Source organism: Pseudarthrobacter sp. PvP090, assembly GCF_040547365.1.
In the GTDB taxonomy this organism is placed as follows: domain Bacteria; phylum Actinomycetota; class Actinomycetes; order Actinomycetales; family Micrococcaceae; genus Arthrobacter.
Map to the genome: position 1 here is coordinate 228,059 of NZ_JBEPPO010000006.1, position 57,057 is coordinate 285,115.

Here is a 57,057-nt window from a genome sequence, read left to right on the forward strand (position 1 = left end):
AGGCGCAGTTCCATGTTGCCGGTGCCCTTGAACTCTTCGAAGATGACCTCGTCCATCTTGGAGCCGGTCTCGACGAGCGCGGTGGCCAGGATGGTGAGTGAGCCACCGTTTTCGATGTTGCGGGCAGCACCGAAGAAACGCTTCGGCGGGTACAGCGCTGCGGAGTCGACGCCACCGGAGAGGATACGGCCTGAAGCCGGCGCCGCCAGGTTGTAGGCACGGCCCAGGCGGGTCATCGAGTCGAGGAGAACCACAACGTCCATGCCCATTTCCACGAGGCGCTTGGCACGCTCGATGGACAGCTCGGCCACGGTGGTGTGGTCGTCCGCGGGACGGTCGAAGGTGGAGGCAATGACCTCGCCCTTGACGGTGCGCTGCATGTCCGTGACTTCTTCGGGGCGTTCGTCAACGAGCACCATCATGAGGTGGACCTCAGGATTGTTGGTGGTGATGGCGTTGGCGATGGACTGCAGGATGAGCGTCTTGCCGGCCTTCGGCGGCGAAACGATCAGGCCGCGCTGGCCCTTGCCGATCGGGGCCACCAGGTCGATGACGCGGGGGCCGATCTTCTTCGGGTCCGTCTCGAGGCGCAGGCGCTCGGAGGGGTACAGCGGGACGAGCTTCGCGAACTCGACGCGGTCCTTGAGTTCCTCGGGGGTCTTGCCGTTGACCGAGGTGACGCGGACCAGGGCGTTGAATTTCTGGCGCGCGGTCTGCTGCTGGCCGCCCTGCTGGGACTCACCTTCACGAGGTGCGCGGATGGCACCGACGACGGCGTCGCCCTTGCGCAGGTTGTACTTCTTAACCTGGGCGAGGGACACGTAGACGTCGTTCGGGCCCGGCAGGTAGCCGGAGGTGCGGATGAACGCGTAGTTCTCCAGCACGTCCAGGATGCCGGCGACGGGCAGCAGGACGTCGTCCTCGGTGACCTCGACGTCGTCGACGTCCGGTCCCTGGACGCGTCCACGACGGCGGTCGTTGCGGTCGCGGAAGCGGTCGTTGCGTGAGCTGTTGTCGCGGCTGTCCTGCCCGCCGGAGCGCTCGGGACGGTCGTTGCGGTCACGCCGGTTCCGGCGGTTCCGGCGGCTGCCGCCGTCGCTGTCGTCATTGTCGCGGTTATCGCGGGTGTCGCGGTTGCCGGCAGCCTCGTCGCGGCCGCCGCGGGTGCGGGTGCCTTCACGGCGCTGGCCGTCTTCGCTGCCCTGCTCTGCCTGGCGCTGGTCGGTGCGCTGTTCCGAACGCTGTTCGGTGCGCTGTTCAGCTTGGCGCTGCTCGGCCGGTGCCTCGACGGCGGTTGCGGCCGGGGCTGCGCCCTGGGCAGTGCCCTGACCTCCGGACGGCTCGGCGGCTTCGCCGCGGCGGCGGTTGCGGGTGCGCGGCTGGCGGGTGCGGTCGCCGCCTTCGGTCGAGGAAGCGGCGGGGCCGCCCTCGGCGGAGCCTGCCTCGGCGGAAGCCGCGGGGGCCTCCGCTGCCGGAGCGGCTGCGGGCGCCTCGGCGGCGGGAGTCGTGATGACGCCGTCGCTGCCGGCGCGGCGGCTGCGGCCACGTCCACGGGCACGCGGGTTCTCCTGGGCCGGGGCCTCGGAGTCGGCGGCAGGCGCGGCGGCCGGAGCCGCGGCCTGGGCGACGGTACCGTTGTCGGTTGCCTTTTCAGCGGCGCGGGCCGGAGCCTTGCTCACCGGAGTGCCGGCGCGGTGGGCGGAGATGGCCGACACGAGGTCGCCCTTCCGCATCCGGGAACCGCCGGAAATCCCCAGCTGGCTGGCAAGAGCCTGGAGCTGGGCGAGCTTGAGGCCGGCGAGGCCGCTGCTCTTGGCGGGTGCTGCCGTAGACGATCCGGCAGCAGAAGATGATGTTTCCACAGCTGAAGACAGCTCAGTGGTTTCGGTCACGAAGGATCCTTCCCCCTCGACGGCGTCCAGGCTAGGAGCTGGACGCGATGATTTGATCTGGGCTGCAGTTCAGATCTGCAGCCGGGATTTCGGCCTTGCCGGATGGATATTGGCCAGCACGGCCGGATATAGCTCCACCTGGCGCGTTCCGGAAGATAAGGAACGGCGGGCTGACGTTTAAGGGGTGCAGGGATGTTTTCTGCGGATTCCTGCGTCAGACCAAAAGCAGGTGGCACCGGAAAATATTGCGCAGTGAAAGATGAGAGAGGCAACGAGGCCAACATCGCGGTCTTTTGAACAGTAACTGAATTACTGCCTGCGTGATTACCGCCGGTGCACTTCCACTTTAGCACCTTCAACGTCCACAGCGAGCTTCATCACGCGCCAGCCCACGTCCGGCGTGTTGCCGGCCGTGAAGTCGCCGATGAACCCGACGGCGGCATCGGCCTGGGCCTCCCCGTTCGCAAGGACCAGCACGGTGGGTCCCGCACCGGAGACGACGGCGGCAAAGCCTGCCCGCCGCAGGGCTGCGATCAGGTCGGCGCTGGGCCGCATGGCCTCGGCGCGGTAGCTCTGGTGCAGGTAGTCCTCGGTGCCGGCCAGCAGGAGTTCCGGCTTCTGCGTCAGGGCATGGATCAGCAGGGCCGCACGTCCGGAGTTCATGGCGGCGGCGTGGTGGCCCACCGAGGCGGGCAGCAGCGCCCGTGCGGCTTCGGTGGAAAGTTCGAAGTCCGGCACGGCGACGACCGGGATGACCGCGGAGGCGACCGCCGCGCAGGTGCTGCTGTACTGGTCACTGTCCTGCCACGACAGCGCCAGTCCGCCGAAAATCGCGGGTGCGACGTTGTCCGGGTGCCCTTCCATCTCACTTGTGAGCTGCAGGACCCAGTCCTTGCCGCGGCGCGACGCCTCCGGGACCAGGGCATTGGCGGCGGTCACGGCGGCGACGACGGCACTGGCCGAGGAGCCCAGGCCGCGGCCGTGCGGACTGATGTTGTCGGCCGTGATCCGCAGGCCGTCGTGCCGGAAGCCCAGGCGGTGCAGGGCCTCCGTGATGGCCTTGACCACCAGGTGGCTGGCGTCGCGGGGCAGGGATTCCGCCCCTTCACCGCTGAGGTCGAATTCCAGCTCGCCGCTGTCCAGGGTTTCCACCGTCAGCGTGTCGAACAGCGTCAGCGCCAGGCCGAGGCTGTCATACCCGGGGCCGAGGTTCGCGCTCGTGGCCGGCACGCGGACCGTCACGAGCTGCCCGGCCGGAACCGCCGGCGTGTCGGCGGCGGACTCGGCCGGGATGGTGAGGGTGGTTTCCACGGTTACTTTTCTTCCAGTCCCAGGGCGGTGGCCACGGTGACCACGTCGTTCGAGACCTTAACGGGCTGCACTTCGCTGCCGTCCTCGGTGCGGAGCGCCCACTGCGGGTCCTTGAGGCCGTGTCCGGTGACCGTGATGACAATCGTCTTGCCGGCCGGCACTTCGCCGGCGGCATGCTTTTTGATCAGGCCCGCGACGCCGGCAGCGGAGCCCGGCTCGACGAAGACGCCTTCACGGGCGGACAGCCAGCGGTGGGCGGACAGGATTTCCTCATCCGTCACGGCTTCGATCACGCCGCCGGACTCGTCGCGTGCGGCGATGGCGGAGTCCCAGGACGCGGGGTTGCCGATCCGGATGGCGGTCGCGATCGTGTCGGGTTCCGTGATCGGGTGGCCGGCGACGAACGGTGCTGCGCCGGCGGCCTGGAAGCCCCACATGACCGGGGTCCTGGTGGAGACTGCGGGCAGCGTTCCGGCGGTGGCGGACTCGAACGGCGCGCAGTACTCCTTGTACCCCTTCCAGTACGCGGTGATGTTGCCGGCGTTGCCCACCGGGAGCACGTGGAAGTCCGGGGCGTCACCGAGCCAGTCGACCACCTCGAAGGCGCCGGTCTTCTGGCCCTCGATCCGGGCCGGGTTGACCGAGTTGACCAGGAACACCGGGTAGGACTCCCCCAGCTTGCGGGCAATGTCCAGGCAGTCGTCGAAGTTGCCGTCGACCTGCAGCAGGGTTGCGCCGTGCGCGATCGCCTGGCTCAGCTTGCCCATCGAGATCTTGCCCTCGGGCACCAGCACGACGCATTTGAGCCCGGCCGCGGTGGCATACGCGGCGGCGGAAGCGGAGGTGTTGCCGGTGGAAGCGCACACCACGGCCTTGGCCCCGGCGGCGACCGCCGCGGTCATGGCCATGGTCATGCCGCGGTCCTTGAAGGAGCCGGTCGGGTTCATCCCCTCGACCTTGAGGTAGACCTCGCTGCCGGTGAGCGCGGAAAGCTGCTGCGCGTGAACCAGCGGCGTGCCACCCTCCCCTAGGGTGATGACCTTGGTCGCCTCGGTGACCGGCAGTCGTTCGGCGTATTCGCGGATGACGCCGCGCCATTGGTGAGCCACTTAGACTCCTTCTACCCGCAGTACGGATGTAACTGAATTGATGACGTCCAGGCCCTTGACGGCCTCGACGGTGGCTGCCAGTGCAGCCTCGCTTGCGCGGTGGGTCACGATCCGGAGTTCCGCCGATTCGATGTTCGAATCAGCATCGCGGTGGATGGTCTGCCGCATGATTTCAATAGAGACGCCGTGATCGGCGAAGAGCCGGGCGATCTTGGCCAGCACACCGGGCTGGTCGGCGACGTCGAGCCCGATGTAGTAGCTGGTGACCGCGGCGGCGATGGGAAGCGCGGACACCTGGCCGGTGGTGGTCTCGGCACGGCCGGGCCCGCCCAGAACGATGCTGCGGGCAGCGGAGATGAGGTCGCCCATCACGGCAGACGCGGTCGGTTTGCCGCCGGCGCCCTGGCCGTAGAACATCAGCTCGCCCGCGTTTTCAGCCTCGATAAAGACGGCGTTGAACGCGCCGCGCACTGCTGCCAGCGGGTGTTCGCGCGGCAGCAGGGTCGGGTGCACGCGGACGGACACGCCGATGTTCCCGTCGGCGCCTGTTTCCGTGCCTGTTTTTGTGCCTTCGGCCGTCAGCTTCTCGGCGATCGCCAGCAGCTTGATGACAAAACCGGCGTCCTTTGCCGCGGCGATGTCGGCGGCGGTGACGGAGCTGATGCCCTCGCAGTAGACGTCGTCCAGGGAGAAACGGGTGTGGAAGGACAGCGAGGCAAGGATCGCGGCCTTGGAGGCGGCGTCGTAGCCCTCGACGTCGGCGGTGGGGTCAGCTTCCGCGTAGCCCAGGCGCTGGGCCTCGGCCAGGGCGTCGGCGAACTGGGCCCCGGTCGAATCCATCTGGTCCAGGATGAAGTTGGTGGTGCCGTTGACGATGCCAAGCACCCGGGTGATCCGGTCGCCGGAGAGGCTGTCCCGGATGGGCCGCAGGATGGGGATCGCGCCGGCAACGGCAGCCTCGTAGGACAGCTGGACACCGGCCTTGTCCGCTTCCTCGTGGAGGGTGGGACCGTCCTTGGCTACGAGCGCCTTGTTGCCCGTGACCACGCAGGCGCCGTTCCGCATGGCGGTCAGGATCAGGGTGCGGGCGGGTTCGATCCCGCCCATCAGCTCGATCACCAGATCGGCATCCTTGACCAGGGTCTCGGCGTCGGTGGTGAACAGCCCGCGGGGCAGCTCGACCTCGCGGGGGGCGTCGAGGTTGCGGACGGCGATGCCGGCCAGCTCCAGGCGGGCGCCGGCGCGCGAGGCCAGCATGTCGGCGTCGTCGAGGAGAATCCGCGCAACCTGGGCCCCGACGTTGCCACAGCCCAGCAGGGCTACTTTCAGGGTTCGCAATTCGGTCATTCAGACTCCCATGTCGCGGTTGAGCAGATCTTCTTCGGTTTCCCCGCGGACAATGAGCCGGGCAGATCCGTCGCGCACAGCGACAACGCCCGGCCGGGCCAGATAGTTGTAGTTGCTTGACAGGGCCCAGCAGTAGGCGCCGGTACCCGGTACAGCGAGCAGATCACCGGCTGCCACGTCCTCGGGCAGATATACATCTCTAACAACTATGTCGCCGCTCTCGCAATGTTTGCCCACCACTCGGGACAGCTGCGGGGCCGCGTCCGACGTCCGGGAGGCAAGAATTGCCGAGTAATCCGCGTCGTACAGCACCGGACGCGGGTTATCGCTCATGCCGCCGTCCACCGACACATACCGGCGCGGGTACGTAACGTTTTCGCCGGGTTCTCCGGGTTTGCCGCGGCCCGCCGCCGGGGCATCGACCCGCACGGTCTTCAGCGTGCCCACTTCATAGAGCGTGAAGGTGGTGCTGCCGACGATCGCCCGGCCCGGTTCGATTGAAATCCGCGGGGCGGTAATGCCCAGCTCGGCGCATTTGGAGCGGACGACGGCGGCCATCGCCTGGGCGATTTCGGCGGCGGGGCGCGGGGTGTCCACGGGCGTGTAGGCGATGCCGTAGCCGCCGCCGAGGTCCAGTTCGGGGAGCACGATCGAGTACTTCGCCTGCATCGCGGCGAGGAAGTCCAGCAGCTTCTCGGCCGCGAGGGCGAAGCCGTCCGGCTCGAAGATCTGCGAACCGATGTGGCAGTGCAGGCCCAGCAGTTCGATGCTGGCGTAGCCCGACGCCGCGGCCACGGCTTCCTCGGCTGCGGACAGCCCGGCCTGCTCGGTGGAGTCCCCGGCCATGGAGAGACCGAACTTCTGGTCCTCGTGGGCAGTGGCAATGAATTCGTGGGTGTGCGCGTGCACGCCCGGCGTCAGCCGCAGCATGACCTTGGCGGTTTCACCGCGGGCGTCGGCGATCTTGGCGACGCGCTCGAGTTCTGCGAGGCTGTCCACCACGATCCGGCCCAGCTGCATGTCCAGCGCGCGGTGAATCTCGCCGTCGGACTTGTTGTTGCCGTGGAGCGCGACGTCGGCACCGGGGATCCCGGCGCGGGCAGCGACGGCGAGTTCCCCGCCGGAGGCCGTATCCAGCCGCAGCCCCTCTTCCTCCACCCAGCGGACCACCGCCGTGCACAGGAAGGACTTCCCGGCGTAGTAGACGTCCACTCCCCCGCAAATGTCCGCGAAGGCGTCGTTGAAGGCGTCGCTGAAGGCCCGGGCCCGGGCCCGGAAGTCGTTCTCGCTCATCACAAACAGGGGTGTGCCGAACTGCCGCTGGAGCTCGCTGACGGGGATGCCGTCAATGGCGAGTTCGCCGGCCTCGTTCCGGGCAACCCCGCCGGCCCACAGCGGCTCGTGCAGGGCATTGGCGTCGGCGGGGACCTGCAGCCATTCCGGCGCGAGCGGGGAGGCCGCGCCGGCGGGAGTGGACGGGTTCGTGGTCATGGCAGTTACATCCGTTCCGGCGCCGAGACGCCCAGCAGTTCCAGTCCGTTGGCCAGCACCTGGCTCGTGGCATCGTTGAGCCACAGCCGCGTGCGGTTGAGATCGGTGATCGGCTCGTCACCCAGCGGCGCCACCCGGCAGGCGTCGTACCAGCGGTGGTAGGCGCCGGCGATGACCTCGAGGTGGCGGGCCACGCGGTGCGGCTCGCGCAGTTCGGCGGCCTTGGCCACAACCGAGGGGTAGCTGCCGAGGTAGGAGAGCAGCTCGTTCTCGGTCGCGTGCTCGAGGAGGGACGCCTCGAAGCGGTCCTTGCCGTTCACACGGCGCTGCACCCCCGCGGCGACGGCATTGCGCGCCGTACCGCGGGACCGGGCGTGCGCGTACTGGACGTAGAACACGGGGTTCTCGTTGCTGTGCTTCTTCAGCAGCTCCGGGTCCAGGGTCAGCGGCGAATCGGCCGGGAACCTTGCCAGCGAGTAGCGGACCGCGTCCTTGCCCAGCCAGGAGATGAGGTCCTTAAGTTCGATGATGTTGCCGGCACGCTTGGAAAGCTTGGCGCCGTTGACGGAGACCAGCTGGCCGATCAGGACCTCGATGTTGACTTCGGGGTCGTCCCCTGCGGCGGCCGCAATGGCCTTGAGCCGGTTGATGTAGCCGTGGTGGTCCGCGCCGAGCAGGTAGATTTTCTCGGTGTAGCCGCGGTCCTTCTTGGACAGGTAATAGGCGGCGTCGGCGGCGAAGTACGTCGGCTCGCCGTTCGCCCGGATCATCACCCGGTCCTTGTCATCGCCGAAATCCGTGGTGCGCAGCCAGACCGCGCCGCCGTCATCGTAGACGTGGCCCTGTTCGCGGAGCCGCGCGACGGCGTCCTCGATCGCCCCGGCGTCGTGGAGTTCCTGCTCGGAGAAGTAGACATCGAAAGCGACGCCGAACTCGGCCAGGGTCCGCTTGATGTCGTGCAGTTGCGCCTTGTAGGCCGCGCCGCGGATCACCGGCAGCGCGGCGACGTCGGTCAGTTCGCGGATGTCCGGGTGCTGGGTCAGCACCTCGTGGCCAAGATCGGCGATGTACTCGCCGGGGTAGCCGCCCTCCGGCACCCCGCGGCCGTGCAGCCGGGACAGTACCGAGTGGGCGAAGACGTTCATCTGCGACCCGGCGTCGTTGACGTAGTACTCGGCCGTGACGTCGGCGCCGGAGGCCCGGAGCACGCGGGCAATCGCGTCGCCCAGGGCCGCCCAGCGGGTGTGGCCGATGTGCAGCGGGCCGGTGGGGTTCGCGGAGACGAATTCCATGTTGACCGTGTGGCCTGCGAGCGCGGTGTTGGTGCCGTAGTCCGGACCGGCCTCGACGATGGCCTTGGCCAGGGCACCGGCGGCGGCAGCGTCGACGGTGATGTTCAGGAACCCCGGACCGGCGATGTCCACGGCGGAGACCCCGTCGATGGACTTCAGCCGGGCACTCAGGACGGAGGCGAACTCCCGCGGGTTGGTGCCCGCTTTTTTGGCCAGCTGGAGGGCGATGTTGGTGGCCCAGTCGCCGTGGTCCCTGTTCTTCGGACGCTCAACGCGCACCTCATCCGGGACATCGGATGCGGAGAGGGCGAATTCACCGGCGGCGACGGCGTCCTTCAGGCAGGCGGATATGGCGAGGGAGAGTTCTTCTGGGGTCACGGTTCCAGCCTACCGGTGGCCTGCAGTGTGGCGGAATTGAGGCCGGTTCACAGGGTGAACCACTACGCTGATTTATACGTTGTCATGGGAGTATCCGTTCGCGGGCCGCCGCTTGAAGGTCACTGCGTTCCGTCATTCCGCCGTCCGATCGCCGCCAGAGAAATGAGCCACCGTATGAACACCTCTTTCCGTAAAAGCGTCTTCGTCGGTATCGCCGGGCTGTCCCTGGCCGGCTCCGCGGCCGGCTGCGCGCCGGGGCAGGCCACCGGCGCCCAGGGAACCAGCGCCGCGCCGACAAGCGCAGCCGGCAGCGCCAGCTACAAGGACGGCACGTACAGCGCGGACGGCAACTACGTCTCTCCAAACGGCACCGAAACGGTGGGCGTGACCGTGACCCTGGCCGGCGGCGCCGTGTCCGACGTCCAGATCACCCAGCATCCGTCCAACCCCAACACCAGGAAGTTCCAGGGCGAATTCGCCGGCGGCATCCAGTCCCAGATCGTCGGCAAAAACCTCGACGAGATCAAGGTCTCCAAAGTGGCCGGTTCATCGCTGACCAGCGGCGGCTTCAACCAGGCCGTGGAAAAGATCAAGTCCGAGGCACGGGCATAACAGCACGTCATAACAGCACGTCATAACCAGCCAGCAGGAGGAAACGTGCCGCACCCGGGCTGGACGGATTTCAGTTTCGATGGGATCGGTACCCGCTGGGACATCTCAACACCGTCCCCGCTCTCCGGCGCGCTCCGCCGCCGGCTGCTGGATGCCGTGGCGGACTACGACGCCGTGTGGTCCCGTTTCCGGCCGGACTCCGTGATAGCGGCCGCCGCGCGGCAGCCCGGGCGCTACACGTTACCGCCCGGAGCCTCCGACCTGGGGCAGCTCTACGCAACCCTCTACCGGCTCAGCGGCGGGGCGATGACCCCGCTGATCGGCGGCAGCCTCGAACAGCTCGGCTATGACGCCAGCTACTCCCTCCGCCCGGGCGGCCGTCCGCTGCCCGCCCCGCCCTGGGACGGCGTACTGGACTGGCAGGGCACGGTCCTGACCACCCATGCCCCGGTGGTGATCGACGTCGGGGCGGCCGGAAAAGGCCAGTTGGCGGACCTGCTGTCCGCCGAGCTGCGCGACGGCGGCGTCAGCGAGCACTTCATCGACGCCAGCGGTGACCTGGTCAACGCAGGATCCATGCCGGTGCAGGTGGGCCTGGAGCATCCCTACGATCCGGCCCGGGCGATCGGCATCGTCAGCCTCGGGGCCGGGGCCCTCTGCGCGTCCGCGGCCAACCGGCGTGCCTGGGGCGACGGGCTGCACCATGTGCTGGACGGCACCACCGGGGCGCCGGTGCGCACCGTCGTCGCCAGCTGGGCGATGGCGGCGAGCGCAATGGTGGCCGATGCGCTGGCAACCGCCCTGTTCTTCGTCGACGGGCCCCGCCTGCGGGAGGAGTTCGACTGTTCCTGGCTGGCCGTCCACTCGGACGGCCATGCGGAGTACTCGGCCGATTTTGAAGGGGTGTTGTTTTCATGACCGCCACCATCTCCACGCCCATCGGTCCGCGGCTGGACACTGCCCTGGGCCGTTTCACGATGTACCGGTTGGTCCTCTGGGTCCTCGCCGTGCTGGCCGGCTACAGCCTGCTGCTCAATGTGCTCGGCTGGCTGACGTTCGGGCTCCCGGAGATGATCGCGCACCTGGCGCTCTGCCTCGGCCTGACGCACGCCTCCAACCGTGCCATTGCCGCGCTTTTCCATGTGCGCCCGCACTCTGAATCGTCGCTCATTACGGGGCTGCTGCTCTATTTTCTCTTCTGGCCGACGCAGTTCTCGGCAGGGCTGCAGTACCTGGACCTCGCCGGCGTTGCCCTGGCCTGCGTGCTGGCGTCGGCGTCCAAGTACGCCCTGGCCTGGCGCGGCCGCCATATTTTCAATCCGGCGGCGGCCGGCGCGTTCATCACCGGGCTGACCGGCCTCAATATCGCCACCTGGTGGGCCGCCACCCCGGCGATGCTCTGGCTGGTGCTGCCGGGGGTCCTGCTGGTGCTCTACCGGGTCCGGAAAGTGCTGATGGCCTCCGTGTTCACCGTGCTGGCGGTGTCGATCGTGTCCCTGGAGCTGGTGCGCGCCGGCATGGGGGCGGGCGAAGCGCTGTGGCAGTCCATCGCCCAGCGCCCGGTCCTGTTCTTCGTCGGCTTTATGCTGACCGAGCCGCTCACCCTGCCGCCGCGCCGCTGGCAGCAGCTGGCGCTGGCCGCCGTCGTCGGCCTCCTGTTCGCCATCCCCTACAACCTGGGCTTCGTGGCCAATTCCCCCGAGCTGGCGCTGCTCGTGGGGAACGCGCTCGCCTTCACCGCCGGCCAGCGCGGCCGCATCCTGCTCCGCTTCCGGGGCTCCCGACCGCTGACCCCGACGACGACGGAGTTCAGCTTCCGGCCCGAGCGGCCGCTCCGTTTCACCCCGGGACAGTACATCGAGCTGAACCTGCCGCACGGGAAGGCCGACCACAAGGGCCGGCGGCGGGTGTTCAGCCTGACCAGTCCCCCGGATTCCCCGGAGCTGACCATCGGCGTGGGAACGGCAGAACCGCGGTCAACGGCGAAACGGTCGCTCCTTGCCCTGGAACCCGGCGACGAGCTCACGGCCACCACCGTGGGCGGCGATTTTGTCCTGCCGCAGAGTCCGGCGGCGCCGGTGCTGCTGATCGCGGCCGGCATCGGCATCACCCCGTACCTGGCCCAGCTGTCCGGGGACTCCGCCGGGAACCGGGATGTGGTCCTGCTGTATCTGGCCAGGACTGCCGCCGAGCTCGCCTACGCCGGGGAACTTGAACGCACCGGGGCCCGGGTCATCGCCAGGCTTGCCGACGGCTCCGCGCCGCCGGCGTTCATGCAGGATGCGGGCGCCGTGCGGATCGACGGCGCCACGCTGAAGGCACTGGTGCCCGACGTCGCGGGGCGGGTTGTCTATGTCTCTGGCTCGCCGGCGAGTGTCCGCTCCCTGCGCGCCGCCGCCCGCCGGGCCGGGGCGCGGCGGATCCATGTGGACTCCTTTTCGGGCTACTGAGCGCCGATTTTCCCTTCGAGCCCACCTTCCTGCTAAGCTCTAGGACGTCCCGCCGGTAACGGCAGGAACCCTGACTGCCCTCGTAGCTCAGGGGATAGAGCGTCTGCCTCCGGAGCAGAAGGTCGTTGGTTCGATTCCAATCGAGGGCACACACAGAACCCCGCCGTTTCAGTGAAACGGCGGGGTTTTTCCCTGTGCCGCGCAAACCCGGCCAGGGGGGTCAGGAAAAAGACCCTTCCCCCGGGCGTGTCGCATATGCCATGGTTTTGCTATGTGGATCGTCGTGCTGCTCGCCATCGGAGTGGTGGTCGCTCTTTGGCAAGTCATCTTGGCCGGGCTCGTCGTTTGGGTGCTTGTGGCCTGCATCCGGTGGTGGATCGCAGCCGTTGCCCCGGTGAGGCCGAAGCCGACCCGCTCCCGGAAGCCCGTCCCGAACCGGCCTGAGCCCAGGCCCAAACCCAGGCCCGTCCAGAGCCGGCCTGAACCCAGGTCCAAGAGGCTCGAGCCCAAGCCCGTCCGCGGGCTGCCCGCGCCCGACTACCTGCCCAGGTGGACTGCCAGCCGCCGGCTGGACACCGACCGCGAGCATGCCCAGTGGCAGGCAGCATTCGACCGCCAGGTCGTATGACCCTTTTGGACATACAGCTATTGTCAACGGATGGACTTCGGCGCAACGCTGCTCTTTCCGTTCCAGTGGCTGGTGTCGGCCATCATGGTGGGACTCCATGACGGCCTGAGCGCCCTCGGCATGTCCGCTGCCAGCGGCTGGACGTGGACGCTGTCCATCATCGGGCTGGTGCTGGTGATCCGGGCCGCCCTGCTTCCGGTAGCGCTGCAGCAGGTCAAGGCCCGGCGCCGCATGCGGCTGCTGCAGCCGGAGCTGAGGAAACTGCAGGACAAGTACAAGGGCAGGACGGACCCGCTCTCCCGCCAGGCCATGGTGCAGGAGCAGATGGCCCTCTACAAGCAGCACGGCACCAACCCGCAATCGGCGTGCCTTCCGCTGCTGGTCCAGGTGCCGTTCTTCTTTGCCCTCTTCACCGTGTTGTCCGGTATTACGACCGCGGCCATCAGCGGTAAGGGCATCGGCGCCATGAGCCACGAGCAAGTGGTGCAGTTCGACGAGTCGAGTATTTTCGGTGCCCCGCTGTCCGCCTCCGTGCTTCACGGCACGCCCGGGGGCGGCAACGTGGTCGCGGTGTGGATCCTCTCGATCGTGATGATACTGGCCATGACGGCGGCGCAGTTCATCACGCAGAAGCACATCATGGCCAGGACGGTGCCCGCCGAGTCCACGGCGGACCCCTTCATGCGGCAGCAGAAGGCCGTGCTCTACGCCCTGCCGATCGTCTTCGGCCTTGGTGGCATCGTCTTCCCCATCGGTGTACTGATCTACTGGACCACCACGAATTTGTGGACCATGATCCAGCAGTTCGTCTTTGACCCGCGCTCCACCTGAGAAACCAGGCGGGAGATTCCTTCCGGCTCAGCGCCGGGCCTCCACGATGTCCTTGAGTTTCTCCAGCGCCAGCGGCCAGGCCTCGTCGAACATGGCGACGAACTCGTCCTCGCTGTCGAGCTCCACGTCCACTGTCGTCACCCCGCCGGCGGCACTGAAGGCGTACTTCTCATGGGCGCCCATAAACGCCTTCGCGGCCTCGCTGGTGGTGTCATCCTCGCCATTGACGATCTGCCCGATATAGCGCAGGGAAATGAGCTCGTTCGGCCTGTTTTCCTCGACCGTGGCGATCATTCCCGCCAGCGAGCCGTCGCCGTCGGGCCCGAGGAAACGGATTTCGCTGCCCTGGCTCCACTCCCCCTCGAAGTAGGAATCACTGTTGAACACACTGGTCCACTCCCGGTACGTGGCATCGTTCAGCATCGTGGTCCAGACGTCCTGAACGGGGGCGTTGATCGTCACCGAATACCTTAACTTTTCCATGCGTGATTTTACGTCCGGGTGCGAACTGCGGAACAGGCCGGGTGCAGAACAGCGAACCAGGCGCGCCACCCTGCCAATTGTCGGTGCCCGCTCGTAGGCTGTCTGCATCGGCAGCGGGGTTCCGGCGGCCGGGTGGCTGGACGGGGTGCCGGCTGCCGCACCACCACGGGATCCCGCCGAAGCACTAAGGGGTCTCACATGCACTGTTCCATCATTCCTCCGTACATGCTCCGCCGCCTGGCGGCCCAGCGCGAACCAGAACTCTCCGCCGCCGCCCGCGCGGCAAAGGAAGCCCTGCACCACGTCCCGAGCTTCCAGGCGTCCCGCGCCGTGCCCGGGCCCGGCAGCCATCCGGGACTGCGGGAGCCCCGGCCGGCCCCGCCGGAACGGACGGTCTACGACGCCAAGTTCGCCGAGCAGCTCCCCGGCAGCGTGGTCCGCAAAGAAGGGGAACCGCCCACCGGCGATCCCGCCGCCGACGAGGCCTATGACGGGCTGGGGCACACCCACCGCCTCTACGCCGAGGCCTTCGGCCGGAACTCGATCGACGGCAACGGCCTCCACCTTGAGGCCACGGTGCACTACGGGCGCCTGTACGACAACGCATTCTGGGACGGCCGGCAAATGGTCTTCGGCGACGGCGACGGCCAGGTGTTCCAGCGCTTCACGAAATCCTTGAGCGTGATCGGCCACGAACTCGCCCACGGCGTCACCCAGTACTCCGCGGGGCTGGTCTACCGCAACCAGGCCGGCGCGCTGAACGAATCGATGTCCGATGTCTTCGGGGCGCTCGTCGAGCAGCACGTCCGGCAGCAGTCGACGGCGGAGGCCAGCTGGCTGATCGGCGAGGGCCTCTTCACGGACAAGGTCCAGGGGACCGCGTTGCGTTCCATGAAGGCCCCGGGCACCGCGTACGACGACGACGTGCTCGGCAAGGATCCGCAGCCGGACTCGATGGACAGCTACGTGCACACGAGCGCTGACAACGGCGGCGTTCACATCAATTCCGGGATTCCCAACCGGGCGTTTTGCCTGGTTGCCACGGCGCTGGGCGGCAAAGCGTGGGATGCGCCGGGCCGGATCTGGTATGAGACACTGACCGGTGGCTCGCTGTCCCCGAACGCGACGTTCGGGGCGTTCGCCAAGGCCACGGCGTCCTCCGCCAAGGAGCTTTTCGGAGCGGATTCTCCAGAGCATGACGCCGTGCGCTCCGCGTGGGAAACTGTGAAGGTAAAGTTCCCTGGAGCCAGACGGTAACTACGCCCATGGCGGTCCGAGATCCATGACCGTTACCGTCTCCTGACAAAACGAGACCGATGAAAATCACCGTCCAGCGCAGCGGCGGCATGGCCGGCATGAAGCGGACGTGGACCGTGCAGCCCACGCCGCCGGAGGATACGGACCTCTGGCAGCCCCTCATTGAGGCCTGCCCGTGGGACGCCGTCCCCACGTCGGGCCGGAGTGCCGCCGCCGGCCAGCCGGACCGGTTCCTGTACAACATCCGGGCCGGACAGCACCGCGCCACCCTGCCCGAACAGGCCGTCACCGGGCCTTGGCGGGACCTCGTCGAGACGGCCAAAGCGGCGGCCGAGCCCCCGCCGTCGTCGGACGGGCCACAGGGACCCCGGCGCTGACGCCCCCGGACCGGCCGCGCCGGTATCCGGCCGAGCCTGATGGGAGTATCTAGACCGCCGCGGCCAAGTGTCCGCGGAACGTCCGACGGTAGGACTGCGGGCTGGTGTCCAGCACCTTGGCGAAGTGGTGCCGCAACAGCACCGAGTGGCCGAAGCCGGATTCGCGGGCGATTTCGTCGATGTTGAGGTCCGTGGTCTCCAGCAGTTCCTGGGCCCGCAGCACGCGCTGTGAGTTGAGCCAGGCCGCCGGAGTCGCTCCCGTCTCGGAACGGAAGCGCCGGGCGAACGTCCGCGGCGACATATGGACCCGCGCGGCGAGCTCGTTGACCGAATGGTCCTCCCCCAGGTGCCGCACCATCCACTGCAGGAGTTCCTCCATGGGCTCGGAGCCGCAGCGCGGGATGGGCCGGTCGATGAACTGCGCCTGGCCGCCGTCGCGGTGCGGCGGAACCACCATGTCACGGGCAATGCTGGCTGCCACATTTGCACCGAATTCCACGCGCACCAGATGCAGGCAGGCGTCGATGCCGGCGGCCGTGCCGGCGCTCGTGATGATCCTGCTGTCCTCGACGTACAGGACGTTCTCGTCGACCAGCGCAGCGGGGTACCGGCTGGCGAGCTCCCGGGAGTAGTGCCAGTGCGTGGTGCAGCGGCGGCCGTCCAGCAGGCCTGCCCGGGCCAGCGCAAAGGCCCCGGTGCAGATGGACATGACCCAGGCCCCGCGGGCGTGGGCGTCCCGCAGGGCGTCCACGACAGATTCGGGTACCTCCTCGTCGTTGCCGAAGGGCGTCATGATGACGAGGTCGGCGTCGCCTGCAGCATCCAGCCCGAGACCCACGTGCATGGACAGCCCGGACTTCATCGGGACGTCGCCCGGCACTGGGGTGCAGACCCGGAAATCAAACGCCGGAACGCCGTTATCGCGCGCCGAGCGGTCTATACCGAACACTTCGAAGGCGGTCGCGAACTCGAAGATCGAGAAGTTGGGGACCACGATCATCGCCACTGATTTGATCATGAATCCATTCTGGCAGAACAGTGGCAGAAATTATAGCTTTTTGGGCATTTCTGCCACTTCTTTTGCCTCCCCCACCGGAGCACCATGGAGGTATGGAACTCATCGGAATCGCCTTCATCGTCCTCATCGTCATCGGCCTCGCGGCCACCGTCGCAGCACTCCGCAAGGACGGGCTGGGCCACAACCCTCCGGTCCGCTCGGAAGACTACTGGTCCGCCCTGGACCTGCCCAGCACCAACTACACCTTCCGGATCTTCTGAGTCCCGGCCCGATCACCGCATCCTGTCCGCCCACCACCCCTTCCACCACCCGCCGCCCGGCCCCGACAGGGACCGGGCACTTATCTGCTCCGAACTTGTCCCGGAATCTGTCCCGGAGTTTGTCGCGGAACCGCCGCGCGGACAGTTCCCAGTAGACTGTGTGCAGCCATGACACTGCATATCTCCTACCCCGCCGAGCTGCCGGTCTCCGAGCGCCGCGAGGACCTAATGGCCGCCATCGCGGCCAACCAGGTGACCATCATCGCCGGCGAGACCGGTTCCGGTAAGACGACCCAGATTCCGAAGATGTGCCTGGAGCTTGGCCTCGGCGAGAACGGGCTGATCGGCCACACGCAGCCGCGCCGGCTGGCCGCCCGCACGGTCGCGGAGCGCATCGCGGAGGAACTCGGCGTCGACATCGGCCAGGAAGTCGGCTTCCAGGTCCGCTTCACCGGGGAGGTCGGCCGCAACACCAAGGTCAAGCTCATGACCGACGGCATCCTGCTGGCCGAGATCCGGCGCGACAAACTGCTGCGCCGGTACAACGCCATCATCATCGACGAGGCGCACGAGCGCAGCCTCAACATCGACTTCATCCTTGGATACCTCAAGCGGATCCTGCCGCAGCGGCCGGATCTGAAGATCATCATCACCTCGGCCACCATCGATCCGCAGCGCTTCGCCAGGCACTTCGGCAGCGAGGACGAGCCGTCGCCGATCATCGAGGTCTCCGGGCGCACCTATCCGGTGGAGATCCGCTACCGTCCGCTGTCCCAGCCGGCCGGCGGGGCCGCCGGCGACGACGGAGAAGGCACTGCCTCCGACGACGAGCTGGAAGAGGACCGCGATCCGCTCGACGCCGTCTGCGATGCCGTCGACGAACTCGCGCAGGAGGCGCCCGGCGACATCCTGATCTTTTTCTCCGGCGAACGCGAAATCCGTGACGCCGCCGAGGCGCTCCACGGCAGGATCCAGTCCAACCGGAAGCTCGCCGGCACCGAGGTGCTCCCGCTCTTCGCCCGGCTGAGCCTGCAGGAACAGCACAAGGTCTTCCACCCCGGCAGCAAGCGCAGGATCGTGCTTGCCACCAACGTCGCCGAGACCTCCCTGACGGTTCCCGGCATCAAGTACGTCATCGACACCGGCACCGCCCGCATCTCGCGGTACTCGCACCGCACCAAGGTCCAGCGCTTGCCGATCGAGCGGGTCTCGCAGGCGTCCGCAAACCAGCGCTCCGGCCGCTGCGGCCGCGTCTCCGACGGCATCGCCATCCGGCTGTACTCGGAGGAGGACTTCGAGTCCCGGCCGCCGTTCACGGATCCCGAAATCCTGCGCACCAACCTCGCCGCCGTCATCCTCCAGATGACCGCGATGGGCGTCGCCCGCGGGCCCAAGGATGTCGAGAACTTCCCGTTCGTGGAGCCGCCGGATTCCCGGGCCATCAACGACGGCGTCACTCTTCTGCGCGAGCTGGGCGCCTTGAGCGCCGCGCGCCCGCAGGAGGAGACGGGCGACGGCGACGGCGACGGCCGCCCCGGCCGCCGGCCGGCGGCCGGAAGAAACGGCGGCGGGCTGACCGCCGTCGGGCAGCAGCTTGCCCAGCTTCCCGTGGACCCGAGGCTTGGCCGGATGATCGTCGAGTCCGGCAAGCGCGGCTGCGTCCGCGAGGTCATGATCCTCGCCGCGGCGCTGACCATCCAGGACCCGCGCGAGCGCCCGACCGACAAGCAGCAGCTCGCCGCGGAGAAGCACGCGCGCTTCCGGGACGAGAACTCGGACTTCACCGGCTTCCTGAACCTCTGGAACTACATTCAGGAGAAGCAGCAGGAGCTCTCCTCCACGGCCTTCCGCCGGCTCTGCCGTGCCGAGTTCATCAACTACCTGCGCGTCCGCGAGTGGCAGGACCTGTTTGCGCAGCTGCGCCAGCTGGCCCGGCCGCTGGGCATCAGCCTGGACAACAAGCGCCTGGCCGATCCGGTGGGCCACCATGAGGGCATCCACATCAGCCTGCTCTCGGGCCTGCTGAGCCACGTGGGTATCCTCGATGAGCGCAAGCGCGAGTACGCCGGCGCCCGCGGCAGCCGCTTCGCGATCTTCCCCGGCTCGGCCCTGTTCAAGAAGTCCCCCACGTTCGTGATGGCCGCGGAACTCGTGGAGACGAGCCGGCTGTGGGCCCGGGTGGCCGCGAAATTCGATCCGCTCTGGGTTGAGCAGGTGGCGCCGGACCTGGTCAAGCGCAGCTACAGCGAACCGCACTGGTCCAAGAAGATGGGCTCGGTGATGGCCCATGAGAAGGTCACGCTGTACGGCGTGCCCATCATCCCGAGCCGCCGGATCAACTACGGCAAGGTGGATCCGGAGCTCTGCCGGGAGCTGTTCATCCGGCATGCCCTGGTCGAGGGCGACTGGCAGACCCACCACAAGTTCTTCCACCGCAACCGCGCGCTCCTCCTCGAGGTCGAGGAACTCGAGGCCCGGATGCGGCGCCGGGACATCCTGGTGGACGACGAGACACTCTTCGAGTTCTACGACGCCCGGATCGGCAAGGAAGTTGTGTCCGAGCGGCACTTCGACAAGTGGTGGAAGGACGCGCGGCAGCAGGACCCCGCGCTGCTCGACTTCGACCAGGCGCTGCTGATCAGCGAGGATGCCGATGCCCTGTACGACTCGGCCTACCCGAAGACGCTGCTGCACAAGGGCTTTGAGCTGCCGCTGAGCTACGAGTTCCACCCCGTGGCCCCCGGCTCGCCGCCCAACCCGTCCGACGGCGTCACCGCCGAGGTGCCCGTGCTGTTCCTGAACCAGCTCGACGACGCCGCGTTCCGCTGGCTGATTCCCGGCCAGCGGGTGGAGCTGGTCACGGCCCTGATCAAATCGCTTCCCAAGCAGGTACGCAAGAACTTCGTGCCGGCCCCGGACGTCGCCCGGCAGGCCGTCGCCGCCCTCGAAGCGGACTTCGATCCGGCCGCCGACGAACTCGAGGCCTCCCTGGAGCTCGTCCTGCGCCGGCTCCGCGGCCAGGTCATCCCGCCGAATTCCTGGAACTGGGACGCCGTACCACCGCACCTGCGGGTGAGTTTCCGCGTCGTGGATTCGCAGGGGAAGGTCCTGGACGAGGGCAAGGACCTCGGAGTGCTGCAGGAACGGCTGGCGCCGGCCACCCGCCGGGCGATCGCCGAGTCGCTGGGCGCCACGCCCGCGACGACGGCCCCCGCCTCGAACGGCAGGTCCAACGGGAAGGCCGGCGGCAAGACGTCCGTCACGACGGCAGCCCAGGCCGCCGGTGCTGTGCCGGGGACCGCGGATTCCGCTGTGTCGGCGGCCGCGACCGGTTTTTCCGAGCAGGCGGGGCTGACGTCCTGGTCCTTCGGCACACTGCAGCGCCAGGTCCAGGGCGCGGTGAAGGGGCATACCGTCACCGGCTACCCGGCGCTCGTGGATGAAGGCAAGTCCGTGGCGCTGCGGCTCTTCCAGTCGGGCTCCGAACAGGAACAGGCCATGCGCGGCGGCGTCATCCGCCTGCTCGCCCTGAAGGTGCCGCCGCCGGACCGCTACGTCCTGGAACACCTGAACAACACCGAGAAACTCACGTTCAGCCAGAACCCGCACGGTTCCGTCACCGCACTGATTGCCGACTGCGCCCTCGCCGCCATCGACAAGCTCACCCCGGCCGAACTGCCGTGGGACGAGGCGTCCTTCAACGCACTGTACGAGAAGGTCCGCGCCGAACTGATTGACACGGTCTTCACGGTCACCGCCGTCGTGGAACGCATCCTGGCCAGCACCCGGCGGATCGAGAAGGCGCTCAAGGGCACCACGAGCCTGGCCCTGATCAGCGCCCTCAACGACGTCAAGAGCCAGCTGGAGCAACTCGTGTTCCCCGGTTTTGTGGCACGCACGGGCTACGGCCAGCTCAGCCAGCTGCCGCGCTACCTGGCCGCGATCGAGAAGCGGCTTGAGAAGCTCCCCGGCAACGTCCAGCGGGACGCCCAGAACATGGCCGCGGTCCAGGCCCTGGAGGACGACTACGACGACGCCGTGTCGGCGCTGCTCCCCGGCCGGCGGGCCGGCGCGGAGTTAACACAGGTCCGCTGGATGATCGAGGAGCTCAGGGTGAGCCTCTTCGCGGTCGAACTCGGGACCGCCTACTCGGTCTCCGAGAAGCGGATCCGTGCGGTGCTTAATAAGGCGCTGGCGCCGGCCTGACACCCCCAGGGGTGCAAGCCGGCGCCAGCGGCGGCGCAGAGTCGGCCGGAGCCGCGCAGCCTCAGGCCTGCGGGACGTGGGCCGCGTGTCCGGCTTGCCGGAGGCCTTCGCGGAGCTTCTCGGCGTTGGCGTCCAACCGTGCGGGATCGGGGTTCTGGTCCACGGAGCCGAAGTCAAAGTCCGCCATCGTGTTGGAGGGCCATACGTGGACGTGCAGATGATTAATTTCGTACCCGGCCACGATGAGTCCGGCGCGTGCCGCGTCGAATACCTCAACCTGCACGGCGCCGATCTTCTGGGCCACCTGCATCACCCGCGCCAGCACCTCGGGGGACGCATCCGTCCAGCGGTCGACTTCCTCGGTAGGCACCACGAGGGTGTGGCCGTCGGCGAGCGGACCCACCGTCAGGAACGCCACGACGTCGTCCTCGCGCCAGACGAAGCGGCCGGGGATCTCGCCGTTGATGATCCTGGTGAAGAGAGTGCTCATGCGTCTGCCCTTTCCGAGGGTGTTCCGAGGGTACTGGTGTCCAGGACAAAACGGTACTTCACATCGCCGGCCACCATGCGGTCGTAGGCGTCATTGAGCTGATCGGCACGGACCACCTCGACGTCCGAGGCGACGCCGTGTTCGGCGCAGAAATCCAGCATCTCCTGGGTCTCGGCGATGCCGCCGATCAGCGATCCGGCGTACGCGATCCGGCGCCGGATCAGTGCCCCGGGGTTCACCGGGGGCATGTCCTCGGACGGGAGCCCGAGCTGGAAGAGGGCCCCGCCAACGCGCAGGGTGCGGAAATACGGGTTGAGGTCGTGGGGCGCTGCGACGGTGTCGATGATGACGTCGATGCTCCGGTTCGCGGCATCCATCGCGGCCGCGTCGCGGGACAGGATGACCGCGTCCGCGCCGAGCTCCCGGGCGGCGGCGATTTTGGACTCCGACGTCGTGAAGACCTTCACTTCGGCGCCCATGGCCTTGGCCAGCTTCACGGCCATGTGGCCCAGTCCGCCCAGGCCAATGACGCCGACGACGTCCCCCTCCTCGACGTCGAAGTGGCGCAGCGGCGAGTAGGTGGTGACGCCGGCGCACAGCAGCGGCGCCGCGGCGGCGGGGTCGAGGCTTTCCGGGACGTGCAGCACGTACCGGCGGTCAACGACGACGGAGGTGGCGTAGCCGCCCTGGGTGATGGCGTCCCCGTTGCGGCGGTCTTTCGAGCCGTAGGTCCCCGTCATGCCGTTCTCGCAGTACTGCTCCAGGCCGTCGAGGCAGCTGTCGCATTCACGGCAGGAATCGACCAGGCAGCCGACGCCGACCAGCTCGCCGATGGTGAAGTCGTCGACGGCGGACCCGACGCGGCTGACCCGGCCCACGATTTCGTGGCCGGGGACCAGCGGGTAGTTCTGGTGTCCCCATTCGCCCCGGGTGGCGTGGACGTCCGAGTGGCAAAGCCCGCAGAATTCGATGGCGATCTCGACGTCGTCTTCCTTCGCCGCGCGGCGGGCCACCGTCAGGGGCACCAGGCCGCTGTCGCTGGCTGTCGCTCCGTAGGCGGCGGCGAGGTGCGGGCCGTCAGTGGCTTCGGACGGCGCGCCAAGATCGGGCAGCGGTTTGGCGAGGGGCGGCGGTACGGGGCGTCCAGGAGTCATGCCTCGACGCTACCCCCGGGTGACGGGACTTATCCAATCAGGACAGGGATCAGCCTGGCCATCCAAGGAACGATGGGCAACGCGGGGTCAGGCGCGGCCCATCCGGCGGCGGTTTATGGGCGCTGTCTGACCCCGCGTAGCTGTTGTGGGAAGCCGGGCAGTACTTTTCCCCGCGTCCCTGAGGTGCGTGTTGGGCGGCTTGGCGGTGGCAGTCGGACAGGCGATTCGTGACGATGCGTGCGGCGGGATAAATCGGGGTATTAATGTCGCAGGTGCCCGATAGCGTGGTTCCATGGACGGCGAGCAGGGGCCCGAAGTGGTTCAGCCAGAAGAAGTGGCTCAGCCAGAACAGGTGACGGTCATGGATGTGGCCCGGTCGCTGGCCGCTGGCCGGCCGTCCGGGGACGTGCCTGAGCTGGACGGTGCGCTTTTGATTGCTGAAATCCGGTCCCTGGAAGACCGAAAGTCTGCTCTGTCCGCCCGCCAGGCCCGTCTGTCCGTCGCCTTCGACCTGCTCCAGCGCCGTGAACAGGCCGACGCCGGGATGCCCGCGGCGGAGCTGGGATCCGGGGTCGGCGCGCAGATCGCCCTGGCCCGGCGGGAATCCCCGGCCAAGGGCGGCCGGCTCCTGGGCCTGGCCAAAGCCCTCGTCACCGAAATGCCCCACACCCTCGCCGCCCTGGAGACCGGGCAGCTCAACGAATGGCGGGCGACCCTTTTGGTGAAGGAAACGGCGTGCCTGTCCGCGGCGGACCGGGCCGCCGTCGACGAAGAGCTCGCCCCCGATGCCGGGACGTTCGACGGCGCCGGGGACCGGAAGATCATTGCCGCGGCCAGGGCCGCCGCCTACCGCCGGGATCCGCGTTCGGTCACCCAGCGGGCCAGCCACGCCGCCACCGAACGGCACGTCAGCCTCCGCCCGGCCCCGGACACCATGTGCTACCTCACCGCACTGCTCCCCGTCGCCCAGGGTGTCGCCGTGTACGCCGGCCTCACCCGGCACGCCGACACCCTCCGCGGGTCCGGGGACCCCCGCACCCGCGGGCAGCTCATGGCCGACGCCCTGGTCGAACGCACCACGGGAAAGGCGGGCGGGATCAGCGGGATCGAGATCCAGCTCGTCATGACCGACCGCACCCTCTTCCAGGGCGACACCGAACCCGCCCGCCTCCCCGGCTACGGCATCGTCACCGCCGGCTGGGCCCGCGACATGCTCACCAACCCCGGAAAAGACCCGGCGGGATCTGGCGCAACACGACTGGACGCGGTACCAGGTGCGGCGGGACAGCACGCCGCCGGAACCGGGACCCGGTCCCGGGACGGCACCGGGGAAGCCACCGTGGACAGCCGCGGGGACAGCAGCGGGGACAAGCCCATGAATATCTGGCTGCGCCGGCTCTACACCGCCCCCGGCACCGGCGACCTCACCGCCATGGACTCCCGCGCCCGGCTCTTCCCGCCAGGGCTCCGCCGCTTCCTCACCGCCCGCGACGACACCTGCCGCACCCCCTACTGCGACGCCCCCATCCGCCACTTCGACCACATCATCCCCTGGCACCACAACGGCACCACCACCCGGAACAACGGCGCCGGACTCTGCGAAGCCTGCAACCACACCAAAGAACTTCCCGGCTGGAGTTCCCGGCCACGCCCCGGCCCACGGCACACCCTCGACGTCACCACCCCCACCGGCCACACCTACCACTCCACCGCACCGCCACCGCCGGGAACCCCTGTCCGCCAACAGGAACTGGACCAAGCCGTGATCAGAAGCCGCAACCATCGCCCCGAACGCCGCCAGGCCGCAATCCGGCTGCGCGCCCGGGCGAAAAACCGGCTCGCCGCCTGAACTAGCGCCCGTCACGGGCGCTCCGCGGCCGCGCCGCCGCCGTCGTGCCCGGACGGCGGCCGCGACGAACGTTCCCAGAACAACGCCGCCCGCCGATCCGCAGATCGACGGGCGGTGCGTGTGGGCTGCCCGTTCCTTTAGTCCGCGGCGGTGCCCTCCGCATATGGCGCGTCCCCGGTTACAACCGGGTTTGCGGCATTGTTGGACCATTCCGAGAATGACCCGGGATACAGCGCCGCAGGGAATCCGGCGATTTCGAGGGCCGCAATTTCGTGGGCCGCCGTGACGCCGGAACCGCAGTAGACAGCGGTGGGGACATCGGCGCGCACTCCGAGACTCGTGAAGCGTTCACGCAACGCCGCCGGGGAGAGGAACCTGCCGTCCGCACCGACATTCGCCGTCGTCGGAGCGCTCACGGCTCCCGGGATATGGCCTGCCCGCGGGTCCACCGGTTCGAACTCGCCCCGGTACCGCTCCCCCGCCCGGGCGTCCAGCAGCAGGCCCCGCTGGCCCCAGGATGCCGCCTCCCCGGCGTCGATCAAGGGCATGGCACCGCCCGTCAGCACGACGTCCCCCGGCGCCGCGTGGCGTTCGCCGCTTTCGACGCCGAAGCCCGCAGCACGCCAGGCGGCCAGGCCGCCGTCGAGCAGGTAGACCTCGGGAAGGCCGGCGTTCCGCAGCATCCACCAGAGCCGGGCAGCGGCCAGGTTGCCGCTGTCGTCATAGGCCACCACGACGTCACGGCTGCGCACGCCCCAGGAGCGGACGGATGCCTGGAACTGGTCCAGTGCCGGGAGCGGGTGCCGGCCGCGGCCCGGGTCCGCGGGTCCGGCCAGTTCCGTGGCGAGGTCCACGAAGACGGCGCCGGGGAGGTGTCCGGCAAGGTAGTGTTCCCGGCCGTGCGGATCGCCGAGCGCCCACCGCACATCCAGCACCACGGTCCGCCGGCCAGTGTTGCCGGCACTGTCCAGCCGGTCCTTCAAGGTGGCTACATCAATGAGGGTCTGCATCCGCCAACTCTATCCAGCGGAATCTGCAGCCGCGGGTAGGCTGGTGCGGTGATCAGAGCGCGACAGCAGGACAGGGCGTGGGCCACCGAGGCCATCCGCAGAATCAACGCAGAGAACAACCGGTCCGCGGACACCCACTTATACTCCGTGCCGCTTCCCGGGCAGTGGGGCGTCCAGCTGTACCTCAAGGACGAGTCAACGCACCGGACCGGCAGCCTGAAGCACCGGCTGGCCCGCTCGCTGTTCCTCTTCGGCCTGGTCAACGGCTGGATCTCGGAAGGCACCACCATCGTTGAGGCCTCCAGCGGCAGCACCGCCGTGTCCGAAGCCTATTTCGCCCGGTTGCTGGGGCTGCCGTTCATTGCGGTGATGGCCCGGACCACCAGCCGGGAGAAAATCGCACTGATCGAGCAGTTCGGCGGCTCCTGCCTGCTCGTGGACCACGCCTCGGAAGTGTACGAGGCCGCCGCGGAACTCGCCCATCGCACCAACGGCCACTACATGGACCAGTTCACCTACGCCGAGCGGGCCACAGACTGGCGGGGCAACAACAACATCGCCGAGTCCATCTTCGACCAGCTGGCCCTTGAGGAACACCCGATCCCCCGCTGGATCGTGGTGGGCGCCGGCACCGGCGGCACCAGCGCCACCATCGGCCGCTACCTCCGGTACCACCGCCACGACACGGAACTCGCCGTCGTGGATCCGGAGAACTCCGCGTTCTACCCCGGCTGGCTGGAAGGCCGCGACGGCGGCGCGGCCTCGGGCGCCACCGGCTTGCCTTCACGGATTGAGGGAATCGGCCGGGCACGGTTGGAACCGAGCTTTGTCCCGGCGGTCATCGACCACATGGTCCAGGTCCCGGACGCGGCCTCGGTGGCCGCGATGCGCCATCTGCTCGACCACGCCGGCCTGCACGCCGGACCCTCCACCGGCACCAACCTGTGGGGCGTCTGGCAGCTCATCGCGGAGATGATCGCCCAGGGCCGCCGGGGCAGTGTCGTGTCGCTGATGTGCGACGGCGGGGACCGCTACGCCGGGAACTACTACAACCCGGAGTGGCTGCAGTCCCAGGGCCTGGACCCCGAACCGCATGAAGCGACCCTCCGGGAATTCTTCGCCACCGGGGCCTGGCCGGTCTAGCTAGACCTCGACGCTGTCCCCGCTTGAGAGGTGCCGGTATTCGGTGCCGTACTTGGCGCCGAACCGCGTCACGTGACCTTCCACGATTCCGCGCCCGTTGTCGTTAAGCAGGGCGTCGTGGATCGGGAAGGCCGTCGGGGCGCGGACTCCGATCACGAAGTCGACCACCTCCCCCACCTTGTTCCAGGGTGCGTGGACCGGCACCAGCAGCGTCCGGACGTCCACACCGTCGGGCACGATGAACGAATCCCCCGGGTGGTAGACGTTGGAGTCCACGAAATAGCCGATATTGGCCACCACCGGAATCTGCGGATGGATCAGCGCGTGCTGCCCGCCAAAGCACCGGACGGCGAACCCTGCCGTCTCGAAGTCCCCGCCGGGAACCGCGGTATGGATCCGCGGCGCAGCGTCGGGCACCTTGCCGCGCAGCTGCGCCGCGACACCTGAGGGTGCATACAGCTGCAGGGACGTGCCGGCCAAGAGGGCGGCAACGACGGCGTCGACGTCGATGTGGTCGGCATGTTCGTGGGTGACCAGCACGGCGTCGGCGCCGGCGAGGGCCTGGTCCGTCTCGGAGAAGTTCCCCGGATCGAAGACCAGCACTTTGCCGTCCTTCTCGAGCCGGACACAGGCATGGGTGAACTTCGTCAGCTTCATCCGCCCAGCCTAGGGTCCCGACCCGGCGCTGTCCACGCGCCCGGCTGGTAATCTGGGACCTTGCCACCACCCCGTATCGAGACCACCAGCGAAGCGAGTTCCACGATGTCCCACGGCGCCACAGCCGACGGCAGCCGGGCCCCGGCGCCGGCTCCCGCCGCGGCCAAGGAACAGCGGGTCACCAAGCAACGCCTGGCGGTCAGCGCCGTCCTCGACGAGCTGACGGACTTCGTCAGCACCCAGGAGCTGCACCGCATTCTGCAGGACCGCGGCACCTCGGTGTCCCTCGCAACGTCGTACCGGATTCTGCAGTCCCTCGCGGACGAGGGCCTGGTGGACGTGCTGCGGAATGCCGACGGCGAGGCCGTGTACCGGCGTTGCGCCGTCACCGGCCATCACCACCATCTGCTGTGCCGCAGTTGTGGCAAGGCCGTCGAGGTCGAGGCACCCGCGGTCGAGGCCTGGGCCGCACGGACGGCGACCGAGCACGGCTTCACCGCGGTGGAACACACGGTGGAGATCTTCGGGCTGTGCCCGGACTGCACGGCCCGGGCTGCCGTCTAGGTCCTGGCCTTGCCGGCCGGCGCAAGGTCCTCGTCGGCGTCGTCGGCAGTGATCAGGATGTTGCCTTCCGAAATGGATTCGGACAGGACGTCGTGCTCGATGGCAGTTGCGAGCGGCTTTTGCTTGACGAAGCACATCAGCACGGCAGCGACGAGCGCCAGCGGAACCATCCAGACGAAGATGGGTGTCAGCGCGTCATTGTAGGAGGAAATGATGGCCTCCTTAATCGGCGCGGGAAGCTGGCTGACCACTGCAGGAGTGAGCGAGTTCGATCCTCCCGGCGTGCCGCCCCCGGTGGCCGAGGCCGGAAGACGCTCGGCAAGCAGCCCGGCGAGCCGGCTCGCGAAGAGGCTTCCCACCACTGCGGAGCCGAGGGTGGCGCCGATCTGCCGGAAGAAGTTGTTCGACGCCGTTGCCGTGCCGACTTCGCGCAGCGGGAAGGAGTTCTGCACAATGAGCACCATGATCTGCATGCTCAGTCCCAGACCCAGGCCCATCACGGCCAGGTAAGCGCAGATTTCCCAGAGCGGCGCTCCCGGCTTGAGGGTGGAGAGCAGCACTAGGGCGATGGCAACCAGCACCCCGCCCGCGATCGGCATCCACTTGTAGCGTCCGGTCCTGCTGACCATCTGCCCGGAGACCACCGAGGCAACCAGCAGGGCGCCCATCATCGGAATCATCAGCAGCCCGGACTCGGTGGCGTTGACGCTGAATGCCATCTGCAGGTAGGTCGGCAGGTAGCCGATGGCGCCGAACATGGCCACGCCGATCAGCAGGCCGGCGACCGTCGCAAGATTGAAGTTGAGGTCCTTGAACAGGTGCAGCGGGATGATCGGCTCGGCCGTGCGGCGCTCCACCAGGACGAAGGCAGCCGCGCTGAGAATCGTGCCGGCGATCAGCGCCAGGATCACGGGGTCGCTCCACTCGTACTTGCTGCCGCCCCAGGTGGCGAACAGCACGAGGCAAGTCGTGGCGATCGCGAGCAACAGCATTCCGCCGAGGTCCAGGCGCGGTTTGCCGCTGTGCTTCGGAAGCTTGAGGAAGAACACGGCGCCGGCCAGCGCGAGCAGGCCAAGCGGGATGTTGATCCAGAACACCCAGCGCCAGCCGGGTCCTTCGGTGAACCAGCCGCCCAGCAGCGGACCGGCAACGGAGGCAATGGCGAAGACGCCGCCCATCATCCCCATGTACTTGCCGCGTTCGCGGGGCGGTACGACGTCGGCGATGACGGCCTGCGACAGGATCATCAGGCCGCCGCCGCCCAGTCCCTGGACGACCCGGGCGGTGATCAGCACAGCCATGTCGTTTGCCAGGCCCCCGATGACGGACCCAATCATAAACAGGATGATGGCGGCCATCAGCAGGGCTCTGCGTCCCATCAGGTCACCAAGCTTGCCGTAGATGGGCATCGTGATGGTGGAGGCGAGAATGAAGGCCGTGATGACCCAGAGCATGTCGCTGACACCATGGAGTTCGCCCACGATGGTGGGCAGGGCCGTGCTGAGCACGGTCTGGTTCAGGGCAGCCAGCAGCATCGAGAGCATCAGGGCCACGAAGAGCAGCACCATGTGCTGCTTTCCTTCGGCCGGTCCCGCCGCGGGGACAGCATGCTTGGTCATGAAATTTTCCTTAGTAAATGGTGGAGCAGAGCCAACGACGGCCCAAGGGTCTCCGTGGAGATCCCCTCGGCGGGGTCAAAATCGGTGGAGGTGAGATCGAAGCGGATGGGGACGCCGGCGATCATGACCAGCATGCGCGCGGCTTCCTCGAGGCTGAAGCCTTCGGCACCGTCCGCCCAGGCGGGGTCCCGGGCCAGCACGCCGGAGAGTCCCTGGCAGACGAGGCTCTCGGCTTTGACCATGTAATCCATGTGGCGGCGCCCCAGATGGGGATACCGGGCAATGAGCTGGCGGCGCCTGCTGCGGTCGGTGCCCCCGATCGCCGTCCAGGCGACCGTCACCAGCAGCCGCGAAACCTGTCCGACCAGGTCATCGGCGGTGGCGGAGATTCGGGAGAGCTGTTCCTCGTCCAGGACGGGTTCACGCAACCCCACGATGGCGTCTTCCTTCACGGGGAAATAGTTGAAGAAGGTCCGCGGTGAGACGCCGGCCCTGGCGGCGATGGCCTCAACGGTGGTCTGGTCGACGCCGTGTTGCAGGGCAAGAGACGCGGCCGCCTCGTGGAGGGCGGTCCAGGTCTCGGCTTTTTTGCGCTCCCGCAGGGGCAGCACCGCAGCGGCAGTCATGGGTTCAAGAATTGCACGACTGCAAAGATTGCACAAATGCATTCTTGCAGTGATGCACTAATGCCCCGCGAAGAGGGACTCCGGCCCGGGGGCTCAGGCGGCCGGCACCGCCGCGCTGCGCAGCACCCGGCCGTTCATCCCGCGCTTGGCCCGGATCCCGCCGATCACCCGGCAGACGACGTAGATCAGGAAGGACAGTGTGGTCACGTACGGGCTGATGGGGATCCGGCCGCCGAGGGCCAGCAGGATGCCGCCGACGGTGGCCGTCATGGCGAACACCACACTGAGGATCACCACCAGCCGCGGTGAGGACGTCACCCGCATGGCCGCCGCCGCGGGAGTGATCAGCAGCGCCAGCACCAGCAGGGCGCCAACAATCTGGATGGAGAGCGCCACGCTGACGCCGAGCAGCAGCATAAACCCGATGGCAAGCGCCCGCACGGGCACACCCCGGGCCTGCGCGACGTCGGGATCCACACTGGCGAAGGTCAGCGGACGCCAGATGGCCACCAGGGCAATCATCACCACGACGGCGGCGACCGCCAGCACCTGGAGCTGGACGGTTCCGACGGACACTATCTGGCCGGTGAGAAGGCCGAACTTGTTGGCGGCGCGCCCCTCGTACAGGGAGAGGAACAGGATGCCCAGGCCAAGCCCGAACGGCATGATGACGCCGATGATCGAGTTCTTGTCCCGGGCGCGGACGCCCAGCAGGCCCAGCAGCAGCGCCGCCACGACGGATCCCACCAGGGAGCCCAGGACGATGTCCACCCCGATGAGCAGGGCAAAGGCCGCGCCGGCAAAGGAGAGTTCGGAGATCCCATGGACGGCGAAGGCCAGGTCACGCTTCATCACGAAGGTTCCGATCAGCCCGCCCAGCAGGCCCAGCACCGCGCCCGCCCAGAGGGAGTTCTGCACCAGCGCGACCAGCTCGCCGTAATTTTCGAAGTTGAAGATTGAATTGAGCAGGCTGTCCAGGTCCATCTAGCCCACCTCCCCCGCCACAACGTGGGCGTCCTCGTGGTGGTGCGTCGTGGCATCCGGCAGTCCGACGACGATCAGCCGTCCGTTGGCGTTGATCACTTCGACGTGGCTGCCGTAAAGATCGGACAGCACCTCCGTGGTCATGACCTCTTCCGGCGGGCCCACCCGGAACCGTCCGCCGGCCAGGTACAGCACCCGGTCCACGTAGTCCATGATCGGGTTGATCTCGTGCGTCACGAACACCACGGCACTGTCCTGGTCGTGGCATTGCCTGTTGATCAGCGCACTGACGGCCTGCTGGTGCTGCAGGTCGAGGGACAGCAGGGGCTCGTCGCAGAGCAGCACCTTGGGATCGGTGGCAAGGGCCTGCGCCACCCGCAACCGCTGCTGCTCACCGCCGGAGAGCTGGCCGACAGGGACTTTTGCGTAGTCGGCGGCCCCGACCAGATCGAGCAGCTCATCGATCCTGCGGTTCACTTTCGCCGCGCCAAGCCGCAGACCCCAGCGGTGGCCGTCGACGCCGAGCCCCACGAGGTCGCGGGCGCGCAGCGGGGTGTCAGGGTCGAACGACTTCTGCTGCGGGACATAGCCGATCCCCCGGCTGCCCCGCTCCACGGGCCGGCCCGCGAGCATGGCCGTGCCGGCGCTCAGCTCCTGCAGTCCGAGCAGCACCTTGAGGAACGTCGTCTTACCGCTGCCGTTCGGGCCGAGGACAGCGAAGAATTCTCCCGGGTTGATGTCCAGATCCAGGCCCTCCCACAACGTGCGTTTACCGAACGCGAGGGAGGCTCCGCGGAGGCTCACTACGGGTGTCAACTTGGCTTTCCTCGAATTCTGCGCAAGCCTCCGGCTCACGCTCCGCACCAGGGGTGCCTGGCTGGCTGGTCTGTCTGGCTGGTCTGTCTGGCTGGTCTGTCTGGCTGGTCCGTCTGGCTGGCCTATGGGGCCGGCCTGGCTGGCTGGGCTATCGGCCTAGCCAGTCAGGTCACGCTGTCCCGCTAATCTTAGGCCAGCGCCTTGCCGATGTTGTCGACGTTGTCCGTCATCCACTGCAGGTAGGACTTGCCCTCCGGCAGGGTCTCACTGAAGTTCACCACCGGGACACCGGCAGCTGCTGCGGCGTCCTTGACGGCGACCGTTTGCGGGCCTTCGGTCTGCTGGTTGTAGGCCAGCAGCCTGATGCTGCCCGAGCCCATCAGGTCGGTGGTCTCCTTGAGCACGGCGGGCGGCACGTCGGTGTCTTCTTCGATCGCGGCGGTGTATTCATCCGGGGTCTGGTTTTCCAGGCCGGCGGCTTCGAGCAGGTAGAGCGGCACGGGTTCCGTCACGGCGACGGGTGCCCCACCGGCGGACGCCTTGATTCCCGCCAGCTTGGCGTCGAGGCCGCGGAGCGACTCCTTGAAGGCTGCTGCGTTGCTGCGGAAAGTCTCGGCGGAGGACGGTTCCAGCTCGGCGAGCTTGGCAGCGACGGCGTCAGCCAGCCGGGCCATGGCGGGCAGGCTGTACCAGACGTGCTCGTTGAAACCGGCATGTTCGTGGCCGTGGCCGTCGGCATCGGCGGTGGCGGACGCACCGGTGGACTCTTCCGGAGCCAGCCCGGAGAGCTCCACGGCATTCAGTACGCTGCTGTGGTCCAGCCCCGTGTCGTCCGCAAGCTTGTGGAGGAAGTTGTCATACCCGCCGCCGTTTTCCACCACCAGCTCGGCCTTGGAGACCGCCAGCTTGTCCTGCGTGGTCGCCTCATAGGAGTGCGGGTCCTGGCTGGTTCGCGTGATGATGGAACTGACACGCACTTTGTCTGCGCCGATGGTGCTGATGATGTCCCCGTAGACGCTGGTGGAAGCAACCACCTCGACGATTCCGTCGCCGGCCCCGGCCGAATTCCCCGCCGAGGAATTCCCCGATGTCGGGGCACAGGCCGTCAGCAGCAGGGTGGCACCGGCAAAGGCGGCGACGATGGCACGGGCAGCGGGACGGCGCACGGGAAGACCTCGGATCTGTTATTGAGAATCAGGAGCAATAGCAACTGCCTCGAGTGTATCCCTAAATAGGAATGATTCCTATTTAGGGACACACCGGCCGCTACTGGTCCTGGCCGAGCCTCCGGTAGCCGGTGGCCTGGGTAGCATCCCGGATCTCGCCGACGAGCTGCTCGATAACGTCCTCCAGGAACAGGACGCCCTGGGTGAGGCCGTCCGGGCCGATCACGCGCGCCAGGTGCGAGCCGGTCCGCTGCATGACGGACATGGCTTTCTCGATTTCGTCGTCCATGGCCAGGTTCGCCAGGGACCGGATGTGGCTCTCTGCGATCGGCTGGTGGTACGCCGCGTCGGGGATGGAGAGCACGTCCTTGATGTGCAGGTAGCCGGAGAGCATCCCGTCGTCGTCGAGCATCGGGAAGCGGGAGAAACCGGTGCGGCTCACGGCCTTCTCGAACTCCACCGGGGTGGTGTTCGACTTCATCATCACGAGCTTGTCGAGCGGGACCATCACGTCGGACGCGGTGTGCTCCGAGAACTCCAGCGCCCCGGTGATGAGTCCGGCGTCGTCGTCTACGAGTCCGTGACGGGTGGATTCCTGCACGATCGACTGGACTTCCTCAAGCGTGAAGGAGGAGGTGACTTCATCCTTCGGCTCGATCCGCATCAGTTTCAGGATGTGGTTCGCGGACCAGTTGAGCGCCACAATCACCGGCTTCACCAGCCGGGCGATGAACATCAGCGGCGGCGCCAGCAACAGGGCTGCCTTGTCCGCCACGGAGACCGAAATGTTCTTCGGGACCATCTCGCCGATGGTGACGTGCAGGAAGGTCACCAGCAGCAGGGCAACGGCAAAGGCCACGATGTCGGCGATTTCCACCGGGATGCCGACCGCCTCCAGCGGGACCGCCATCAGGTGGTGGATCGCCGGTTCGGCCACCTGCAGGATCAGTAGCGAGCAGACGGTGATCCCGAGCTGCGCGCAGGCGAGCATCAACGAGACGTTTTCCATGGCCCGCAGAGTGGTCTGCGCCCGCTTGGATCCCGCCTCGGCGAGCGGCTCGATCTGGCTCCGGCGGGCAGACATGACCGCGAATTCGGCACCAACAAAGAAGGCGTTGCCAAGGAGCAGCACCACAAGCCAGAGGATTCCTGCCCAGTCGCTCATGCGGCACCGACCTGGCCGTTGGAGTGCTCCTCATGGCGCACCCGGACGGGCTTGAAGCAGATCCGGTCGATTCTGCGCCCGTCCATGCGGGTGACTGCCAGGGTGCCGCCGTCGACGTCGACCGTGTCCCCCACCGCTGCGATCCGGCCCAACTTGCTCATGACGTAGCCTCCCACCGTTTCGTAGGCAGACTCGTCGGGCACGGTCAGGCCCGGAATCTGTTCGGAGAGTTCATCGGGGCGAAGCAGCCCCGGGAAGTACCAGTCCCCCGAAGCGCTCTGCAGCAATCCCGGACGCACCTTGTCGTGTTCGTCGGCCACTTCCCCGACGATTTCCTCGACGAGGTCCTCCAGCGTGGCGATGCCGGCGGTGCCGCCATACTCGTCAAGGACCACGGCCAGCTGCAGGTTGCCCTCGCGCAGTTCCGCCAGCAGGGCGTCCAGGTGGATGGTTTCCGGCACCCGGAGCACATCGGTCATGATGGCACCGGCCTCCAGCTTGGCGCGCCGGCCCGAGGGTACGGCGATGGCCTTCTTGATGTGCACCACGCCGCGGATGTCGTCCGAGGATTCCCCGATGACCGGGAAGCGCGAATATCCGGTGCGGCGTGCGGCCTCCACAATGTCGGAGACCGGCTGGTCGCCGTCGATGGTCTCGACCCGGATGCGGGGCGTCATGACGTCCGCCGCGGTCCGGCCCGAGAACTTCAGCGTCCGGGCGATGAAGTTGGCCGTCCCGGCGTCGAGGGTTCCCATCGCCGCCGAACGGCGCACGAGGGAGGCGAGCTCGGCCGGGGTCCGCGCACCCGAAATCTCCTCCTTGGCCTCCAGGCCGAAGATGTTGAGCACCTTGTTGGAGAAGCCGTTGAGCACCACAATGGCGGGTTTGAAGACTGCCGTGAAGACCAGCTGGGGGCGGGCCAGGGCCTTGCCGACCTGGAACGACAGCGCAATGGCCATGTTCTTGGGAACCAGCTCACCGATCAGCATGGACAGGAGGGTCGCGAAGGCCATCGCCATGACGAGTGACACGGAGGAAACCGCGGCCTCCGGCAGGCTCAGGGCACCCAGCGGGGCTTCGAGGAGTTTGCCCACCGATGGTTCCATGACGTAGCCGGTGAGCAGCGTGGTGATGGTGATGCCCAGCTGGCAGCTGGAGAGCTGCGTGGACAGGGACTTGAGGCATTTGAGCAGGGGCGCGGCGGCGGTATCGCCGTCATCCACGGCCCGCTGGACGGTGGCCTGGTCAAGGGCAACGAGGGAAAATTCAACGGCTACGAAAAAGCCGGTTCCGAGGATGAGCAGCAGTCCTGCTCCGAGAAGAAGCCACTCCATTTAGCCGCCTGCTTCCGGGGCGGCGGCGCGGTGCCGCGCCCTGCGGCCGGGCTGTCGGGAGTCGGGGTGTCGGGAGTCAGGGTGCCGGGACGGGCTGCCCGGCGGAGGATGGTCAGCCGCGGCCGACCCTGTGTCCTGGAAGGCTCCTGTGTCCTGGAAGGCAGCTGGCTGGCGTGCCGCCGGAGAGTGATGGGCGCGTGAACGGGGTTTGCCGGCTCTTCGGGTGGACTGCGCGTGAACGGTTTCCGTTCCCCGCTGACAGCCCCCAGGCCGGCACCTAGATTTACTGTCCATAAGAGTTTCAGTCTACAGGCCGCCGGGCGCCGGCCGCCGCCGTGACACCGCAGGTGACGCCCGACGGCGGCCGCTGCCGGAAGCGGGCCGGCTCACCAGCTCTGCGGGACCGGACGGCCTTCCTCATACCCGGCAGCGGACTGGATCCCGGCGACGGCGCGTTCCCGGAACTGCGCGAGGTCAGCAGCACCGGCGTAGCTCATGGAGCTGCGGAGCCCGGCAGTGATCATGTCCAGCAGGTCCTCCACGCCGGGCCGCGCCGGATCGATGAACATCCGGGAGGTGGAAATGCCTTCTTCGAAAAGGGCCTTCCGGTCCTTTTCGAAGGCACCCTCGCGCTGGTTGCGGTTCTGCACGGCCCGGGCGGACGCCATCCCGAAGCTCTCCTTGAACTGCCGCCCGGCGGCGTCCTGCTGCAGATCCCCCGGGCTCTCGTGCGTGCCGGCGAACCAGGACCCGATCATCACCTGGCTGGCGCCGGCAGCCAGGGCCAGCGCGACGTCGCGCGGGTAGCGGACTCCGCCATCGGCCCAGACGCGCCCGCCGGCAGCCCGCGCGGCCGCCGAACACTCGAGGACAGCAGAGAACTGCGGCCGGCCCACGGCCGTCATCATGCGCGTGGTGCACATGGCCCCGGGGCCAACGCCGACCTTGACGATGTCCGCGCCCGCCTGGATAAGTTCACGGGTTGCCTCCGCCGTGACCACGTTCCCTGCCACCACGGGCACGCCGGGGTTGAGGCCCTGCACCGCGGCGAGGGCATCAAACATCTTCTGCTGGTGGCCGTGTGCGGTGTCGAGGACCAGCACGTTGACGCCGGCGGCCAGGAGTTCCGCGGCCCGCCCGGCGACGTCGCCGTTGATCCCGACGGCGGCGGCCACCTTGAGCCGGCCGGCAGGGTCCAGCGAGGGACGGTACAGCGTGGAACGCAGGGCACCCTTCCGGGTCAGGACGCCGGCCAGGACGCCGTCCCGCTGCACGGGGGCAAAGTCGGTCCCGGCGGCGTCCATCGCCTCGAAGGCGCGGCGCAGGCCGGCGCCCGGGCCGCCGCCCGGTCCGCCGCCGTCGGGGGCGTCTTCCAGCAATGCCCCTTCCAGCACGAGCGGCTGGTGGCGCATCACCGAGGCGAGCGAGGCGAACCGGTCCTGGCCCTCGCAGTCCGCGGCCCGGACGATGCCGGTGACGGCACCGGAGTCATCCACGACCATAACGGCCCCGTGCGGACGCTTGCCCATCAGGTGCAGGGCATCAATGACCGTGTCGGCCGGTGACAGCGTGACCGGGGTTTCCAGGACGGGGTGGCGGGTCTTGATCCAGGCCGTCACGTCGCGGATCACGTCCAGCGGGACGTCCTGCGGCAGGACCGCCAGCCCGCCGCGACGGGCCATGGTCTCGGCCATGCGCTTGCCGGTCACCGCCGTCATGTTCGCCGCGACGAGGGGAATCGCGGATCCGGTCCGGTCGTCCGCCGCGAGGTCCACATCCAGCCGGGAAGTGACGTCGGAGCGGGACGGTACGAGGAAGAGGTCCGAATAGGTCAGGTCGGTGGTGGGTTCGGTCAGGAAACGCACGGTTGCTCCTTAAAGTAAGCAAAAATAGGCATTCCGGTGCTCAACGGGTTCTCAGTGTGATTCTAGCGAGGCTTCCCACGGGGTCCGGCACCGGTCAGGGCAGCCGGCCCGGGCGCGGTCCGGGCGGGCTCCGAAGGGGCTGCGGGCGGGCTCCGGACGGCCGGATGGGGTGCCGTGACGGCGCATTGAGGCGACTTGATGATTTGAGTCACCCTTATTGGCGGTTTGGCAAGAATCGTCACTAGACTGGCAGAGGTCTGGGTTCACTGGACGTGGAGACTGGTTCAATCGTCGTGCTGCGGCACCGTGAAGCCAGTGGGAATCAAACTCATGGAAGAGGCGTAATTCAAGTGCCAGAGCAGCCTAGCCACCGTCTACCAGAGGAATTTGGCGGAAACGAGTGGCTCGTTGACGAACTGTACGAGCGGTACCAGCAGGACAAGAACACGGTGGATGCCAAGTGGTGGCCCTTGTTCGAATCCTTCGATGCCGGTGACAGCTCGTCCACCAACGGAGCCTCAGGCGCAGCGACAGTTGCGCACCCCGCCACCCGCGAACTTCCCGTAGTAGCCCCGGCTGCCGCGACGGCAACGAAGCCGCCCGCCCCCGCCGCTGCCCCCGCCGCGCCGGCCCCCGCCCCGGCGAAGAAAGCCCCGGCCACCGTTGCCCGCGACGGCTCCAAGACTTCTGACGCCGGCCCCGGCACCGCCCCGATCCCGGCCCAGCTCCCCAAGAACATCAAGGCCCCGACCGCCCCCGAGGAAGACGTCGTCTCCGTCCTCCGCGGACCGGCCAAGGCCATCGCCACCAACATGATCACCAGCCTGGAGGTACCCACCGCCACGAGCGTGCGGGCGATCCCGGCGAAGCTGCTGATCGACAACCGCGTGGTCATCAACTCCAACCTGGCCCGTGCCCGCGGCGGCAAGGTGTCCTTCACCCACCTGATCGGCTACGCCGTCATCCGCGCCCTGGCCCAGTTCCCGTCGATGAACGTCTACTACGACGAGGTCGACGGCAAGCCTGTCGCGGTCCAGCCGGCGCACGTGAACTTCGGCATTGCCATCGACATGCCGAAGCCTGACGGCACGCGCCTGCTCATGGTGCCCAATATCAAGAAGGCGGAGACCCTCAACTTCTCCGAGTTCTGGCACACCTACGAGGATCTGATCAAGCGTGCCCGCGCCGGCAAGCTCACCGCCGACGACCACTCCGGCACCACGGTCTCGCTGACCAACCCCGGCGGCATCGGAACCGTGCACTCGGTGCCCCGCCTGTCCAAGGGCCAGGCCGCCATCATCGGTGTCGGCGCACTGGACTACCCGGCTGAATTCCAGGGGGCCAGCGCGAAGATCATCGCGCACAACGCCATCAGCAAGGTCCTCACGCTGACCTCCACCTACGACCACCGCGTCATCCAGGGGGCCGGCAGTGGGGAGTTCCTGAAGCTCGTTCACCAGCTCCTGCTGGGCGCGCAGAACTTCTATGACGAGATCTTCGAATCCCTGCGCATCCCGTACGAGCCCGTGCGCTGGAGCCCGGACCTGCAGGTGGACCCGGCCGACGAGATCAACAAGGTCGCCCGGATCCAGCAGCTCATCCACGCCTACCGCGTCCGCGGCCACCTCATGGCGGACACTGATCCGCTCGAGTACGTGCAGCGCAAGCACCCGGACCTCGACGTCCTCACCTACGGCCTCACGCTGTGGGACCTGGACCGCGAATGGCCCACCGGCGGCTTCGGCGGCAAGCCGATGCTCGCCTTCCGCGACATCCTCGGAGTGCTCCGCGACGCCTACTGCCGCACCGCGGGCATCGAATACATGCACATCCAGGACCCGGAAGAACGCAAGTGGTTCCAGGACCAGATCGAGCACCCGTACTCCAAGCCGAGCCGCGACGAGCAGCTCCGCATCGTCTCCAAGCTCAACGCTGCCGAGGCCTTCGAGACCTTCCTCCAAACGAAGTTCGTCGGCCAGAAGCGCTTCTCGCTGGAGGGCGGCGAGTCGCTGATCCCGCTGCTGGACGCCATCATCTCCGATGCGGCCGACGACGAACTCGACGAAGTGGCGATCGGCATGGCCCACCGCGGCCGGCTCAACGTCCTCACGAACATTGCCGGCAAAACCTACGCCCAGGTCTTCCGCGAATTCGAAGGCACCCAGGACCCGCGCTCCGTGCAGGGCTCCGGCGACGTCAAGTACCACCTCGGCACCGAGGGCACCTTCACCTCGGACAACGGCAAGGAGACCAAGGTCTACCTCGCTGCCAACCCGTCCCACCTCGAGGCCGTGGACTCTGTCCTCGAAGGCATCGTCCGCGCCAAGCAGGACCGCCTCGACCAGGGCGTCGCCTTCCCCGTGCTGCCGATCATGGTGCACGGCGACGCCGCCTTCGCAGGCCAGGGCGTCGTGGCGGAAACGCTCAACCTCTCCCAGCTCCGCGGTTACCGCACCGGCGGAACCATCCACATCGTGGTCAACAACCAGGTCGGCTTCACCACCGCCCCGTCGTCGTCGCGTTCCTCCACCTACTCCACGGACGTCGCCAAGATGATCCAGGCGCCGGTGTTCCACGTGAACGGCGATGACCCGGAGGCTGTGGTCCGGATCGGACAGCTCGCCTACGAGTTCCGCCAGCGGTTCCACAAGGACGTTGTCATCGACATGGTCTGCTACCGCCGCCGCGGCCACAACGAGGGCGACGACCCCTCGATGACCCAGCCGCTGATGTACAACCTGATCGAAGCCAAGCGTTCGGTCCGCAAGCTGTACACCGAATCCCTGATCGGCCGCGGTGACATCACGGAGGAAGAAGCCGAACAGCTGCTTCGCGACTACCAGGAGCGGCTGGAGCGTGTCTTCGCCGAAACCCACGCCGCGCAGACCTCCCCGATTCCGATCATCAAGGCGGATTCCGCCGCGGTGTCCGATCTGGAGCGCCCGATGGCCCAGCAGTCCGATTCCGGCACCAACGCCCCGGCGTCGACGGCGATTTCCGCCGAGACCCTGGCGCGCATCGGCAAGGCCCACATCGATATCCCCGAGGGCTTCACGGTCCACGCCAAGCTCAAGCAGCTGCTGGAGAAGCGTGAAGTGATGTCCCGTGAAGGCGGCATCGACTGGGGCTTCGGCGAGCTGGCAGCCTTTGGTTCGCTTATCATGGAAGGCGTTCCTGTCCGGCTCGCCGGCCAGGACTCGCGCCGCGGCACGTTCGTACAGCGCCACGCCGTTTTCCACGACCGCGCCAACGGCGACGAGTGGCTGCCCCTGGCCCACCTCTCCGAGGACCAGGCCAAGCTGTGGATCTATGACTCCCTGCTGTCGGAATACGCGGCCATGGGCTTCGAATACGGCTACTCGGTGGAACGTCCGGATGCCCTGGTGCTCTGGGAAGCGCAGTTCGGTGACTTCGTCAACGGCGCGCAGACCATCATCGACGAGTTCATCTCCTCGGCCGAGCAGAAGTGGGGCCAGCGCTCCTCACTCGTGCTGATGCTGCCGCACGGCTACGAGGGCCAGGGACCGGACCACTCCTCCGCGCGGATCGAGCGCTTCCTGCAGATGTGCGCCGAAGAAAACATGATCGTGGCCAACCCCACAACCTCGGCGTCGCACTTCCACCTGCTGCGCCGCCAGGCGTACAGCAAGCCGCGCAAGCCGCTGATCATCTTCACGCCGAAGCAGCTGCTCCGCCTCAAGGCCGCTGCATCGTCGGTGGAGGACTTCACCACCGGGACGTTCCGGACGGTCATCCCCGAGCACGAGCAGCTGCAGGGCGACGCCGTCGAGCGTGTACTGCTGGTATCCGGCCGCCTGTACTATGATCTGCTGTCCACCCGGCAGAAGACCGGCGACAGGACGACGGCGATCGTCCGGGTCGAGCAGCTGTACCCGCTGCCGGCCGCCGAGATTGCCGCCGAGCTTGCCAAGTACCCGAACGCCGAAGTTGTCTGGGCACAGGACGAACCCGCCAACCAGGGTCCGTGGCCGTTCATCGGCCTCAACCTGCCGGACGCTTTGGACCGCCGGGTCCGCCTCGTTTCCCGCCCGGCTTCGGCCTCGACCGCGGCAGGATCGATGAAGCGTCACGCGGCCGAGCAGGACGCGCTGCTCAAGCAGGCATTCGCACGTAAGTAAGGTCAACGCTGCCCGGCCGGAGATGGAAACACGCAACTCCGGCCGGGCACCGTTGTTTAACCGGCTTTGTCCCCCTCCATCGTGGATGAGGGGGACGGCTTAATGGACACTCTGGAGTGAAGAGGTAGTCGTGGAAGATCGAAAACTGCGGATCGCAGCCGTGGGCGATGAACTGCTGGCCGGGTTGGGAGATCCCCGCGCGCTGGGCTGGCTGGGGCGGGTGCTGGCGCGCACGCCGCAGGACGGGCTGTCCCTGGAATGCTATTCCCTCCCCTGCCCGCAGGAAGGCACGGAAGGCCTGGCTGCCCGCTGGCTCCAGGAAGCTAACCGGCGCTTCAACGATCACCACGAGAACCGCCTGGTGATCGGGCTCTCCGGCCGCGACGTCGAGTTCGGACTCTCCACGGCCCGCAGCCGGCTCAATCTCGCCAACATCCTCGACTCCGCGTCGCAGAACAAGATCGAGGTCTTCGTGGTCGGCCCGCCGCCGACCCTGGACCCGGCGCAGAACCGCAGGCTCGGCGAGCTGAACACTGCTTTCGCCGACGTCACCACGCGTCGCAAACACCTCTACGTCGACACGTTCTCCCCACTGCTCAATCATGAACAGTGGCGCCAGGACCTCGCTGCCAACGGCGGATCGCCTGGCCAGGCCGGCTACGGGCTCATGGCCTGGCTCGTGCTGCACCGCGGCTGGTTTCAGTGGCTGCGAATGGACGCCCCGGAGTAGCCGCCCCGGGCCCAGGCTCCGCTGGCGAACTTCGCGATATATCTTGACTGCACACATCCGGCGATATATCGTGACTTCATAGTCACGATATATCGCAGTGATGCGCAGGAAGTGTCGCCCGCCCGGAGGAACCATGACAGAGAACAACTGGACCGTCACCGGTCCGCAGACCATCGACGTCGACGGCGTCAGCTCACTCAAGCTTGGCATCGTCCGGGGCCGCTTCGACATCGTCACGCACGATGAGGCCGTCACCCGGATCGAAGTGTCCGACATACACGGCGACCCGCTGGCGATCAGCCTCGTCGACGGCCGGCTGGAGGTCCGGCACCAGCTGCACGGGCCGCAGGGCTGGTTCAAGAATCTCATGGGAACCGTCAACAACAGCAGCAGCAACTCGGTGGTCCTCAGCATTGCCCTGCCCGCCCGCGTCGAGGTTGAGGCCGGCACGGTCAGCGGCGACGGCATGGTCTCCGGGATCAGCGGGCGCACCCGGCTGAACACGGTTTCCGGTTCCGTCCTGGCCGACGGAACCTCCGGGGACCTGTCGGTCAACACCGTCAGCGGCGAAGTGATCGCCCGCAACCACCACGGCGTACTGACGGCCAAAAGCGTCTCCGGCGAGGTCACGGCCTCCGGCGACTTCAGCCACATCCGCGCCAACACCGTCAGCGGAGACCTGAACTTCGACCTGCACGGGTTCACCCAGGACTTCGGGGCGAATTCGGTGTCGGGTGATGTCACCATCCGCCTCCCGCACGACGTCGGCGTGGACATCATCGCCAAGTCCGCCAGCGGCGCGATCGTGATCAACGACCAGCAGTACAACCAACCCAGCGGGAGCGTGCAGACCATCGCCGGCCCTGACAGCCAGCTTATGCTGGTCCGCACCAATTCCGTCTCCGGGAAGACCTCGATCTTCCACGGGCGGCCGGCCACGGATCCCACGAAGGGTCCCTGATGCCTCCGGTCTTTGCCCACGGGGCCCTGCGCCTCTATCTGCTCGCGCTGCTGGAGTCGGGTCCGAAGCACGGCTACGAACTCATCAAAGCGCTCAGCGAACGCTTCGGCGGCACCTACTCCCCCAGCGCCGGGACCATCTATCCGCGGCTGGGCAAGCTCGAGGAGGAGGGGCTCGTGGCCACCCACACCGAGGGACGCCGGACGTACTACAGCATCACCCCGGACGGCCTCGTGGAGCTGAACAGCCGGCGGGACGAACTCGCCGGCGTGGAAAACGACATCTCCGCATCAGTCCGGCGGCTCGCGGACAATCTGCGGCAGGACATCAAAGCCAACATGCGCGGGCTGCGCGCCGATCTGGCCGCCACGGCCGAGGCCGCGCGTGCCTCGGCCCGTGCGGCCGGATCAACCGTCGCCTCGCTGGCAGGCCAGCGCTACTCGCAGGAGGGCGACAGCCGGCTGCGTGAAGCGGAGATGCTGGTGCAGGCCTTCCGCGATGACATCCGGGTGGAACTGCGCCGGCACGGCGGCCGCCATCCGATCACGCCCGTGACGCTGGAGACGGTCAAGACGGTGCTGGACCAGGCACGGATCTCCATTCGCAACTCCCTGGACTGATTTGTCCGCTCTGATGGTCACGCTGTGATGGTCGCTGCGCGGCGCTTCCCGCCCGCCGGTTCGCGACGGGTGCCCTGATGTGGGAGACTTGAGGGCAGCTCTTTTGAGTACCAAAAATTAAGGAGGCCAGCTATGAGCAAGCGTGCACGTAAACGTCGTGACCGTAAGCGTGGCGGCGCGAACCACGGCAAGCGCCCCAACGCCTAAGCAAAGCTTGGAATGACAGCTTTAAACGAATGACCCCGGAAACCTCACGGTTTACGGGGTCATTCGTTTTTGTCGTTTTGCCGGGCGGGACGTCAGGCATCCCCGCCGGGTCAGGCCTCGACCGGGTTGCTGGAGTGAATCCGGTCCAGGATCGAGTTCTTGAGGTTCTCCGGGGCAGCTTCCGTGCAGGAACGCTTCACCATGACGCGGATGACACATTCGAGGTCGTACTGCTCAAAGCACTCCGGACACCCGTCCAGGTGGTCCTTGATCTCGGCGATGTCATCGTGCGTGAGGGCACCATCCAGATACTCGTAGATACGTTGCATCCGGGCGTCGTCGCAATCGCCCAGTCCCTGGCAGTCGCTCATTTCCTGTTCTCCTGTTTGTTGCTTCCGGCCGCCGCAGTGGCATCGGCGGCCTTGAATCCCCGCTCGGCGGCGTAGTCGGCGAGCATGTCCCGCAGCATCTTCCGGCCCCGGTGCAGGCGGGACATCACAGTCCCGATCGGGGTGTTCATGATGTCCGAAATTTCCTTGTACGCGAACCCCTCAACGTCGGCGAAGTAGACCGCCAGCCGGAATTCCTCCGGGATGGCCTGCAGGGCGCGCTTCACGTCCGAGTCCGGCAGGTGGTCCAGCGCCTCGGCCTCCGCCGAGCGGAGTCCGGACGAGGTGTGCGACTCGGCCCGGGCGAGCTGCCAGTCCTCGATGGTGTCCGAGTTCGACTGCAGCGGCTCGCGTTGCCTCTTGCGGTAGAGGTTGATGTAGGTGTTGGTCAGGATCCGGTACAGCCAGGCCTTGAGATTGGTGCCCGGCTTGTACTGGTGGAATGCGGAAAACGCCTTCGTGTACGCCTCCTGGACCAGGTCCTCGGCATCGGCGGGATTCCTGGCCATGCGCATGGCCGCGGAGTACAGCTGGTCCACGTACTGCATGGCGTCGCGTTCGAACCGTGCCCGGCGTTCCTCCGTGGTTTCCGTCGCCACGTCCAGCGCCTGCCCGTCCACGATCGTCTCCCGGGCTGCAGCATCCTGCGCGTCGGTCGGTACGGCGCCGGGCTCCGGGGCCGCCCCGGCTTCCGGGACAGGCTCAGGAAGTGCGCCGGCCGGGCCGGCATCAGGTGACTTCACGGGTGTGGCGCCGTTTCCGGCGACCTCGTGCATGGCCGCAACGGCCGGATCCATGGTGCTCATTGCGTCCAAGTCTACTGTCACCTTACGGCGGGCGCCCGGAACTGCCGGAACTGCCGGACTTGTCCGATCCTGCAGGGCCATGGTCCACAATTCCGCGGGATCCGCCGAGAGTCGCGCGTCCTTCACCAGAATCAAATGTCCGCCTCCCTGCTCGTCTTCAGCTCGTTGCCGGCCCGTAGCCAGCTCACTGTCTGCTTGTTGTCCGGCCGAAAACCGGCGGCCGGGACCTTTCATTCACAACCCCGTCCGGCAGGCAAATATTCCGCAAAAGTGCAAGACTAGAACCGGTTCTCCCGCATTGATTCCGCGGCTCGTCCATCCAGGAGGAAATTCATGTCCTTTGTCCGCTTTCTCGCCCGGCCCATGCTCGCCTCCAGTTTCGTCCTTGCAGGCATGGACAAGCTCAAGAACGCGGATGACACGGCCACGCAGCTGTCACCCCTGCTGCGCCGCGCGGCTGAATCCCTGCCATTCCAGACCAACGAAAAGGTCCTGGCCCGCGTTATCGGCGGCACCCAGGTCGGAGCAGGCGTGCTCTTCGCGCTCGGCAAGTCAGCGCGCCTCGCCGCTACCCTCCTGGCCGTCATCTCCGCGCTCAACGCCTACGTTGAATGGCGCAGCGCCGACATCACCTCCAAGGAGGGCCGCGATGCCCGCCGCAAGCAGCTGCTCAAGAACGTCTCCCTGACCGGCGGCGTGCTGCTGGCTGCCGTCGACACGAACGGCCGGCCCAGCCTGGCCTGGCGCGCCGAGCACCTTGCCGCTGACGTGAAGAAGTCCACCAGCCACCTCGCCGCCGACGTCAAGAAGACCACCGGCAAGCAGCTGAAGAAGGCCGACAAAGCCGTACGCAAAGCCGTAGACCACACCGGCGGAGCCTAAACAGCAATGACAGGCACCACCCCCACCGCAGCTGCCCATTCCGTTCCCGCCGCAGGCGCCCCGCTCTGGCGGGCGCCGTTCGCCGAACAGCCGCTCGACGCAACGGTCACGGTTCCGGGATCCAAGTCCCTGACCAACCGGTACCTCGTGCTGGCCGCCCTCGCGGACGGACCCTCGCGGCTGCGCGCCCCGCTGCATTCCCGGGACTCGGCGCTCATGATCGAGGCCCTGCGGCAGCTCGGGGCCACCATCACGGAGGTTCCGGGGGACGGCGATTTCGGTCCCGACCTTGCCATTACGCCCATCAGCCTGGACGCCGCCGGGGCCCGGACGGATATCGACTGCGGGCTGGCCGGAACGGTCATGCGGTTCGTCCCGCCGGTCGCGGCCCTGCGCCGGGGTGTGGCACTGTTCGACGGCGACCCGCACGCGCGCCTGCGCCCGATGGGGCCGATCATCGAGGCGCTCACGGGGCTGGGCGTCGCCGTCACCGCGCCCGACGGCAACTCCGCCGCGTCGCTGCCGTTCGCCGTCGACGGCACCGGCGAAGTGCGGGGCGGCCACCTCGTCATCGACGCCAGCGCTTCCTCGCAGTTTGTTTCCGCGCTGCTCCTGGCCGGAGCCCGCTTCACCGAGGGACTGCACCTCGAACATCAGAGCAGGGACCACGCCGGGAAGCCCGTCCCCAGCCTGGACCACATCAACATGACGGTCGCCGTGCTCCGCGGAGCCGGGGTGGCCGTAGACGATTCCCGCCCGAACCACTGGATTGTCTCCCCCGGGCCGATCCGCGCCTTTGACCTCAGGATCGAACAGGACCTTTCCAACGCGGGCCCCTTCCTCGCGGCGGCCCTGGCCACCGGCGGCACCGTCCGCATCCCCAACTGGCCGGCCCCGACCACCCAGGTCGGCGATCTGTGGCGCAGCATCCTCACGACCATGGGGGCCACGGTGACGCTCACGGACGGCACCCTGACCGTCACCGGCGGCCCGGAGATCAAAGGCGCGGACTTCGACGAGACCAGCGAACTCGCCCCCACGGTCGCCGCGCTCTGCGCCCTCGCCAGCGGCCCCTCGCGGCTGAGCGGCATCGCCCACCTCCGCGGGCACGAAACAGACCGGCTGGCCGCTCTCGTCGCCGAGATCAACCGCCTGGGCGGCGACGCCGAGGAGACCTCCGACGGCCTCATCATCCGGCCCGCACCGCTGCACGGCGGCGTCGTCCACAGCTACGCCGACCACCGCATGGCCACGGCCGGCGCCATCCTGGGCCTCGCCGTTCGCGGCATCGAGGTCGAGGATATCGCGACCACCGCCAAAACCATGCCCGACTTCCCGCAGCTGTGGGAGTCCATGCTCGCCCAGGGCGCCGGCAGCGCGGCCCCCGCAGAGAAGGACACCCCCGGTGGCACGCAGCACTGACTCCTGGGACGAATCCGACGTCCGGATCCGCCCCAACAAGAAGGGCACGCGGCCCCGCACCAAGGACCGGCCCGCCTACGAAGACGCCGTCACCGGGCGGATCATCACCGTTGACCGCGGACGCTACACCGCGGTCGTCGCCGAGGGCACCCCCGAGGAACGCAAGATCATCGCCGCCCGCGCCCGGGAACTGCGCCGGAACCCCGTCGTCGCCGGCGACTTCGTCTCCCTGGTCGGGGACGTCAGCGGCGAACCGGACACCCTCGCACGTCTGGTCAAGATCCAGGACCGCAAGACCCTGCTGCGGCGCAGCGCCGACGACACGGACCCGATCGAGCGCGCAGTCGTCGCCAATGCCGACACGCTGGTGATCGTGGTGGCGGCCGCCAATCCCGAGCCCCGGACCGGGTTCATCGACCGCGCCCTAGTGGCCGCCTACGATGCCGGCATCGAGCCGCTGCTGCTCGTCACCAAGGCGGACGTCAAGGATCCCGCGGAACTCCTCTCCAACTACCAGCACCTTGCCTTCCCGGTGATCATCTCCAAGACGGCGGACTCCGCCGCCTCCGGCATCGATGCCCGCTCGGACGACGGGCTTTCGGCGCGGCTGGACAAAGGCGCCGTCTCCCAGCTGCGCGCCCACCTCGACGGTAAGGTCACCGTTATGCTGGGCCACTCCGGCGTCGGAAAATCCACCATGGTCAACGCCCTGACCGGCGCCGAACGCGCCACCGGCGGCGTCAACGCCGTGACCGGGCGCGGCCGCCACACGTCCTCCTCCGCGCTGGCCCTCAAGGTCAACGATGCGCCGCCGGGCAGCTGGATCATCGACACCCCCGGCATCCGCTCCTTCGGCCTGGCCCATGTGGACCCCGACCGGATCCTGCGGTCCTTCCCCGACCTCGAGCCCGGCACCGACGACTGCGAGCGGGGCTGCAAACACGATTCCAGCGCCGTCAACTGTGGGGTTGACGCCTGGGTGGCCGCCGGCCACGCCGGCGAATCCGGCCCCGCCCGGCTCGCCTCACTCCGCCGCCTGTTGGGGACCGACCCGCGGATGGAAGCCCAGGACGTCAAGGAACTGGGCACCGTCTCCTAGTCGGCCAGTCCGCCGGTTCGGCCGGCAGCGGCCGCGCGCCTGCCCGCATCCTGCGGCGCAGCCACGTGGCCTCCCGCCCCGCCGCCCGCTTTGGCGGTAGTTTGGAACCATGAGTCAACCCGCTTCGAGCTACAACGATGACCTGCGCCTTGCCCATGTACTGGCAGATTCCGTAGATTCCCAGACCATGAGCCGCTTCAAGGCGCTCGACCTTCGGATTGAGACGAAGCCGGACCTGACGCCGGTGACCGACGCCGACAAGTCTGCCGAGGAGGCCATCCGCGGCCAGCTGTCCCGCTCCCGTCCCCGCGACGCTGTCCTCGGCGAGGAGTTCGGCAGCTCCGGCCACGGCTCCCGCCGCTGGATCATCGACCCGATCGACGGGACCAAGAACTTCGTCCGCGGCGTCCCCGTCTGGGCCACGCTGATCGCCCTCGTCGACGAGGGCGAGCCGGTTGTCGGCGTCGTCAGCGCCCCGGCGCTGGGCAAGCGCTGGTGGGCCGCCAAGGGCGCCGGAGCGTACACGGGCCGTTCGCTTGCCGCCGCCACCCGGCTGAAGGTCTCCAACATCTCCGAGCTCTCGGACGCCTCCCTCTCCTATTCCAGCCTGGGCGGCTGGAAACAGCGCGGCAACCTCGACGAGTTCCTCGGCCTCACCGAGGAGGTCTGGCGCACCCGCGCGTACGGGGACTTCTGGTCCTACTGCCTCGTGGCCGAAGGCGCCGTCGATATCGCTTGCGAGCCCGAACTGAACCTCTACGACATGGCGGCGCTGGTCCCGATTGTCACGGAGGCCGGGGGACGCTTCACCTCCCTCGAAGGCGAAGACGGCCCGTTCGGCGGCAACGCCCTGGCCACGAACTCCATTCTGCACTCGGAGGTCCTCAAGCGCCTCAACCCGGGCCTGGACGACCTGCTCTAGGGACGTTCCGTAACAAAGCGCTTCACATTCCCGCCGCGTCTTTTCTGCGGCGGCAGGCATGACCTACGCTCGAAGCAGGTCACGAGTGCCAGCGCGAAACCCCGGTTTGCTGGCCGGCAACCCTCCATTCGCGGTGGGGTGCCCCGGGTGACGACCTGGCCGGTCCGGAACGGACCCGGCAAGCGCGGATCCCCGGTGCGTGGGGTCCTTTTCGAGCGAGGTCCCATGACGACTGCCACCATTCCCGCCACCGCCGATGTCCAGCCCAGTACGGGCCAGGCCCGTCCCGACGCGCGGTTCGCCGTGGCCCGCCGGCCGCTGGCCGCCGTAACCGGCGCCGAGATCCAGGCACCGCTCATCCAGGGCGGCCACGTCCGCTACGCCAATCTGGACTACGGCGCCTCGGCCCCGGCCCTGTCCGTCGTCTCGGCCTACCTCAACGAAATCCTGCCGTTCTACGCCAGCGTCCACCGCGGTGCCGGCTACGCCTCGCAGATCAGCACCTCGGTCTACGAGAACGCCCGCACCATTGTCCGGGAGTTCGTGGGCGGCCGGCCGGACGATGCGGTGATATTCACCCGGAACACCACCGATTCCCTGAACCTGCTGGCCGGCTGCCTGCCCGCCGTCGACGGCGTGCACACCGGCGAGGTGCTGTACCTCGACATCGAGCACCATGCCAACCTGCTGCCCTGGCAGCGCGTCCCGCACCGCAGCGTCATCGCCGCCCCCACCCTGGCAGCCACCCTGGAACTGCTTCGCACGGAGCTCGCCCACGGCGGCGTCAGCCTGCTCGCCGTGACCGGGGCCTCCAACGTCACCGGAGAGATCCTGCCGATCCGGGCCCTGGCCGCCCTGGCGCACGACCACGGCGCCAGGATCGTCGTCGACGCCGCGCAGCTGGCACCGCACCGGCGGATCGACATCGCCGCGGACGGCGTCGACTACCTCGCCTTCTCCGGACACAAGCTCTACGCACCGTTCGGCGCCGGGGTACTGATCGGCCGTCCCGACTGGCTCGACGCCGGCACACCGCACCTGGCCGGCGGCGGAGCCGTGCAGGACGCCCGGATTGACGGTGTCAGCTGGACCACCGGCCCCGCCCGGCATGAAGGCGGCTCCCCCAACGTCCTTGGCGCCGCCACCCTGGCCCGGGCCACCCAGGTGATCGCCGACCTGGACGTGGAGCAGTGGCACGCGCACGAAAACGCGATCCGGTCCTTCCTCGTCGAGGGCCTCGCCCGGATCGACGGCGTGAGCGTCCACCAGATCTTCTCGGACAGTGCTTCCTTCGACTCCGGGACCGGTGACTCCGGGACCGGGACCGGGCCCGGCAACGGCACGGGTACCGGCACGATCGGCGTCGTCAACTTCTCGCTGGAAGGCTACGACGCGGGCCTCGTGGCGGCCTACCTGTCGGCCGAACACGGCATCGGGCTGCGGGACGGCCGCTTCTGCGCGCACCCCCTGCTGCGGCGTCTTGGGCTGCCCTCCGGCTCACTGCGCGCCAGTTTCGGCCTGGGTTCCCGGCTGGAAGACGCCCAGCGGCTGCTCGCGGCCCTCCAGGAGCTGCGCCGGACCGGCCTCGGCTGGGACTACGTCGTGGACGCCGGACGCTGGGTGCCGTCCAACGACACGCGCACCTACCCGCACTGGGCCCCCAACACACCCGGCACCGCCGGTGCGGCCCCCTGCACCCAGGACTGACAACCCCGGCGGGCCCGCGGTTAGGAATCACCGGCGCTGCCGCGTGCGGTAAATTCGAAAGGTACCCAACCCGGACCTGCCGAAGGAGATCGCACGTGGCACGCGGCGGACCCAAATTGCATGAAGAACGCCGCCAGGAGCTGGGGCAGAGCTTCCAGGACGGCGGGGAACACTACGAACGCGTCCGCCCCGGGTACCCCGCCGATTCCGCCGACTGGCTGGTCGCCCCGGGCGCGAAGGACGCCGCGGACCTCGGCGCCGGAACCGGGAAGTTCACGGCACTGCTGGCCGGGCGAGGCCTGCACACGGTCGCGGTGGACCCTTCCGCCGACATGCTGGAACAGCTGCGCCGGACGCTCCCGGGAGTCACCGCCGTGGAGGGCACCGCCGAGCACACCGGGCTGCCCGCCGGGGCGTTCGACCTCGTATCCGTGGCCCAGGCCTGGCACTGGTGCGATCCGCTCCTGGCCAGCACAGAGATCGCACGGATCCTCCGCCCCCACGGTGTGCTGGGGCTGGTCTGGAACCAGCTGGATACGTCCGTGCCCTGGGTGCACCGTCTCTCGCGCATCATGCATGCCGGCGATGTCCACAAACCGGATTTCAGGCCGCCCCTGGGCCCGGAATTCACGCGGCTGGAGAGCCACCTCACCCGCTGGGAGGATCCGGTGCGCACCGCAGACATCCTCGAGCTGACCAAGTCCCGCAGCTACTACCTGGCGGCCAGCGGGGCGACCCGGGCCAAGGTCCTGGGCAACCTCGACTGGTACCTGCACCAGCACCTTGGCCACCACCCCGGCGAGGTCCTCCCGCTCCCCTACCTGACGCAAAGCTGGCGGGCCGTCCGGGCGTGACGGTCTCCGGCGCCGCCTGACGGTAGGCTGGAAACCGTGAAGACCAGTCTGCCCTCCTCCTCGATCGAGGACTACGTCAAGGTCATCTACTCCTTTACGGAGTGGCAGGACAAGCCCATCACGTCCACCCAGCTTGCCCAGCGACTCGGCGTGGCCAACTCCTCGGTCTCCGAAATGGTCCGCAAGCTCAAGGACCAGGGCCTCGTGGACCACCAGCCGTACAGCGCCATCACGCTGACGGCCGACGGCGTCCGGCTCGCGTTGTCCATGGTCCGGCGGCACCGGCTGATCGAAACTTTCCTGGTCCGGGAGCTCGGCTACCGCTGGGACGAGGTCCACGACGAGGCCGAGCTCCTGGAACACGCCGTCTCCGACACCTTCATCGAACGGATGGCAGCCAAGCTTGGGGACCCGGTTCGGGACCCGCACGGCGATCCGATTCCGGCGGCGGACGGCACCGTACAGGTGCCCGCGGCCCACCGGATGAGCGAGCTCGACGACGGGCACACGGGCCGGATCACGCGGATCAGCGACGAGAACCCCGAGTTGCTGCGCTACCTTTCGGCCGAGGAGATCGACCTGGACGCCGAAGTCGAGGTCCTGGGCCGCAAGCCGTTCGGCGGCGCTCTGGTGGTGCGCATCGGATCCGGCGCGGCCGGGCACGAGTTCGACCTCGCCGAGGAAGTCGCCTCCGCCCTTTGGGTCCACAGCGAGTCCGGCCATCCGGGCTGCAGCCTTGAGCACAACTAGCGGCTGGCGTGCGTGGGCGGCCGTCGCCGCCGGCGGACTGATCGGTACGGAACTGCGCTACGGTGCCGGCCTGGTGTTCCCCGAGACAGCGGGCACGATCCCCTGGACCACCCTGGTGATCAACGTCGTCGGCAGCTTTGTCCTCGCGGCCCTCACCACGGTCTGGATTGCGCGGCCGAGAACCGCCTTCTGGCTGCGGGCCGGGCTCGGCCCCGGACTGCTGGGTTCCTTCACCACCTTCTCTGCCGTGGTGTTCGTCATCGACCAGCAGTTCCGTGCCGGCTTCCATGCCGGCTGGCTGGCCTACCTGGGCCTGTCGCTGGTCCTGGGCCTCGGCGCTGCGGCCGCCGGCTGGAAAACCGGCAAGGCCCTGGCCGACCTGAGCGGCGGGGCGGCATGATCACCGCCGTGCTGGTGGGAGTCTTCGGCGTGGCCGGTGCCCTGCTGCGCTTCGCCGTCGACTCCTGGTTTGCGCACCACCCGGGGCGCTATCCGCACTGGCCCTGGGCGACGCTCACCGTCAACGTGACCGGCTCCTTCATCATCGGCGCCGCCTTGGGGATCACGGGCCAGCTGGGACTCGGGGCCGAGTGGCAGGCCGGCCTCTCCACCGGGCTCGCCGGCGGCCTCACCACCTTCAGTTCCTGGACCACGGCCACGGTGCGGCTGGTGAGCGAGACGCGCTACCGCGCCGCCGCCGTCAACCTTGCCGCGAACCTGCTCGCCGGCCTGGCGGCGGCAGCGCTCGGACTGGCCCTGACGGGGCTGTGACGAGCCTTACGCCGGGACCCTGACGGCGATCCGGGGACCGTCCCATCCCGTATCGTTGAAGGATGGTTACCCGACGTGAAGCAGCCCAGATCCTCGACATTCCGCTGGAAATGGCCCACCGTCACGGCATCCCGCCCCGGCTGAGCGACGCCGAGCTCGGCGACCTCCTGGACAACCCGCCCGCCTGGCTCGTGCAGTCCAAGGCAAACCGCACCGGCAAGCGCCCCATCTGGGTCCAGCTGACCTGCGCGGTCTGTGGGTTCTCCGAGGCGGCCCGGCCGAAGAAGTGGTGGCCGGAATTCACCTACGTCTGCTGCGCCCACCATGCTCCGTACGAGGTCCCGAGCGTCGCCGCCGGGCTGGTCCGCAGCGAGTATGAGGGCGTGGGCAGCCGCTTCGTCGGCATCGTGGACGTTGCGGTGCCCGAGGCGTAACTTAATAACACGGGGCCATCCCGGCCCCCTGCTGCTAGGGAGCGCCCACATGCCTGACAAAACGCCACACCAGAGCACGGCCAAGAAACCGGTGAAAACCATCAAGGAAAAACGGGCCGAGAAGAAGTCCAAAAACGTCGCGGAAACGCACGCGGATCCCGTTGCCCACATCAAGAAGCGCTAAGCTGACCCCGCCAGCCGGGCAGCCCAGGCAAAACAAAAGGCCGGAAGCTGACGCTTCCGGCCTTTTGTGTGGATCTTTACGGGGTGGAGCACCCGCTGCGGCCTACGACGCGGCCGGCGCCGTGGTGCTCAGGAACCTCCGGGCCGGCACGTACACCGTGGCGGGCAGGTTCATCGGTGACGACCCGGACAACACCCCGTCAACCGGTGCGGGCACGGCCCGCGGCTGGCTGGCGAACAACACCGATACCAACTCCGCCACGTTCCTCTCGGTCTACTCCCCGTTCCGGCAGGTCAGCAAAGACATCCTGCTGAAACCGGCGTCCAACCAGGACATCGCTATGCAGGTCAAGCCCGCCGGCGGGGCAGCGTACGAGTGGGTGCCGTATCACGGCGTCGCGACATCCTTCCAGGCGGACGCCCCGGTGTTCCTCGACGGCGACACCGTCGTCGACGTGGCGGCGATGACAACCGGGCAGTACCGGACCCTGACCAGCTTCGAGCTGGTGCAGCGCTTCCATGGCCGCAACACGTCCAGCGGCGCCACGAACCTGATCGAGGTAGCGACAAGCCACCTCATCCGGGCCAACGGCCAGGTCACGATCACCGGCAAATGGAAAGCGCTCGCGGACATTGTCCTGGGCGACAACTACGTGATGATGATCCCCGCTTCCATGGCCCTGTTCGATCAGCTCGCGTCGTCCATCGGCAACAAGTACGTGAACAATGCCGGGCTGATTGGCACGATCACCGCGCTGACAGCGGAGAACGACACGGCCATGTCCTACGTGTTCCTGTCCTCCGCGAACAAGAGCATCGCGGCGGCGGCACGGTACAGCAACGTGCAGGAAACCATCCGGCGCGGCAAGGGCAGCAAGAACCCGGACGCGACCAAGGCGTTCCTCCAGCACCGGGACGCATCAATCGTGAAGGTCTACAACCGGCCCTACCAGCCAGGCGCGTCGATCCCCGCAGGCACGGTCCACCGATTCGGCGGCGACTACCTGTATATGCAGGGCCAGGGCCTATACGATCAGTTCGCCTTGTAGGCCTCAACCGGCTGCGGGTCCGGGATTGGTTCTGTAGTGAGCACGGCGGACCCGTCAACGTCGTTGATGTATCGGACGATCTTGGCGGGCACGCCTGCCACTACAACGTTCGGCGGGACGTCCTTGTTGACGACGGACCCTGCGGCGACGATGGACCGCTCACCAATGGTCACCCCGCCGAGGACTGTTACGCCGGCGCCGATCCAGGATCCACGACCAATAACAATCGGGTCGTGACGCGGGGTGCCGGTGCGGCGTGAGCCCGCGGAAATCTCGTGGGTGTCTGAGATGAGGCGGACATGCTGCCCCATCGAAACATCATCCTCGATAACGACGTTCGGGCGGATTAAGCTATGGGCGTTGATGAAGACTCGCGCTCCAACGGAAATCGTACCCGTCCACTCGGCGCCCCTGAAGACCTTGGTGTGCCTACCGACGGTAATCCGATTGGTGCTGGTCCCGGTGTACAGGGCGCAGGTGGGATCGATCACAGCAGTCTCATCAATGAAGAGCGACGGACCCCGCACAGGCCGCAGTTTGTCAACGATCTCCCGTAGTTCGCTGACCTGGCCCTGCAGTAGTTGGATTTGCTCCTCGGCGTTCATAGAAGACAAGCTTACGGGAGTGTTGCCGTGAGCAGCGTCTGAGGAAGGGGCCTGTGGCCTCCCAAGGAAAGGATAAGCCAATACAGTTTTCAGATCTGGTCCGACAGCGCCGTGACGGCGAGGAAAAGAACGTGCCGTGGTACCTCCACGACAAGCTGAAGGCACACGAGTTCTTCAAGTACGCAGGCCTTCCCACGGCCGAGATCTACCGCCACTTCGATTCAGCCGACACGATCGACCTTGACGGGCTCCCGGACGAGTTCGTACTGAAGCCGACCTTCCTGTTCTCCGCGATCGGCGTCATGGTCCTTGCCAGGACCGACAACGGCTTCTACGACAGCATGTCGGACAAGGAGTACACGGCCGTTCAGATCAAGGCATTCCAGAAGCAGATGTCGCTGAAGTCTAACCACGCCAGCAAGCCGTACATCGTCGAGGAACGCATCCGTGAGCCCGACGGCCGCGCCGTACCCCGGGACATCAAGTTCTTCGGTTTCCAAGGCGAAATTGTTTTCATCGAACAGGTCGGAAATTCCAGCGGCAAGCCGACCCACGCATGGTTCGACGGGGACTTCAACCCGCTCACGCAGGACGACATCTACTCGGACCCCAAATACTTCGAAATCGTGGAGCCTGAACGCCCGGACAACTGGGAGCAGCAGCTGAACTTGGCGCGACGAGCTTCGGTAGCTGTGCCTGCCCCCTTCGCTCGGATAGACACGTACTCCTCCACCCGAGGCCCGCTCCTCGGCGAGGTCACCCTCGTGCCAGGCGTAATTGCCCTCGAGGGCTACGTCACCCCCTCGGAAAGAATCGAGTGGCTCGCCGGCCACGCGTGGAAGAAGGCAGCAAGCCGTTTGAACTAGTTCACGCCTGACAAATACGGAGGGGCCCGCAACGGGCCCCTCCTGCGAATATCGAACAAGCCAAGACCCTCAACGGGGTCCTTTTTTTGTGCTCGAAAAGGCGTGGCCCCGGAGTCCATCTCCGGGGCCACAGCCACATCCAATCCGCCGAGGAGGCGTACATGAACCACATTCTGCACAGACTCTGGCTCCGCATCCAGGAGCCCCGTAAACAGTCAGTCGTTTACTTCCTGGTCTATCTGGGTGTGACCGTGCTGGGCGCCGCGATCATGCTCGA

At 67.6% G+C, this 57,057-nt stretch carries 52 protein-coding genes, 1 tRNA gene, 1 pseudogene and 1 riboswitch (2 of these 55 only partly in view); of the genes and pseudogenes, 31 read left to right on the plus strand and 23 right to left on the minus strand.

Features of this window, described 5'->3' with window-relative positions:
• The 6 genes from rho to argS form a co-directional block, all read right to left on the minus strand.
• Window positions 1-1,892, minus strand: partial view of a transcription termination factor Rho gene (rho, locus tag ABIC21_RS09220; RefSeq protein WP_354350095.1) — the 5' portion only. 256 nt of this gene lie to the left of the window's left edge; the window shows 1,892 of its 2,148 coding nt (coding positions 1-1,892); the start codon lies at window positions 1,890-1,892; the stop codon falls past the left edge of the window.
• A gap of 324 nt (window positions 1,893-2,216) precedes the next feature.
• Window positions 2,217-3,203, minus strand: coding sequence for a homoserine kinase (thrB, locus tag ABIC21_RS09225; protein ID WP_354350096.1), 987 nt, complete (start codon window positions 3,201-3,203; stop codon window positions 2,217-2,219).
• 2 nt (window positions 3,204-3,205) lie between these two features.
• On the minus strand, window positions 3,206-4,312 hold the full coding sequence (thrC, locus tag ABIC21_RS09230; protein WP_354350097.1) for a threonine synthase: 1,107 nt from the start codon (window positions 4,310-4,312) through the stop codon (window positions 3,206-3,208).
• Window positions 4,313-5,659 (minus strand): homoserine dehydrogenase, encoded by a 1,347-nt coding sequence (locus ABIC21_RS09235; RefSeq protein WP_354350098.1) that lies wholly within the window; start codon window positions 5,657-5,659, stop codon window positions 4,313-4,315.
• On the minus strand, window positions 5,660-7,150 hold the full coding sequence (gene lysA, locus ABIC21_RS09240; RefSeq protein ID WP_354350099.1) for a diaminopimelate decarboxylase: 1,491 nt from the start codon (window positions 7,148-7,150) through the stop codon (window positions 5,660-5,662). It abuts the gene before it with no gap.
• 5 nt (window positions 7,151-7,155) lie between these two features.
• A complete protein-coding gene (gene argS, locus ABIC21_RS09245) occupies window positions 7,156-8,820 on the minus strand; it encodes an arginine--tRNA ligase (RefSeq protein ID WP_354350100.1) in 1,665 nt (554 codons plus the stop codon).
• A gap of 174 nt (window positions 8,821-8,994) precedes the next feature.
• On the opposite strand from argS, the gene ABIC21_RS09250 reads away from it, so the two are divergent.
• The 5 genes and pseudogenes from ABIC21_RS09250 to yidC all read left to right on the plus strand — a co-directional run.
• Window positions 8,995-9,432: an FMN-binding protein gene (locus ABIC21_RS09250; protein WP_354350101.1), complete on the plus strand. Its 438-nt coding sequence runs from the start codon at window positions 8,995-8,997 to the stop codon at window positions 9,430-9,432.
• A gap of 45 nt (window positions 9,433-9,477) precedes the next feature.
• The gene (locus ABIC21_RS09255) at window positions 9,478-10,350 is read left to right on the plus strand and encodes an FAD:protein FMN transferase (RefSeq protein ID WP_354350102.1); all 873 of its coding nucleotides are present in this window, start codon (window positions 9,478-9,480) and stop codon (window positions 10,348-10,350) included.
• Complete coding sequence (locus ABIC21_RS09260; protein WP_354350103.1) at window positions 10,347-11,882, plus strand: FAD-dependent oxidoreductase; 1,536 nt, start codon at window positions 10,347-10,349, stop codon at window positions 11,880-11,882. The genes ABIC21_RS09255 and ABIC21_RS09260 overlap by 4 nt, the downstream gene beginning before the upstream one ends.
• 76 nt (window positions 11,883-11,958) lie before the next feature.
• Window positions 11,959-12,031: transfer RNA gene (locus ABIC21_RS09265), tRNA-Arg, on the plus strand.
• A gap of 509 nt (window positions 12,032-12,540) precedes the next feature.
• Window positions 12,541-13,385, plus strand: a pseudogene (gene yidC, locus ABIC21_RS09270) (membrane protein insertase YidC); the annotation flags it as partial.
• On the opposite strand, the gene ABIC21_RS09275 reads toward yidC, so the two are convergent.
• Entirely contained in the window at window positions 13,369-14,022 is a 654-nt protein-coding gene (locus ABIC21_RS09275) for an SRPBCC family protein (protein WP_502935979.1), read from the minus strand. The pseudogene yidC and the gene ABIC21_RS09275 sit on opposite strands and share 17 nt — an antisense overlap.
• Here ABIC21_RS09275 and ABIC21_RS09280 point away from each other — a divergent pair, their 5' ends adjacent.
• Both ABIC21_RS09280 and ABIC21_RS09285 read left to right on the plus strand, forming a co-directional pair.
• On the plus strand, window positions 14,023-15,081 hold the full coding sequence (locus ABIC21_RS09280; RefSeq protein WP_354350105.1) for a M4 family metallopeptidase: 1,059 nt from the start codon (window positions 14,023-14,025) through the stop codon (window positions 15,079-15,081).
• 59 nt (window positions 15,082-15,140) lie between these two features.
• On the plus strand, window positions 15,141-15,458 hold the full coding sequence (locus tag ABIC21_RS09285; protein ID WP_354350106.1) for a protealysin inhibitor emfourin: 318 nt from the start codon (window positions 15,141-15,143) through the stop codon (window positions 15,456-15,458).
• Window positions 15,459-15,507: 49 nt separating this feature from the next.
• On the opposite strand, the gene ABIC21_RS09290 is transcribed toward ABIC21_RS09285, so the two are convergent.
• Complete coding sequence (locus ABIC21_RS09290) at window positions 15,508-16,476, minus strand: GlxA family transcriptional regulator (RefSeq protein WP_354350107.1); 969 nt, start codon at window positions 16,474-16,476, stop codon at window positions 15,508-15,510.
• Window positions 16,477-16,568: 92 nt separating this feature from the next.
• Between ABIC21_RS09290 and ABIC21_RS09295 the strand changes: the two genes are divergently transcribed.
• Both ABIC21_RS09295 and hrpA read left to right on the plus strand, forming a co-directional pair.
• On the plus strand, window positions 16,569-16,736 hold the full coding sequence (locus ABIC21_RS09295; RefSeq protein WP_354350108.1) for a hypothetical protein: 168 nt from the start codon (window positions 16,569-16,571) through the stop codon (window positions 16,734-16,736).
• A 168-nt stretch (window positions 16,737-16,904) separates the two neighbouring features.
• Window positions 16,905-20,942: an ATP-dependent RNA helicase HrpA gene (gene hrpA, locus ABIC21_RS09300; protein WP_354350109.1), complete on the plus strand. Its 4,038-nt coding sequence runs from the start codon at window positions 16,905-16,907 to the stop codon at window positions 20,940-20,942.
• Window positions 20,943-21,003: 61 nt separating this feature from the next.
• Here hrpA and ABIC21_RS09305 read toward each other — a convergent pair whose 3' ends face one another.
• Both ABIC21_RS09305 and ABIC21_RS09310 read right to left on the minus strand, forming a co-directional pair.
• Window positions 21,004-21,432 (minus strand): HIT family protein, encoded by a 429-nt coding sequence (locus ABIC21_RS09305; protein WP_354350110.1) that lies wholly within the window; start codon window positions 21,430-21,432, stop codon window positions 21,004-21,006.
• On the minus strand, window positions 21,429-22,586 hold the full coding sequence (locus ABIC21_RS09310; protein ID WP_354350111.1) for an NAD(P)-dependent alcohol dehydrogenase: 1,158 nt from the start codon (window positions 22,584-22,586) through the stop codon (window positions 21,429-21,431). The genes ABIC21_RS09305 and ABIC21_RS09310 overlap by 4 nt, the downstream gene beginning before the upstream one ends.
• 361 nt (window positions 22,587-22,947) lie before the next feature.
• Between ABIC21_RS09310 and ABIC21_RS09315 the strand changes: the two genes are divergently transcribed.
• On the plus strand, window positions 22,948-24,435 hold the full coding sequence (locus ABIC21_RS09315; protein ID WP_354350169.1) for an HNH endonuclease: 1,488 nt from the start codon (window positions 22,948-22,950) through the stop codon (window positions 24,433-24,435).
• A 137-nt stretch (window positions 24,436-24,572) separates the two neighbouring features.
• On the opposite strand, the gene ABIC21_RS09320 is transcribed toward ABIC21_RS09315, so the two are convergent.
• Window positions 24,573-25,445: a sulfurtransferase gene (locus ABIC21_RS09320; protein ID WP_354350112.1), complete on the minus strand. Its 873-nt coding sequence runs from the start codon at window positions 25,443-25,445 to the stop codon at window positions 24,573-24,575.
• Window positions 25,446-25,493: 48 nt separating this feature from the next.
• On the opposite strand from ABIC21_RS09320, the gene ABIC21_RS09325 reads away from it, so the two are divergent.
• Window positions 25,494-26,588, plus strand: a complete 1,095-nt coding sequence (locus tag ABIC21_RS09325; protein ID WP_354350113.1) for a PLP-dependent cysteine synthase family protein — start codon at window positions 25,494-25,496, stop codon at window positions 26,586-26,588.
• Here the strand turns inward: ABIC21_RS09325 and ABIC21_RS09330 are convergent, their stop codons facing one another.
• Window positions 26,589-27,245 carry an MBL fold metallo-hydrolase gene (locus ABIC21_RS09330; protein ID WP_354350114.1) on the minus strand — a complete coding sequence of 219 codons (657 nt, stop codon included), beginning with the start codon at window positions 27,243-27,245 and terminating at the stop codon, window positions 26,589-26,591. It lies immediately after the preceding gene.
• A gap of 105 nt (window positions 27,246-27,350) precedes the next feature.
• Between ABIC21_RS09330 and ABIC21_RS09335 the strand changes: the two genes are divergently transcribed.
• The gene (locus ABIC21_RS09335; protein WP_354350170.1) at window positions 27,351-27,809 is read left to right on the plus strand and encodes a Fur family transcriptional regulator; all 459 of its coding nucleotides are present in this window, start codon (window positions 27,351-27,353) and stop codon (window positions 27,807-27,809) included.
• Here the strand turns inward: ABIC21_RS09335 and ABIC21_RS09340 are convergent.
• From ABIC21_RS09340 to ABIC21_RS09375, 8 genes are all read right to left on the minus strand, one after another.
• Window positions 27,806-29,428, minus strand: coding sequence for an MDR family MFS transporter (locus ABIC21_RS09340; RefSeq protein WP_354350115.1), 1,623 nt, complete (start codon window positions 29,426-29,428; stop codon window positions 27,806-27,808). The genes ABIC21_RS09335 and ABIC21_RS09340 overlap by 4 nt on opposite strands.
• Window positions 29,425-30,054, minus strand: a complete 630-nt coding sequence (locus ABIC21_RS09345) for a TetR/AcrR family transcriptional regulator (RefSeq protein ID WP_354350116.1) — start codon at window positions 30,052-30,054, stop codon at window positions 29,425-29,427. Before ABIC21_RS09345 ends, ABIC21_RS09340 begins: the two co-directional genes overlap by 4 nt.
• A 93-nt stretch (window positions 30,055-30,147) precedes the next feature.
• Window positions 30,148-31,038, minus strand: a complete 891-nt coding sequence (locus ABIC21_RS09350; protein WP_354350117.1) for a metal ABC transporter permease — start codon at window positions 31,036-31,038, stop codon at window positions 30,148-30,150.
• A complete protein-coding gene (locus ABIC21_RS09355) occupies window positions 31,039-31,854 on the minus strand; it encodes a metal ABC transporter ATP-binding protein (protein WP_354350118.1) in 816 nt (271 codons plus the stop codon).
• Between the two features lie 188 nt (window positions 31,855-32,042).
• Window positions 32,043-33,020 carry a metal ABC transporter solute-binding protein, Zn/Mn family gene (locus ABIC21_RS09360; RefSeq protein ID WP_354350119.1) on the minus strand — a complete coding sequence of 326 codons (978 nt, stop codon included), beginning with the start codon at window positions 33,018-33,020 and terminating at the stop codon, window positions 32,043-32,045.
• 100 nt (window positions 33,021-33,120) lie between these two features.
• Entirely contained in the window at window positions 33,121-34,185 is a 1,065-nt protein-coding gene (locus ABIC21_RS09365) for a hemolysin family protein (RefSeq protein WP_354350120.1), read from the minus strand.
• Window positions 34,182-35,519, minus strand: coding sequence for a hemolysin family protein (locus ABIC21_RS09370; RefSeq protein ID WP_354350121.1), 1,338 nt, complete (start codon window positions 35,517-35,519; stop codon window positions 34,182-34,184). The genes ABIC21_RS09365 and ABIC21_RS09370 overlap by 4 nt, the downstream gene beginning before the upstream one ends.
• A gap of 386 nt (window positions 35,520-35,905) precedes the next feature.
• On the minus strand, window positions 35,906-37,384 hold the full coding sequence (locus tag ABIC21_RS09375) for a GuaB1 family IMP dehydrogenase-related protein (RefSeq protein ID WP_354350122.1): 1,479 nt from the start codon (window positions 37,382-37,384) through the stop codon (window positions 35,906-35,908).
• 350 nt (window positions 37,385-37,734) lie between these two features.
• Here ABIC21_RS09375 and ABIC21_RS09380 point away from each other — a divergent pair, with 350 nt between their 5' ends.
• The 5 genes from ABIC21_RS09380 to ABIC21_RS19325 all read left to right on the plus strand — a co-directional run bounded on the left by ABIC21_RS09380 (window position 37,735) and on the right by ABIC21_RS19325 (window position 44,041).
• Complete coding sequence (locus ABIC21_RS09380; protein ID WP_354350123.1) at window positions 37,735-41,523, plus strand: multifunctional oxoglutarate decarboxylase/oxoglutarate dehydrogenase thiamine pyrophosphate-binding subunit/dihydrolipoyllysine-residue succinyltransferase subunit; 3,789 nt, start codon at window positions 37,735-37,737, stop codon at window positions 41,521-41,523.
• A gap of 130 nt (window positions 41,524-41,653) precedes the next feature.
• On the plus strand, window positions 41,654-42,253 hold the full coding sequence (locus tag ABIC21_RS09385) for a GDSL-type esterase/lipase family protein (protein WP_354350124.1): 600 nt from the start codon (window positions 41,654-41,656) through the stop codon (window positions 42,251-42,253).
• A gap of 133 nt (window positions 42,254-42,386) precedes the next feature.
• Window positions 42,387-43,214 (plus strand): DUF4097 family beta strand repeat-containing protein, encoded by an 828-nt coding sequence (locus tag ABIC21_RS09390; protein ID WP_354350125.1) that lies wholly within the window; start codon window positions 42,387-42,389, stop codon window positions 43,212-43,214.
• Window positions 43,214-43,834 (plus strand): PadR family transcriptional regulator, encoded by a 621-nt coding sequence (locus ABIC21_RS09395; RefSeq protein WP_354350126.1) that lies wholly within the window; start codon window positions 43,214-43,216, stop codon window positions 43,832-43,834. The genes ABIC21_RS09390 and ABIC21_RS09395 overlap by 1 nt, the downstream gene beginning before the upstream one ends.
• A 132-nt stretch (window positions 43,835-43,966) precedes the next feature.
• Window positions 43,967-44,041, plus strand: coding sequence for a 50S ribosomal protein bL37 (locus tag ABIC21_RS19325; protein WP_104061284.1), 75 nt, complete (start codon window positions 43,967-43,969; stop codon window positions 44,039-44,041).
• A gap of 110 nt (window positions 44,042-44,151) precedes the next feature.
• Here ABIC21_RS19325 and rsrA read toward each other — a convergent pair whose 3' ends face one another.
• Entirely contained in the window at window positions 44,152-44,412 is a 261-nt protein-coding gene (gene rsrA, locus ABIC21_RS09400; protein WP_346927964.1) for a mycothiol system anti-sigma-R factor, read from the minus strand.
• Entirely contained in the window at window positions 44,409-45,317 is a 909-nt protein-coding gene (locus ABIC21_RS09405) for a sigma-70 family RNA polymerase sigma factor (RefSeq protein WP_502935980.1), read from the minus strand. The genes rsrA and ABIC21_RS09405 overlap by 4 nt, the downstream gene beginning before the upstream one ends.
• Before the next feature lie 252 nt (window positions 45,318-45,569).
• Here ABIC21_RS09405 and ABIC21_RS09410 point away from each other — a divergent pair, with 252 nt between their 5' ends.
• The 12 genes from ABIC21_RS09410 (at window position 45,570) to ABIC21_RS09465 (ending at window position 55,309) form a co-directional block, all read left to right on the plus strand.
• A complete protein-coding gene (locus ABIC21_RS09410) occupies window positions 45,570-46,118 on the plus strand; it encodes a DoxX family protein (RefSeq protein WP_354350128.1) in 549 nt (182 codons plus the stop codon).
• A 6-nt stretch (window positions 46,119-46,124) separates the two neighbouring features.
• Window positions 46,125-47,540: a 3-phosphoshikimate 1-carboxyvinyltransferase gene (aroA, locus tag ABIC21_RS09415; protein WP_354350129.1), complete on the plus strand. Its 1,416-nt coding sequence runs from the start codon at window positions 46,125-46,127 to the stop codon at window positions 47,538-47,540.
• On the plus strand, window positions 47,524-48,639 hold the full coding sequence (rsgA, locus tag ABIC21_RS09420) for a ribosome small subunit-dependent GTPase A (protein ID WP_354350130.1): 1,116 nt from the start codon (window positions 47,524-47,526) through the stop codon (window positions 48,637-48,639). Before aroA ends, rsgA begins: the two co-directional genes overlap by 17 nt.
• A 109-nt stretch (window positions 48,640-48,748) precedes the next feature.
• Complete coding sequence (gene hisN / locus ABIC21_RS09425) at window positions 48,749-49,561, plus strand: histidinol-phosphatase (protein ID WP_056425973.1); 813 nt, start codon at window positions 48,749-48,751, stop codon at window positions 49,559-49,561.
• Between the two features lie 77 nt (window positions 49,562-49,638).
• A riboswitch (SAM riboswitch) is annotated at window positions 49,639-49,752 on the plus strand.
• 34 nt (window positions 49,753-49,786) lie between these two features.
• On the plus strand, window positions 49,787-51,268 hold the full coding sequence (locus tag ABIC21_RS09430; protein WP_354350131.1) for an aminotransferase class V-fold PLP-dependent enzyme: 1,482 nt from the start codon (window positions 49,787-49,789) through the stop codon (window positions 51,266-51,268).
• 95 nt (window positions 51,269-51,363) lie between these two features.
• Window positions 51,364-52,122, plus strand: coding sequence for a class I SAM-dependent methyltransferase (locus ABIC21_RS09435; RefSeq protein WP_354350132.1), 759 nt, complete (start codon window positions 51,364-51,366; stop codon window positions 52,120-52,122).
• Between the two features lie 36 nt (window positions 52,123-52,158).
• Window positions 52,159-52,872: a metal-dependent transcriptional regulator gene (locus ABIC21_RS09440; protein ID WP_354350133.1), complete on the plus strand. Its 714-nt coding sequence runs from the start codon at window positions 52,159-52,161 to the stop codon at window positions 52,870-52,872.
• Window positions 52,859-53,272, plus strand: coding sequence for a fluoride efflux transporter FluC (locus ABIC21_RS09445; RefSeq protein ID WP_354350134.1), 414 nt, complete (start codon window positions 52,859-52,861; stop codon window positions 53,270-53,272). The genes ABIC21_RS09440 and ABIC21_RS09445 overlap by 14 nt, the downstream gene beginning before the upstream one ends.
• Window positions 53,269-53,643: a fluoride efflux transporter FluC gene (locus ABIC21_RS09450; RefSeq protein ID WP_354350135.1), complete on the plus strand. Its 375-nt coding sequence runs from the start codon at window positions 53,269-53,271 to the stop codon at window positions 53,641-53,643. Before ABIC21_RS09445 ends, ABIC21_RS09450 begins: the two co-directional genes overlap by 4 nt.
• Before the next feature lie 62 nt (window positions 53,644-53,705).
• Window positions 53,706-54,077, plus strand: a complete 372-nt coding sequence (locus ABIC21_RS09455; RefSeq protein ID WP_354350136.1) for a hypothetical protein — start codon at window positions 53,706-53,708, stop codon at window positions 54,075-54,077.
• 49 nt (window positions 54,078-54,126) lie between these two features.
• Window positions 54,127-54,261: a hypothetical protein gene (locus ABIC21_RS09460; protein WP_310057072.1), complete on the plus strand. Its 135-nt coding sequence runs from the start codon at window positions 54,127-54,129 to the stop codon at window positions 54,259-54,261.
• A 121-nt stretch (window positions 54,262-54,382) separates the two neighbouring features.
• A complete protein-coding gene (locus tag ABIC21_RS09465; protein WP_354350137.1) occupies window positions 54,383-55,309 on the plus strand; it encodes a hypothetical protein in 927 nt (308 codons plus the stop codon).
• Here the strand turns inward: ABIC21_RS09465 and ABIC21_RS09470 are convergent.
• Window positions 55,294-55,914 (minus strand): acyltransferase, encoded by a 621-nt coding sequence (locus tag ABIC21_RS09470; protein ID WP_354350138.1) that lies wholly within the window; start codon window positions 55,912-55,914, stop codon window positions 55,294-55,296. The two genes, ABIC21_RS09465 and ABIC21_RS09470, sit on opposite strands and share 16 nt — an antisense overlap.
• A gap of 131 nt (window positions 55,915-56,045) precedes the next feature.
• Between ABIC21_RS09470 and ABIC21_RS09475 the strand changes: the two genes are divergently transcribed.
• Both ABIC21_RS09475 and ABIC21_RS09480 read left to right on the plus strand, forming a co-directional pair.
• The gene (locus ABIC21_RS09475) at window positions 56,046-56,780 is read left to right on the plus strand and encodes an ATP-grasp fold amidoligase family protein (RefSeq protein WP_354350139.1); all 735 of its coding nucleotides are present in this window, start codon (window positions 56,046-56,048) and stop codon (window positions 56,778-56,780) included.
• A 161-nt stretch (window positions 56,781-56,941) separates the two neighbouring features.
• Window positions 56,942-57,057, plus strand: partial view of a hypothetical protein gene (locus ABIC21_RS09480; RefSeq protein ID WP_354350140.1) — the 5' portion only. 70 nt of this gene lie beyond the right edge of the window; 116 of the gene's 186 nt are visible here — the first part of the coding sequence; it begins with the start codon at window positions 56,942-56,944; the stop codon falls past the right edge of the window.

Coding starts and splice junctions, on each gene's coding strand:
- ABIC21_RS09235 (WP_354350098.1), bottom strand. CDS start 5,659: ATGACCGAATTGCGAACCCTGAAAGTAGCCCTGCTGGGCTGTGGCAAC.
- lysA (WP_354350099.1), bottom strand. CDS start 7,150: ATGACCACGAACCCGTCCACTCCCGCCGGCGCGGCCTCCCCGCTCGCG.
- ABIC21_RS09250 (WP_354350101.1), top strand. CDS start 8,995: ATGAACACCTCTTTCCGTAAAAGCGTCTTCGTCGGTATCGCCGGGCTG.
- ABIC21_RS09260 (WP_354350103.1), top strand. CDS start 10,347: ATGACCGCCACCATCTCCACGCCCATCGGTCCGCGGCTGGACACTGCC.
- ABIC21_RS09280 (WP_354350105.1), top strand. CDS start 14,023: ATGCACTGTTCCATCATTCCTCCGTACATGCTCCGCCGCCTGGCGGCC.
- ABIC21_RS09285 (WP_354350106.1), top strand. CDS start 15,141: ATGAAAATCACCGTCCAGCGCAGCGGCGGCATGGCCGGCATGAAGCGG.
- ABIC21_RS09290 (WP_354350107.1), bottom strand. CDS start 16,476: ATGATCAAATCAGTGGCGATGATCGTGGTCCCCAACTTCTCGATCTTC.
- ABIC21_RS09295 (WP_354350108.1), top strand. CDS start 16,569: ATGGAACTCATCGGAATCGCCTTCATCGTCCTCATCGTCATCGGCCTC.
- hrpA (WP_354350109.1), top strand. CDS start 16,905: ATGACACTGCATATCTCCTACCCCGCCGAGCTGCCGGTCTCCGAGCGC.
- ABIC21_RS09305 (WP_354350110.1), bottom strand. CDS start 21,432: ATGAGCACTCTCTTCACCAGGATCATCAACGGCGAGATCCCCGGCCGC.
- ABIC21_RS09310 (WP_354350111.1), bottom strand. CDS start 22,586: ATGACTCCTGGACGCCCCGTACCGCCGCCCCTCGCCAAACCGCTGCCC.
- ABIC21_RS09315 (WP_354350169.1), top strand. CDS start 22,948: ATGGATGTGGCCCGGTCGCTGGCCGCTGGCCGGCCGTCCGGGGACGTG.
- ABIC21_RS09320 (WP_354350112.1), bottom strand. CDS start 25,445: ATGCAGACCCTCATTGATGTAGCCACCTTGAAGGACCGGCTGGACAGT.
- ABIC21_RS09330 (WP_354350114.1), bottom strand. CDS start 27,245: ATGAAGCTGACGAAGTTCACCCATGCCTGTGTCCGGCTCGAGAAGGAC.
- ABIC21_RS09335 (WP_354350170.1), top strand. CDS start 27,351: ATGTCCCACGGCGCCACAGCCGACGGCAGCCGGGCCCCGGCGCCGGCT.
- ABIC21_RS09340 (WP_354350115.1), bottom strand. CDS start 29,428: ATGACCAAGCATGCTGTCCCCGCGGCGGGACCGGCCGAAGGAAAGCAG.
- ABIC21_RS09345 (WP_354350116.1), bottom strand. CDS start 30,054: ATGACTGCCGCTGCGGTGCTGCCCCTGCGGGAGCGCAAAAAAGCCGAG.
- ABIC21_RS09350 (WP_354350117.1), bottom strand. CDS start 31,038: ATGGACCTGGACAGCCTGCTCAATTCAATCTTCAACTTCGAAAATTAC.
- ABIC21_RS09365 (WP_354350120.1), bottom strand. CDS start 34,185: ATGAGCGACTGGGCAGGAATCCTCTGGCTTGTGGTGCTGCTCCTTGGC.
- ABIC21_RS09370 (WP_354350121.1), bottom strand. CDS start 35,519: ATGGAGTGGCTTCTTCTCGGAGCAGGACTGCTGCTCATCCTCGGAACC.
- ABIC21_RS09390 (WP_354350125.1), top strand. CDS start 42,387: ATGACAGAGAACAACTGGACCGTCACCGGTCCGCAGACCATCGACGTC.
- ABIC21_RS09395 (WP_354350126.1), top strand. CDS start 43,214: ATGCCTCCGGTCTTTGCCCACGGGGCCCTGCGCCTCTATCTGCTCGCG.
- rsrA (WP_346927964.1), bottom strand. CDS start 44,412: ATGAGCGACTGCCAGGGACTGGGCGATTGCGACGACGCCCGGATGCAA.
- ABIC21_RS09405 (WP_502935980.1), bottom strand. CDS start 45,317: ATGGCCCTGCAGGATCGGACAAGTCCGGCAGTTCCGGCAGTTCCGGGC.
- ABIC21_RS09410 (WP_354350128.1), top strand. CDS start 45,570: ATGTCCTTTGTCCGCTTTCTCGCCCGGCCCATGCTCGCCTCCAGTTTC.
- aroA (WP_354350129.1), top strand. CDS start 46,125: ATGACAGGCACCACCCCCACCGCAGCTGCCCATTCCGTTCCCGCCGCA.
- hisN (WP_056425973.1), top strand. CDS start 48,749: ATGAGTCAACCCGCTTCGAGCTACAACGATGACCTGCGCCTTGCCCAT.
- ABIC21_RS09430 (WP_354350131.1), top strand. CDS start 49,787: ATGACGACTGCCACCATTCCCGCCACCGCCGATGTCCAGCCCAGTACG.
- ABIC21_RS09450 (WP_354350135.1), top strand. CDS start 53,269: ATGATCACCGCCGTGCTGGTGGGAGTCTTCGGCGTGGCCGGTGCCCTG.
- ABIC21_RS09455 (WP_354350136.1), top strand. CDS start 53,706: ATGGTTACCCGACGTGAAGCAGCCCAGATCCTCGACATTCCGCTGGAA.
- ABIC21_RS09460 (WP_310057072.1), top strand. CDS start 54,127: ATGCCTGACAAAACGCCACACCAGAGCACGGCCAAGAAACCGGTGAAA.
- ABIC21_RS09470 (WP_354350138.1), bottom strand. CDS start 55,914: ATGAACGCCGAGGAGCAAATCCAACTACTGCAGGGCCAGGTCAGCGAA.